Here is a 48122-nt window from a genome sequence, read left to right as displayed (position 1 = left end):
TGACTTTCTACGAACAACAAAAATCTTTAGATACCATAAAGGACAAATGTGGAATTAGGTAGTCAAAAGAGATAGGTAAGCAGATCAAAAAGGGACCCATTGCCAAAAATCTGGACGCACAGTTTTCAGAAAAAGTTTAAGCCTTAACCCACCACAAGAAGGGATATGAGAGAAAATCCAGGGCGAAAAGCAAGCTATACCAACGATGGAACAAATCTTCCGGTAACTCTTTGCCCGACAAGGCCAAGAAGGCGATGAACAAATTGGAGAGAGGAAACTAACCGTATGAAAATATTAATTGGCCGGGTTTTCGTTAGTATAACGGTGACGATCCTTTGCAATAACGCGTCAAAGCAATACAATGTCCATGCGGGACGAGGAACAACATCAAAGGAATCGTGGCTTTGTTAGACCTAAGAAAACCGCATTAAAAAAACTAAAATCAACCTAAAAGCCGAGGCAAAGTGACAAAGAGCATAACAAAAGTGGAAACGGACCCAGAAGACGGTTTATTTGAAATCGAAAGGGGCTCCGCAAGAACCAAATATAAATCCAGTTGTTTCTATCCAATGATTTGCATGTACGTTCATTAAACATAGCAAAGCGAGACGATAAATATCTGCACGTACATTCCAGGAGCCATCATTGGCGAAACTTCTGCCCCCCGGGTTTGCGGGGGCGGGGGCGCCGTGGCCCTGTCCCCCCCCCCGCTGTTTTTTCCCAAAGCCGGTGCGGGGGTGGGGCTTTTTCTTTTCCGGTCGGGGAGGAGCTTGACCTGCTCGAACTTTCTTTGGAGCTGCGACTGCGGGCCGGGCTTTGAGCGTGAGGCATTGGGCTGGCTGCCCAATAGTTCGGCGACCGACACTTCGAGAGCGGCGGCGGAGCGTTCGATGAAATCCAGGGCCGGGTTCGGGGATCGCGTTTCGTAGTAATCGATCAGCGAGCGCTTGATGCCGAGCTTGTCCGCTAGTTGCTGTTGGGTTAAGCCCTTACTGCGGCGCACCGCCGAAAGTCTCTTTCCAAAAAACGGGGCTTCTTTTTCTGCCGGTCTGCCTGCCATAACTTCGACAGTATAAAGCCACTTTTTCAATCTCATCTCTTGTAACCATCCTTTTGCTTTCGGCTTGACATTGCTTGCTAGTATAACCTAGCATTAGTTCGTCAATGTTAGCAAAGCCCTGCTTTCTTCAAAAAAACTGAAAATAATACTTGACAGCTTTTTCTATGGCAATCGAAAACGAGGACATTCTGGCATTGAAGCAAACTATCAGCCTGGCGGATGTGGTTCGGTCGCGCGGGGTTGAGCTGCGGAAGAAAGGGCGGCAGCTTTGGGGGCTTTGTCCGTTTCATGAAGATACGGAGCCGTCGTTTGCCGTCGATGAAAGAAAAGGCTTGTGGAACTGCCTGGGCAAATGCGGCGAGGGCGGGGACGCGTTCAGCTTTGTGATGAAAGCGGACGGGATCGGCTTTGCGGAGGCCTTTGCTTTATTGCAGGAAATTGAACCGCAGAGACGCCGAGACGCCGAGGAGGATAAGCAACTGACCACTGATAACCGGCCACAGACCACTGCTTTGGAATATCTGGAGAAAGCCGTCAGCTACTATCACAAATCGCTGGTGAAAAATGAGAAGGCGATCGCTTATTTGCAAAGTCGCGGGATCACGCCGGAAGCGGTCCGGGTCTTTCGCCTGGGCTATGTTGACGGCACACTGCGCGGGCGTGTGAACCCGGACGGTCGTAGGAGTCTCGAATCACTTGGACTTTTGAATGAGAAAGGCAATGAGACGATGTACGGCTCGGTGGTCTTTCCGCTCGTTGACGCGGGCACGAATCAAGCAGTCGGTCTTTACGCCCGGCACACGGAAAAGCAGCAGCACTTGTATCTTTCGGGCAAGCGGCGAGGGCTTTTCAATCCGGCGGAGCAAAAGAGACGGACGAGATCGTCCTGACCGAGAGCGTGATCGACGCTTTGGCTCTGTGGTCGATCGGCATCAGGAATGTGACTTGTGCCTACGGCGTGAACGCTCTGACGGATGAGATCCTCGCGCACCTGCAGGAATCCCGGATCAGACGAGTCGTGCTAATGCTCGACGCGGACGATGCGGGCCGCGAAGCCGCCCTAAAGTTCGCCGAGAAGCTATCGGCAATCGGCATAGAAAGCCGCACGGTCGATCTTCCGGCAAAAGACGCATCGGAGTTCGTTGTAAATGGCGGAACGCTTGAGGCGGTCCAAAGACTTATTGAACCGCAGAGACGCGGAGACGGAGAGACGGCGGAAACGCGGGCCGCAGGGAGTGTGCCTTTGCCCGATGGAACATTGCAGATCGTTCTCGACAATCGGGAATACAGAGTGCGCGCTGACGGGCGTCGGACTTGAGAAGCTGAAAATAAACTTGCGTCTTAATGTGGGGAATCTCTTTCACCTGGACACGCTCGATCTTTATCAGGCAAGAGCGAGGGCGAACTTCGCGCAGATAGCCGCCAAGCATTGCCGCGTGAACGAATCTGTTATCAATGCCGATCTACTTTCGCTGATCGAAACGCTCGAAGCCGAAAGGCTGTCGATGCGAAAGACCTCGACCAATGAAGCGGAATCGACGGCGGCGATGACCGAGGCCGAGAAGCGGGAGGCGATAGCTTTCCTGAAAGACGAAAAGCTGTGTGAGCGAATAGTGGAGGACTTCCGGCGGTGCGGTCTGGTGGGCGAACGCTCGACGGTGTTGACGGCTTACCTGGGGTCGATCAGCCGGAAACTGACGGAACCGCTTGCCCTGCTTATCGTCGCCCGTTCGGGTGCTGGCAAATCGGCATTGCAGGACGCTCTCTGTGCGTTTGTGCCGCCGGAGGAGCTTGTCAGGGTTACGAGGCTGACCGGCCAGGCTCTTTTCTACAAAGACCCTTATTCATTGCAAAGAAAGATGCTGGTGATCGCCGAGGACGAAGGAGCGATGCAGGCCGTCTACTCACTTAGGACGCTTGCCTCGGATCAGAGGCTTTCGATCGCGGCGACCCGGACGGACCCGGCGACCGGGAAACTTTCGACGGAACATTACGAAGTCTTTGGACCCGTTGTGATCGTGATAACGACGACCTCAGCCGAAGCGTTCGACGAGGAGACCCGCAGCCGCTTTGTGCAGCTTTCGATGAACGAATCGATCGAGCAGACGCGGATCATTCTTTCACAGCAGCGGCATCAGCACAGTCTTTCGGGAGTGCTGGAAAAGGCGGAATCGGAAGAGATCAAACGGCTGCATCACCACGCCCAAAGAATGCTCAAACCGCTGGCCGTCGTCAACCCTTTTGTCGAACATCTGACCTACCCCAGCGAAAGACTCATCCACCGCCGAGAGCAAAGAAAGTATCTCTCGCTTATCAACTCGATAGCACTTCTTCACCAATATCAAAGAGAGATCAAAACCGCGAAACGCGGCGAGATCGAGATCGAATATGTCGAGGTCGAGCTGTCCGATATTGCACTCGCGAACGAGCTGGCCGAGGAGATCCTCGGCAAGGCAATGGACGAGCTGGCGCCGCCCGTGCGTGGAATGTTCGAGGCGATAAGAGAAGCGTGTAAGAGACGAGCGGAAGAACTAAAGATCAAGGCTTGCGATGTCCAACTTACACGCCGGGAGATACGCGAGACGACCGCATGGAGCGACTGGCAGGTGAGGATGTATTGCCAGAAGCTGGTCGAGATGGAATATCTCTGGGCGATCCAGGCGGTGAACGGAAAGCCGAGCGTGTACCAGTTGGCGAGCGATGCGGAGAGCGAGGTGCAAAGCCTGCGCGGACTGACCGGAGTTGACGAGTTGAAAACGCGACTAAAGGACGCGGCTAAAGAGAAAGCGGCGAGTCGATAGGCCAAGCGGTGAAGGTGCGTGTAAGTAACGCCCGCCGTTGTTCGCTTCGGATGCCTTCGCTCCCGGTCGCTGCCGTCATCCGATAATCCTTTTTATGTCCTTCGTAAAAAACACTACGGACATAAAAGCTCATTATCGTACGCCGTCCGCTCCGGCTCTCTCGCTCCGCGGGCGCTCGTTCCTCGCAGACCGCTTCGCTCGTTCGCACGGCTATCGGGTGAACTCGGGGCGGCCTGATGGTGACGTTGAAAAGAAGACGAAGCGGCTAAAGAAAAAAGCCGGACGCCCGACAGCAAACCTTGTGGACCTTGTGGTAAAAAAGGCGACCTTGAGGGTACCTTGTGGTGGTCGAATCACAAGGTTAATTGCAGACAGAAAAGAAACTTAAGCCGACCTTGTGGTCAGTGGAGAAGCTTTTAAAGGGGAAAAATAAAAGCAAAGGTCGTGTTGGAGCAACTCCCACTGAATGCGGCTAAAGAAAAACACTCATCGATCATCTGCTTTTCTAACAGTTGATTGTTGAGTAAGGAGGCATTGGCGCGATGTGGACGGAGAATCAAAAGCAAAAACTGGAGCTTCTAAGAGGCCGCTTTATCGAATATCTGACGGCCGTAAACTACTCGCCGGCGACGCTTGTAAACTACTCTCGCGATGCACGGGTCTTCCTCGATTGGCTGGTGGAAAACACCGCCTTGAACTCAATCGCCGACGTGACGGCCGCGCATCTTTCGCAGTATCAGATCTCGCTTTACCGGCTTGAAACGGAAGACGAAAAAACGGGCCGGAAAAGGCAGAGGCTTTCATCGGGAGCACAGGCCAACAAACTGGCGGCGATGAAGCGGTTCTTTCTCTGGCTGTGGCAGGAAGGCGTGATCGTTCACAACCCGTCCGCTTCGATCCAGATGCCGAAGCAGCCGAAGATGCTCCCGCGAAATATCCTCACCCCCGCCGAAGCGAAGCGGCTGATCGAGAGCATCCCGATAGAGAAAGCGAGAGACATTCGCGACCGCTCCATTCTGGAGGTGATGTACGCAACCGGCATCAGGAGAGCGGAGCTTGTGAGCCTTACGATCTACGATGTGGAGATGCAGACGGGTACGCTTCGGATCGAGCACGGCAAAGGAAATGAGACGCGGCTGGTGCCGCTCACTCAATCGTCGCAGACAGCCTTGAAGCTCTATCTCGAACAGGCGCGTACCGCTTTTGCATCCCAGCCGGGACAGATCCGCTTGTTCGTCTCGTCGCGTTCGGGCGGGCCGCTGGACGTGGACGACATACGCCGGATCGTCCGCAAATGGACGAAGAACGCCAACATAAAAAAGAACGTCACGCCGCACACGATGAGGCATTCATGTGCCACCCATCTGCTCAAGGGCAGGGCTGACATACGGCAGATACAGAAGCTTCTCGGACACCGCCGCCTGTCGTCAACCGAGATCTACACGCATGTCGAACTGGGCGATCTGGCTGAGGTCATCAGCCGCTGTCATCCCAGAGAAAAAAGCGGTCGATAACGGTAAAAAGAGCGCCAAAAACGCGGGTCTGAAAAAATGTGCGAAACGGCTCCCAGCCTGTACGACAGGATAGACCAAGATCCACCGTTTGTAATCGGACTAAATGAGGCAGCAGCACGGGTTACGCATTGTCACCAAAGTTACAAACCGCAACTTATTGCGTAAAGCTTCTCGTTAAAGGTCTTACGCTGTCACTTCTGTATACAAAACGCCATCGAATGTGAACAAAGAGATCGAAAAATACCTCTCGGAACTCGAAGCCAAAGGCTACTCGAAGGACCTCCGAAGATCGAGCGAGAGAGTGCTGAATAACTTGCAGCTTTACCTGCAGGAAGCCTGGCTGATAAAGCGCTGGAACGAGGCCGAGGAAACGCACCTGAACTCGTACCTTGTTCACCTCAAGAAATACACCGACCAGAAGGCATCATCCTTAAGACAAACCGTGTCGAGGATCAGACGCTTTTTCCAATGGCTTTACACATCGAATAAAGTGCTTGCGAACATCGCCGAGACCTTCGATCTTCCCAAAGCCGGACACACATTGCCGCACGTCCCGACCGAAGCCGAAATATCGAAGATCATCGAGCAATGCGACACCGACAAAGCGATCGGCGTTCGCGATCGCTCCATACTCGAAACCCTATACGCCTGCGGCATCCGTCACGGAGAGCTTTACCGCTTGAATATGCGACTTCGACGGCAGGACCTTGCGTATCCGCGAAGGCAAAGGAAAGAGAGAACGCATCGTTCCCTGACCGAAAACGCAGCCCGATGGATCGAGAGATATATCGCCACATCGCGCGTCGAACTGATGAGCGGAGCCTACTGGGGAAAAGGCCGAAGCCGGAAGAAAAGACCGGTCACGAATCCGACAGCTTTGTTCCTTTCCGTTACGGGCAGGCGCCTCTCGTATCCGCAGATATGGAGCATCGTAAAGAACGCTTCGGAAGCGGCCATGATCAACGCGACGGTCCACACCTTCCGGCACGCCTGCGACGCATCTTCTCCGCCACGGAGCGAGCCTCCGCCACATCCAAAAACTGCTCGGACACTCCAGCCTCGACACGACCCAGATCTACACCCAGGTCGAGATCTCGGACATAAAAAAAGCGGTGGGCAAAGCAACTGAAAATCTCCGGCAAACCTCAAACAAATAGGTTAAAAAGCCCTGTCGAGTTATAATAAAAACTTGGCACGAAAGCCGCTTTTTCTTTAGCCGCTTCTTTAGCTCTTTGAAAACACATCAAGCCGCAATGCGCATCGCACGGAAATCTCGAATTGCGCGTTCATAACTGGCTACGAGCGCGACCGTGAAACCGACTTGGATTTTGCTCAAGCTAGAATGTACGGTAAATTTCACGGTCGCTTTACTTCGCCAGACCCGCTATTAGCAAGCGCGAAAGCAGCGGTTCCACAATCGTTCAATCGTTATGTTTATGTACTTAATAGCCCACTGAAGCTAACGGATCCTAATGGACTGAAGCCTGTTTACATTTCAAATAAAGACTCATCAAGTTTCATCTATTTGGACGATAGGTCTGACGATTATAAGAAGTATACAAGTAAAAAAGGCGGATTTCACCTTTACACCCCAAAGTCTAATGAGCGATTTATCAACACCGACGGTGATATTGTTGGATTCGGCGCGGGTGGTTTTATTAATCACGGTTCGGCTCGATTGGCAACAGCGGAGGTTTACCGATGGGCTCCAAATGGAGATTCGCCAGGCCACCTGGCTATAAAGATTACACATCCGGGTAAGGACCCCATATATATTTCTTTTTATCCGACACGAGATGGTGGAGGAACCTTGGGTGAGATAATCACAAAAACACCAATCGATGCAACTGGAACTCTACGACCCCAAAATAAAGATGACACCAGAGAAACGACTCCAGACGTTTTGACCGTTGATCGGTTGGATTGGAAGGCAATTCAAAAATACTATGACCAACTGCGTTCAAATCCAGGAGATTGGAGCCTAAATCGAAACTGCGCAGACATCGTGGCACAAACACTCCAAGCCGGCGGAGTTGTGCTTAACAACAACCAGCGTAGTAATTCGACAGTTGGAGGAACATTCGAGATTATTAAAGGTGCCGCACCCCTTGGCCGCACGGAGGGACAGCAGCCCAATTTCAAGGGCGTCTACAGTGGCTGGGGATACCCAGATATACAGGAATAGAATCATGAGAGTATTTTTCAGGGTGCGATGCATTTCGAGTCTGCTTTGCTTTATTGTGATTATACTTAATTCATTCATTTGGTCATGCACTATTTGGGGACGTGCACGACAGCCTCAGGTAAGCAGGGATCCCATCGCGATACAAGGGTTTAATAAAAATACAGTTTTCCCATTTGAGGCGGACAAAGCTCGACGAAATGAATTAGTGTCAAAAGTCGATGGAATACACAAGGGCTTAAATGGTGACGAGGTAATGGAAAAAATTGGCCCCCCGGATGAAGCTGTTACCCTTGCTGACCCAGGTGGACCAGCTTGGGCGTATGTGTGGCAATATCATTTGATCAAGCGATTTGCTAGGGCGCCGGACGCAAAAGATAAGTACATTGAGATTTATTTCGATAAGCGCGGAATTGTTGACGAAGTCAAAACTCAATTCTGAAATCTACCACGTTCAGAATGTGGCAGCTTCGAGAGTCAGGCGTCTTAGGTCACTTCGTCTCGACGACGGAATACACCGGATTCGACATCTTAGGAAGAGTGACGGCTAGTAAGCAAACGACAGATGGCGTGACATACGGTAACGGTTCGACGGATAGTGCGATGACATACACGTACAATCTCGGCGGTGCGATGGTCGAGCAGCAGTATCCGAGCGGAAGAGTTGTAAAGAACACGCTTGATGCGACGGGCGATCTTTCGATGGTCACAAGCAAAGAGAATTCTTCGGCGATCTACAAGACGTACGTCAACGATTTCACCTACAACGCCGCCGGTGCGGTGACTTCGATGAAACTCGGGAATGGAAAGTTCGAATCGACACAGTTCAACTCCAGACTCCAGCCGACTCGGATAGCTCTTTGAGGTGGTATCAAAAAGTGAGACACGAGTGTTGCTTAGGTTGTACTCCTTTTGTTGAATTTCTGTCAATTGATGTTGATGTCAAAGAACTGAAAGCCGCGCGGTTTTCAGTTCTTTGACGGTGACCGGTTTCGAAGGCGAGCGGGCTTAAGTAGCCTAGGCTCGAGTGTCTTCGAAGCGGGTTGTAATAGCCGTCGATGTATTGGAATGTTTCCATTCTTGCTTCGTCGGTCGAGTTGAATGCTCCGCCTTCGAGCAGTTCGGCCTTGTAACGGGAGAACAGGCTCTCGGCAAAAGCGTTGTCATAAGTTTCGCCCGCTCGGCTCATCGACTGGCGACAGCCTTGCACTTGCAGCATTTGGCGAAAGTTCTTCGAGGCGTACTGTCCGCCTCGATCCGAATGAATGATGCAGCCCTTTGGCAGTCCGGTTCGGCTCTGCATCATCTGAAACGCCTCGATCACCAGCTTTTCTGTCATATCGTCGCGGATCGACCAGCCTAGGACACGCCGCGAGAATAGATCGGTCCAGGTCGCCATATAACACCATCTGCCGGACCGCAGTGGCAGATATGTGATATCGCCGACGATCACCGTGCGAGGAAGCTCGGGCACCGGTGCGAGTTCCAGCAGCAAGTTCGGGCTGTAGCCTAAAGTGTGGCGGGAATTGGTAGTTCGAGGGACGAACGATCTCGGCTGGATCGCTTTCAAGCCCTGCGAAGCCATAACCCTACGGATCCGGTGCCGGCTTATCGAATAACCCTCAGCCGTCATCTCGGCGTGGATCCGTCGACTCCCGTACCGCCGCGAATGCCGCCCGAATACCATCGTCACCGCCTCGGCCATCTGCCTCGCGGCCGGATCGTCTTCCCGGCTCCTCCAACGGTAATACGAACTCCTCTCCACCCGCAGCAGAGCGAAAACCTCGCTTTTCGGATATTCCTGCATCTTCTCCTCGATCACCTCATACCTCGGCTCTACTGCTGCCGGGAGAAAATGCTCAAGGCTTTTTTTAAGATGTCACGCTCCAACTCAAGCTGCCTCTTTGCGGCCCGTAGCTCGATCACTTCCTTTTCAAGATCGCTCGCCCCGGACCGTCTCGCTGACTTCCACTTGTGCAGCAGATTCTCTCCAACTCCCAAACTCTCCGCCACCGACCGAACAGTCTGCCCATTGTCGATCATCTTCAAAGCACTCCGCTTGAACTCATCGTCATATTTCCGTTTAATTCTTACCGTTCCATTGTTGCTCATATCCTCGATTCTCTAAGCAACACTCGTGTCGGTCAAATCAGGACCATCTCATGGAGCCCCTCTCTGGGTTCCACATGACGAGTATGTTGCGAAGGAATCCGAACGCAGCAAGTTGGCGTTGTGGACTGATTCGAACGAACTTAAGTATAAATCGACTGAAGGTGTAGTTGAACTCGACCCGGCAGGACCGAGTGAAAACTTACCGCAAGGCTGGACGCTTGACGGGGTGCCCGTTGGTGATCCAGCCGAGCCAGGACTTCAGCCTGCGCCAGCGGGAGAAAATAATGCAGAGAGTACTGCAACTGATACTCCACCTTTGGCAATGAGTTCAAGCGGAGACCCTAGACGAAACTGGTTTTCTATGTACTCTGACGCCCATTCTCGGCGTTCAAGAGGACAAGCGTTATTTCCAGATATCCGGGGGTTAGATGCGGAACGTCATCGTTGGGCGACTCGCCAAACCGCGTTGCGCTGGGGAACAGGCACAGCAAGAACTTTTGGCGTGCTAAACGAGGTGCAAGGATTCATTTTTCATGACCTCGGACCTCTAATCAATGATGCTGCAAGATCCTATCCCTCAGGAATATTTATTTCTACGCGGCAGAATTGGGCTTTTCAATGGTCAGATCTGCAACATAATGAACGCGGAATTAGGGAGGCTAACATAATTATGAACCAACCTAAAAGCAATATTCCGAAGTAATGCGAGGAGGGATATGAAGAAAGCCAACAACTGCAAGAGATACCTTTATCTTTCAACGCTTCTTTTTCTAGCAGTCGTTACCTTTTCGTGTGGACGGTTGAGTCAGAGAACCGCAAATGAAAGGTTTTTGAAAGAACATCCGACTTACACTATCGTTTTCTCAGAAACTGGTGAAGGCTGGGAAGGTGTTGGGTATCATCATTTCGCGTTCAAAAAGCCAAATGATGAAAATGTTTACAAAGAGGTCTGGACCTTTATCCAACAAGATGACGGAACATGGAAGGTTACCGGTCGGTGGACTCCGAAAGAATGAAGACAGATAAAAAACCAAAAGGCGTGAGAAAACTCACGCCTTTTGCTTTTCGGCTTGTCTTTGCTGACTAATAAAGGCTTCGAGGACGGCGGCGATCTTTTGCTGTTGTGAGCGGGGCAGATCATTGGCCTGCTCGAATAGCTGTTTCATTCTACCGGTCGGTCCCGTTCCTCTTTTCTTTTCTTCCTTTTCTCCCATCAAATCCGACACCGAGATGTTCAGCACGGCGGCGAGTTGTTCAAGCTGGTCGGGCCGGAGAGCGACCGGGTGACGTTCCCAGTAAGCATAGGCGCGTTGTGAAAGGCCGAGCTTGTCGGCAAGCTGCTGCTGCGACAGGCCAGCCGCGACGCGCACAAGATAAAGCCGTTCGCCGAAAGCGGTTCTTTCCTTTTTCGCGGGTCTTCCGCCTTGCGAGATCATCGGGTCATTGTAAACCCGCCTTTCGAGAGTTAGCCGTAATGCTTGCATGGTTAGAAGTATTATGTATAATCTGACATCAAGTCAAATTCTTCAAATAATACTTGACAGCTTTTTCTATGGCAATCGAAAACGAGGACATTCTGGCATTGAAGCAAAACATCAGCCTGGCCGGTGTGGTTCGCTCTCGCGGAGTCGAGTTGAAAAAGAAAGGGCGGCAGCTTTGGGGGCTTTGTCCGTTTCATGAAGATACGGAGCCGTCGTTTGCCGTCGATGAAAGAAAAGGCTTGTGGAACTGCCTGGGCAAATGCGGCGAGGGCGGGGACGCGTTCAGCTTTGTGATGAAAGCGGACGGGATCGGCTTTGCGGAGGCCTTTGCTTTATTGCAGGAAATTGAACCGCAGAGACGCCGAGACGCCGAGGAGGATAAGCAACTGACCACTGATAACCGGCCACAGACCACTGCTTTGGAATATCTGGAGAAAGCCGTCAGCTACTATCACAAATCGCTGGTGAAAAATGAGAAGGCGATCGCTTATTTGCAAAGTCGCGGGATCACGCCGGAAGCGGTCCGGGTCTTTCGCCTGGGCTATGTTGACGGCACACTGCGCGGGCGTGTGAACCCGGACGGTCGTAGGAGTCTCGAATCACTTGGACTTTTGAATGAGAAAGGCAATGAGACGATGTACGGCTCGGTGGTCTTTCCGCTCGTTGACGCGGGCACGAATCAAGCAGTCGGTCTTTACGCCCGGCACACGGAAAAGCAGCAGCACTTGTATCTTTCGGGCAAGCGGCGAGGGCTTTTCAATCCGGCGGGAGCAAAAGAGACGGACGAGATCGTCCTGACCGAGAGCGTGATCGACGCTTTGGCTCTGTGGTCGATCGGCATCAGGAATGTGACTTGTGCCTACGGCGTGAACGCTCTGACGGATGAGATCCTCGCGCACCTGCAGGAATCCCGGATCAGACGAGTCGTGCTAATGCTCGACGCGGACGATGCGGGCCGCGAAGCCGCCCTAAAGTTCGCCGAGAAGCTATCGGCAATCGGCATAGAAAGCCGCACGGTCGATCTTCCGGCAAAAGACGCATCGGAGTTCGTTGTAAATGGCGGAACGCTTGAGGCGGTCCAAAGACTTATTGAACCGCAGAGACGCGGAGACGGAGAGACGGCGGAAACGCGGGCCGCAGGGAGTGTGCCTTTGCCCGATGGAACATTGCAGATCGTTCTCGACAATCGGGAATACAGAGTGCGGGCTGACGGGCGTCGGACTTGAGAAGCTGAAAATAAACTTGCGTCTTAATGTGGGGAATCTCTTTCACCTGGACACGCTCGATCTTTATCAGGCAAGAGCGAGGGCGAACTTCGCGCAGATAGCCGCCAAGCATTGCCGCGTGAACGAATCTGTTATCAATGCCGATCTACTTTCGCTGATCGAAACGCTCGAAGCCGAAAGGCTGTCGATGCGAAAGACCTCGACCAATGAAGCGGAATCGACGGCGGCGATGACCGAGGCCGAGAAGCGGGAGGCGATAGCTTTCCTGAAAGACGAAAAGCTGTGTGAGCGAATAGTGGAGGACTTCCGGCGGTGCGGTCTGGTGGGCGAACGCTCGACGGTGTTGACGGCTTACCTGGGGTCGATCAGCCGGAAACTGACGGAACCGCTTGCCCTGCTTATCGTCGCCCGTTCGGGTGCTGGCAAATCGGCATTGCAGGACGCTCTCTGTGCGTTTGTGCCGCCGGAGGAGCTTGTCAGGGTTACGAGGCTGACCGGCCAGGCTCTTTTCTACAAAGACCCTTATTCATTGCAAAGAAAGATGCTGGTGATCGCCGAGGACGAAGGAGCGATGCAGGCCGTCTACTCACTTAGGACGCTTGCCTCGGATCAGAGGCTTTCGATCGCGGCGACCCGGACGGACCCGGCGACCGGGAAACTTTCGACGGAACATTACGAAGTCTTTGGACCCGTTGTGATCGTGATAACGACGACCTCAGCCGAAGCGTTCGACGAGGAGACCCGCAGCCGCTTTGTGCAGCTTTCGATGAACGAATCGATCGAGCAGACGCGGATCATTCTTTCACAGCAGCGGCATCAGCACAGTCTTTCGGGAGTGCTGGAAAAGGCGGAATCGGAAGAGATCAAACGGCTGCATCACCACGCCCAAAGAATGCTCAAACCGCTGGCCGTCGTCAACCCTTTTGTCGAACATCTGACCTACCCCAGCGAAAGACTCATCCACCGCCGAGAGCAAAGAAAGTATCTCTCGCTTATCAACTCGATAGCACTTCTTCACCAATATCAAAGAGAGATCAAAACCGCGAAACGCGGCGAGATCGAGATCGAATATGTCGAGGTCGAGCTGTCCGATATTGCACTCGCGAACGAGCTGGCCGAGGAGATCCTCGGCAAGGCAATGGACGAGCTGAAGCCGCCCGTGCGTGGAATGTTCGAGGCGATAAGAGAAGCGTGTAAGAGACGAGCGGAAGAACTAAAGATCAAGGCTTGCGATGTCCAACTTACACGCCGGGAGATACGCGAGACGACCGCATGGAGCGACTGGCAGGTGAGGATGTATTGCCAGAAGCTGGTCGAGATGGAATATCTCTGGGCGATCCAGGCGGTGAACGGAAAGCCGAGCGTGTACCAGTTGGCGAGCGATGCGGAGAGCGAGGTGCAAAGCCTGCGCGGACTGACCGGAGTTGACGAGTTGAAAACGCGACTAAAGGACGCGGCTAAAGAGAAAGCGGCGAGTCGATAGGCCAAGCGGTGAAGGTGCGTGTAAGTAACGCCCGCCGTTGTTCGCTTCGGATGCCTTCGCTCCCGGTCGCTGCCGTCATCCGATAATCCTAAAAAACACTACGGACATAAAAAGCTCATTATCGTACGCCGTCCGCTCCGGCTCTCTCGCTCCGCGGGCGCTCGTTCCTCGCAGACCGCTTCGCTCGTTCGCACGGCTATCGGGTGAACTCGGGGCGGCCTGATGGTGACGTTGAAAAGAAGACGAAGCGGCTAAAGAAAAAAGCCGGACGCCCGACAGCAAACCTTGTGGACCTTGTGGTAAAAAAGGCGACCTTGAGGGTACCTTGTGGTGGTCGAATCACAAGGTTAATTGCAGACAGAAAAGAAACTTAAGCCGACCTTGTGGTCAGTGGAGAAGCTTTTAAAGGGGAAAAATAAAAGCAAAGGTCGTGTTGGAGCAACTCCCACTGAATGCGGCTAAAGAAAAACACTCATCGATCATCTGCTTTTCTAACAGTTGATTGTTGAGTAAGGAGGCATTGGCGCGAGATGTGGACGGAGAATCAAAAGCAAAAACTGGAGCTTCTAAGAGGCCGCTTTATCGAATATCTGATGGCTGTAAACTACTCGCCGGCGACGCTTGTAAACTACAGTCGGGACGCTGGAATCTTTCTCGATTGGCTGACGGAAAACACCGCCTTGAACTCCATCGCCGACGTGACGGCCGCGCATCTTTCGCAGTATCAGATAACGGGTACGCTTCGGATCGAGCACGGCAAAGGAAATGAGACGCGGCTGGTGCCGCTCACTCAATCGTCGCAGACAGCCTTGAAGCTCTATCTCGAACAGGCGCGTACCGCTTTTGCATCCCAGCCGGGACAGATCCGCTTGTTCGTCTCGTCGCGTTCGGGCGGGCCGCTGGACGTGGACGACATACGCCGGATCGTCCGCAAATGGACGAAGAACGCCAACATAAAAAAGAACGTCACGCCGCACACGATGAGGCATTCATGTGCCACCCATCTGCTCAAGGGCAGGGCTGACATACGGCAGATACAGAAGCTTCTCGGACACCGCCGCCTGTCGTCAACCGAGATCTACACGCATGTCGAACTGGGCGATCTGGCTGAGGTCATCAGCCGCTGTCATCCCAGAGAAAAAAGCGGTCGATAACGGTAAAAAGAGCGCCAAAAACGCGGGTCTGAAAAATGTGCGAAACGGCTCCCAGCCTGTACGACAGGATAGACCAAGATCCACCGTTTGTAATCGGACTAAATGAGGCAGCAGCACGGGTTACGCATTGTCACCAAAGTTACAAACCGCAACTTATTGCGTAAAGCTTCTCGTTAAAGGTCTTACGCTGTCACTTCTGTATACAAAACGCCATCGAATGTGAACAAAGAGATCGAAAAATACCTCTCGGAACTCGAAGCCAAAGGCTACTCGAAGGACCTCCGAAGATCGAGCGAGAGAGTGCTGAATAACTTGCAGCTTTACCTGCAGGAAGCCTGGCTGATAAAGCGCTGGAACGAGGCCGAGGAAACGCACCTGAACTCGTACCTTGTTCACCTCAAGAAATACACCGACCAGAAGGCATCATCCTTAAGACAAACCGTGTCGAGGATCAGACGCTTTTTCCAATGGCTTTACACATCGAATAAAGTGCTTGCGAACATCGCCGAGACCTTCGATCTTCCCAAAGCCGGACACACATTGCCGCACGTCCCGACCGAAGCCGAAATATCGAAGATCATCGAGCAATGCGACACCGAAAAAGCGATCGGCGTTCGGAACCGCGCCATCCTCGAAACCCTCTACGCCTGCGGCATCCGTCACGGCGAGCTTTATCGTCTCAATATGAGAGACTTCGACGGCAGAACTTTGCGAATCCGCGAGGGCAAAGGCAAAAGAGAACGCATCGTTCCTCTGACGACGACCGCCACGGAATGGCTGGAAAAATATATTGCGACGGCACGAGTAGAGCTTATGAGCGGAGCGTATTGGGGAAAGGGCCGAAGCCGGAAGAAAAGACCGGTCACGAATCCGTCCGCTTTGTTCCTGTCGGTCACGGGCAGAAGGCTCTCCTATCCGCAGATATGGAGCATCGTAAAGAACGCTTCGGAAGCGGCCATGATCGACGCGACCGTTCACACCTTCCGCCACGCCTGCGCGACCCATCTTCTCCGGCACGGAGCGGGCCTTCGCCACATCCAGAAACTGCTCGGACACGAGAGCCTAGACACGACACAAATATACACGCACGTCGAGATCTCGGACATAAAAAAAGCGGTCGGCAAAGCAACTGAAAACCTAAGAAAAGCCTCGAATAAATAGCTGAAAAGGGCGTTCGCAGTTATAATAAAAAACTGGCACAAAAGCCGCTTTTTCTTTAGCTGCAAGCCGCTGATCTTTGATAACAAAAACGCCGCAAAGCGCGATGCGAGACAATCCCTAATTGCGCGTTCATAACCGGCTATGAACGTGATATTGAATCAGAGCTAGACTTTGCGCAGGCTCGCTACTACAACAACCAGCATGGACGCTTCACCTCAACGGACCCATTGCTTTCGACTGGCGAACCGGATGATCCTCAAACTTGGAATCGTTATGTTTACGCTTTGAATAGCCCTTTGTACTATACGGACCCGACAGGATTGTATGTTTGCAAAGGTAACGAGGAGCAATGTAAGCAATTTGCGGCTCGACTAGCCGAAGGCAAAGAATATCTTAAAAAGGTCGGCGACAAATATGGGGTGGATTCTGACAAGTATAAGCAGGTTTCAAATGCGCTAAATGCTTATGGAGAAGATGAAACAGGTAAGGATAAAAATAATGGGGTTTTTGTATCTTTTGACCGGAAGAAAGGTGGAGGAAATACGGAAGGAACATTCGATAAGGACGGCAAACTTACAGGTATCAATGTAAGTTTAAATGCTTCGGATTTGAAAAACAAAAACAGTTTTCATGCAGTTGTAGGCCATGAAGGTGATCACGTTAATTATTTTCAAACCGTCGGCAACAATACGAACGACAAGCGGAATTTTGAGTACGGAGGGCATTTCGTTCAATCCCTATTAGGTGAAGCACAGTTTGGTCAATTTGCTAACGGACGTTACTGGGCTACTGACGACAATGCTAAGCAATATGATATTTGGAACTCAAGTTGGGAAGGTCCAGATAGAGAAACGCTCCGAACAAGCGCGATAAATAAATGGCTCGATGTTCCAACAAATCAAGGTGGTTATGGACCAAACCCACCACCTCCACCAAAACCAAAGCCCACCCGTCAACGGAGGAAAAAAGGATGAAAAAATCGCTAGTTTTTCTTGCAATCATTGTTTCCGCTGTTTTTTCAATTTTGGTGGAGGCTCAAACGAGAGAAAGGACAAGTAAAGACGTACGTTTGGTTAAAGATCGGCCAAATGTCTATGTGAGTTTTGAACGCGAAGAATCATGGAAAGCGCTTAAAAAGTGGGAAAGTAACAGAAGAGTCTTTCTGCGCTTTCATAACAATTCAATATGGCACGTCGGGGCTTGCATGTGGGATGTTTCAAAAGAGTATGGCGACAAAGATTTAACTTACGATATCGAGAGATTCAAAAAGACAGGTGGTGAAACTCCTATAAGCACGGATCCGGAAGGTAGCTGTCCGCGAGTATTCATTGAACCTGGCAAATCAATATTATTTAGTGTTCCACGCGAGCATTTAGCAGAAGGTTTAGCTATAAAGGTTCAGTTTCGGTATGAATGGGAAAGTGATCCTGACGGATTTGCGAGTGAACTTGAGCCGAAACACTATGCGTATTTTTATTCATCGGATATTCCGAAAAAGTAAAGCGATCTCGCATCCGCAAGCAATTCACCGGCTATGAACGGGATAATGAGACAGATCTCGACTTTGCTCAGGCAAGAATGTATGCGAAAAGTTTGGGGCGTTTTACAACACCTGATCCGTTAATGGCATCCGCCATGCGCGGAATCCCCCAAACATGGAATCGATATGCTTATGTAACTAATTGCCCGCTTACCTGTATCGATCCTACAGGGATGTTTATGGAATGGGTAAAAGATAAGGATGGAGCCCCTCTCTGGGTTCCACATGACGAGTATGTTGCGAAGGAATCCGAACGCAGCAAGTTGGCGTTGTGGACTGATTCGAACGAACTTAAGTATAAATCGACTGAAGGTGTAGTTGAACTCGACCCGGCAGGACCGAGTGAAAACTTACCGCAAGGCTGGACGCTTGACGGGGTGCCCGTTGGTGATCCAGCCGAGCCAGGACTTCAGCCTGCGCCAGCGGGAGAAAATAATGCAGAGAGTACTGCAACTGATACTCCACCTTTGGCAATGAGTTCAAGCGGAGACCCTAGACGAAACTGGTTTTCTATGTACTCTGACGCCCATTCTCGGCGTTCAAGAGGACAAGCGTTATTTCCAGATATCCGGGGGTTAGATGCGGAACGTCATCGTTGGGCGACTCGCCAAACCGCGTTGCTCTGGGGAACAGGCACAGCAAGAACTTTTGGCGTGCTAAACGAGGTGCAAGGATTCATTTTTCATGACCTCGGACCTCTAATCAATGATGCTGCAAGATCCTATCCCTCAGGAATATTTATTTCTACGCGGCAGAATTGGGCTTTTCAATGGTCAGATCTGCAACATAATGAACGCGGAATTAGGGAGGCTAACATAATTATGAACCAACCTAAAAGCAATATTCCGAAGTAATGCGAGGAGGGATATGAAGAAAGCCAACAACTGCAAGAGATACCTTTATCTTTCAACGCTTCTTTTTCTAGCAGTCGTTACCTTTTCGTGTGGACGGTTGAGTCAGAGAACCGCAAATGAAAGGTTTTTGAAAGAACATCCGACTTACACTATCGTTTTCTCAGAAACTGGTGAAGGCTGGGAAGGTGTTGGGTATCATCATTTCGCGTTCAAAAAGCCAAATGATGAAAATGTTTACAAAGAGGTCTGGACCTTTATCCAACAAGATGACGGAACATGGAAGGTTACCGGTCGGTGGACTCCGAAAGAATGAAGACAGATAAAAACCAAAAGGCGTGAGAAAACTCACGCCTTTTGCTTTTCGGCTTGTCTTTGCTGACTAATAAAGGCTTCGAGGACGGCGGCGATCTTTTGCTGTTGTGAGCGGGGCAGATCATTGGCCTGCTCGAATAGCTGTTTCATTCTACCGGTCGGTCCCGTTCCTCTTTTCTTTTCTTCCTTTTCTCCCATCAAATCCGACACCGAGATGTTCAGCACGGCGGCGAGTTGTTCAAGCTGGTCGGGCCGGAGAGCGACCGGGTGACGTTCCCAGTAAGCATAGGCGTTGTGAAAGGCCGAGCTTGTCGGCAAGCTGCTGCTGCGACAGGCCAGCCGCGACGCGCACAAGATAAAGCCGTTCGCCGAAAGCGGTTCTTTCCTTTTTCGCGGGTCTTCCGCCTTGCGAGATCATCGGGTCATTGTAAACCCGCCTTTCGAGAGTTAGCCGTAATGCTTGCATGGTTAGAAGTATTATGTATAATCTGACATCAAGTCAAATTCTTCAAATAATACTTGACAGCTTTTTCTATGGCAATCGAAAACGAGGACATTCTGGCATTGAAGCAAAACATCAGCCTGGCCGGTGTGGTTCGCTCTCGCGGAGTCGAGTTGAAAAAGAAAGGGCGGCAGCTTTGGGGGCTTTGTCCGTTTCATGAAGATACGGAGCCGTCGTTTGCCGTCGATGAAAGAAAAGGCTTGTGGAACTGCCTGGGCAAATGCGGCGAGGGCGGGGACGCGTTCAGCTTTGTGATGAAAGCGGACGGGATCGGCTTTGCGGAGGCCTTTGCTTTATTGCAGGAAATTGAACCGCAGAGACGCCGAGACGCCGAGGAGGATAAGCAACTGACCACTGATAACCGGCCACAGACCACTGCTTTGGAATATCTGGAGAAAGCCGTCAGCTACTATCACAAATCGCTGGTGAAAAATGAGAAGGCGATCGCTTATTTGCAAAGTCGCGGGATCACGCCGGAAGCGGTCCGGGTCTTTCGCCTGGGCTATGTTGACGGCACACTGCGCGGGCGTGTGAACCCGGACGGTCGTAGGAGTCTCGAATCACTTGGACTTTTGAATGAGAAAGGCAATGAGACGATGTACGGCTCGGTGGTCTTTCCGCTCGTTGACGCGGGCACGAATCAAGCAGTCGGTCTTTACGCCCGGCACACGGAAAAGCAGCAGCACTTGTATCTTTCGGGCAAGCGGCGAGGGCTTTTCAATCCGGCGGGAGCAAAAGAGAGACGGACGAGATCGTCCTGACCGAGAGCGTGATCGACGCTTTGGCTCTGTGGTCGATCGGCATCAGGAATGTGACTTGTGCCTACGGCGTGAACGCTCTGACGGATGAGATCCTCGCACCTGCAGGAATCCCGGATCAGACGAGTCGTGCTAATGCTCGACGCGGACGATGCGGGCCGCGAAGCCGCCCTAAAGTTCGCCGAGAAGCTATCGGCAATCGGCATAGAAAGCCGCACGGTCGATCTTCCGGCAAAAGACGCATCGGAGTTCGTTGTAAATGGCGGAACGCTTGAGGCGGTCCAAAGACTTATTGAACCGCAGAGACGCGGAGACGGAGAGACGGCGGAAACGCGGGCCGCAGGGAGTGTGCCTTTGCCCGATGGAACATTGCAGATCGTTCTCGACAATCGGGAATACAGAGTGCGCGGGCTGACGGGCGTCGGACTTGAGAAGCTGAAAATAAACTTGCGTCTTAATGTGGGGAATCTCTTTCACCTGGACACGCTCGATCTTTATCAGGCAAGAGCGAGGGCGAACTTCGCAGATAGCCGCCAAGCATTGCCGCGTGAACGAATCTGTTATCAATGCCGATCTACTTTCGCTGATCGAAACGCTCGAAGCCGAAAGGCTGTCGATGCGAAAGACCTCGACCAATGAAGCGGAATCGACGGCGGCGATGACCGAGGCCGAGAAGCGGGAGGCGATAGCTTTCCTGAAAGACGAAAAGCTGTGTGAGCGAATAGTGGAGGACTTCCGGCGGTGCGGTCTGGTGGGCGAACGCTCGACGGTGTTGACGGCTTACCTGGGGTCGATCAGCCGGAAACTGACGGAACCGCTTGCCCTGCTTATCGTCGCCCGTTCGGGTGCTGGCAAATCGGCATTGCAGGACGCTCTCTGTGCGTTTGTGCCGCCGGAGGAGCTTGTCAGGGTTACGAGGCTGACCGGCCAGGCTCTTTTCTACAAAGACCCTTATTCATTGCAAAGAAAGATGCTGGTGATCGCCGAGGACGAAGGAGCGATGCAGGCCGTCTACTCACTTAGGACGCTTGCCTCGGATCAGAGGCTTTCGATCGCGGCGACCCGGACGGACCCGGCGACCGGGAAACTTTCGACGGAACATTACGAAGTCTTTGGACCCGTTGTGATCGTGATAACGACGACCTCAGCCGAAGCGTTCGACGAGGAGACCCGCAGCCGCTTTGTGCAGCTTTCGATGAACGAATCGATCGAGCAGACGCGGATCATTCTTTCACAGCAGCGGCATCAGCACAGTCTTTCGGGAGTGCTGGAAAAGGCGGAATCGGAAGAGATCAAACGGCTGCATCACCACGCCCAAAGAATGCTCAAACCGCTGGCCGTCGTCAACCCTTTTGTCGAACATCTGACCTACCCCAGCGAAAGACTCATCCACCGCCGAGAGCAAAGAAAGTATCTCTCGCTTATCAACTCGATAGCACTTCTTCACCAATATCAAAGAGAGATCAAAACCGCGAAACGCGGCGAGATCGAGATCGAATATGTCGAGGTCGAGCTGTCCGATATTGCACTCGCGAACGAGCTGGCCGAGGAGATCCTCGGCAAGGCAATGGACGAGCTGGCGCCGCCCGTGCGTGGAATGTTCGAGGCGATAAGAGAAGCGTGTAAGAGACGAGCGGAAGAACTAAAGATCAAGGCTTGCGATGTCCAACTTACACGCCGGGAGATACGCGAGACGACCGCATGGAGCGACTGGCAGGTGAGGATGTATTGCCAGAAGCTGGTCGAGATGGAATATCTCTGGGCGATCCAGGCGGTGAACGGAAAGCCGAGCGTGTACCAGTTGGCGAGCGATGCGGAGAGCGAGGTGCAAAGCCTGCGCGGACTGACCGGAGTTGACGAGTTGAAAACGCGACTAAAGGACGCGGCTAAAGAGAAAGCGGCGAGTCGATAGGCCAAGCGGTGAAGGTGCGTGTAAGTAACGCCCGCCGTTGTTCGCTTCGGATGCCTTCGCTCCCGGTCGCTGCCGTCATCCGATAATCCTTTTTATGTCCTTCGTAAAAAACACTACGGACATAAAAAGCTCATTATCGTACGCCGTCCGCTCCGGCTCTCTCGCTCCGCGGGCGCTCGTTCCTCGCAGACCGCTTCGCTCGTTCGCACGGCTATCGGGTGAACTCGGGGCGGCCTGATGGTGACGTTGAAAAGAAGACGAAGCGGCTAAAGAAAAAAGCCGGACGCCCGACAGCAAACCTTGTGGACCTTGTGGTAAAAAAGGCGACCTTGAGGGTACCTTGTGGTGGTCGAATCACAAGGTTAATTGCAGACAGAAAAGAAACTTAAGCCGACCTTGTGGTCAGTGGAGAAGCTTTAAAGGGGAAAATAAAAGCAAAGGTCGTGTTGGAGCAACTCCCACTGAATGCGGCTAAAGAAAAACACTCATCGATCATCTGCTTTTCTAACAGTTGATTGTTGAGTAAGGAGGCATTGGCGCGAGATGTGGACGGAGAATCAAAAGCAAAAACTGGAGCTTCTAAGAGGCCGCTTTATCGAATATCTGACGGCCGTAAACTACTCGCCGGCGACGCTTGTAAACTACTCTCGCGATGCACGGGTCTTCCTCGATTGGCTGGTGGAAAACACCGCCTTGAACTCAATCGCCGACGTGACGGCCGCATCTTTCGCAGTATCAGATCTCGCTTTACCGGCTTGAAACGGAAGACGAAAAAACGGGCCGGAAAAGGCAGAGGCTTTCATCGGGAGCACAGGCCAACAAACTGGCGGCGATGAAGCGGTTCTTTCTCTGGCTGTGGCAGGAGGGCGTCATCGTTCACAACCCGTCCGCGTCGATCCAGATGCCGAAGCAGCCGAAGATGCTCCCGCGAAATATCCTCACCCCCGCCGAAGCGAAGCGGCTGATCGAGAGCATCCCGATAGAGAAAGCGAGAGACATTCGCGACCGCTCCATTCTGGAGGTGATGTACGCAACCGGCATCAGGAGAGCGGAGCTTGTGAGCCTTACGATCTACGATGTGGAGATGCAGACGGGTACGCTTCGGATCGAGCACGGCAAAGGAAATGAGACGCGGCTGGTGCCGCTCACTCAATCGTCGCAGACAGCCTTGAAGCTCTATCTCGAACAGGCGCGTACCGCTTTTGCATCCCAGCCGGGACAGATCCGCTTGTTCGTCTCGTCGCGTTCGGGCGGGCCGCTGGACGTGGACGACATACGCCGGATCGTCCGCAAATGGACGAAGAACGCCAACATAAAAAAGAACGTCACGCCGCACACGATGAGGCATTCATGTGCCACCCATCTGCTCAAGGGCAGGGCTGACATACGGCAGATACAGAAGCTTCTCGGACACCGCCGCCTGTCGTCAACCGAGATCTACACGCATGTCGAACTGGGCGATCTGGCTGAGGTCATCAGCCGCTGTCATCCCAGAGAAAAAAGCGGTCGATAACGGTAAAAGAGCGCCAAAAACGCGGGTCTGAAAAAATGTGCGAAACGGCTCCCAGCCTGTACGACAGGATAGACCAAGATCCACCGTTTGTAATCGGACTAAATGAGGCAGCAGCACGGGTTACGCATTGTCACCAAAGTTACAAACCGCAACTTATTGCGTAAAGCTTCTCGTTAAAGGTCTTACGCTGTCACTTCTGTATACAAAACGCCATCGAATGTGAACAAAGAGATCGAAAAATACCTCTCGGAACTCGAAGCCAAAGGCTACTCGAAGGACCTCCGAAGATCGAGCGAGAGAGTGCTGAATAACTTGCAGCTTTACCTGCAGGAAGCCTGGCTGATAAAGCGCTGGAACGAGGCCGAGGAAACGCACCTGAACTCGTACCTTGTTCACCTCAAGAAATACACCGACCAGAAGGCATCATCCTTAAGACAAACCGTGTCGAGGATCAGACGCTTTTTCCAATGGCTTTACACATCGAATAAAGTGCTTGCGAACATCGCCGAGACCTTCGATCTTCCCAAAGCCGGACACACATTGCCGCACGTCCCGACCGAAGCCGAAATATCGAAGATCATCGAGCAATGCGACACCGACAAAGCGATCGGCGTTCGCGATCGCTCCATACTCGAAACCCTATACGCCTGCGGCATCCGTCACGGAGAGCTTTACCGCTTGAATATGCGCGACTTCGACGGCAGGACCTTGCGTATCCGCGAAGGCAAAGGAAAGAGAGAACGCATCGTTCCCCTGACCGAAAACGCAGCCCGATGGATCGAGAGATATATCGCCACATCGCGCGTCGAACTGATGAGCGGAGCCTACTGGGGAAAAGGCCGAAGCCGGAAGAAAAGACCGGTCACGAATCCGACAGCTTTGTTCCTTTCCGTTACGGGCAGGCGCCTCTCGTATCCGCAGATATGGAGCATCGTAAAGAACGCTTCGGAAGCGGCCATGATCAACGCGACGGTCCACACCTTCCGGCACGCCTGCGCGACGCATCTTCTCCGCCACGGAGCGAGCCTCCGCCACATCCAAAAACTGCTCGGACACTCCAGCCTCGACACGACCCAGATCTACACCCAGGTCGAGATCTCGGACATAAAAAAAGCGGTGGGCAAAGCAACTGAAAATCTCCGGCAAACCTCAAACAAATAGGTTAAAAAGCCCTGTCGAGTTATAATAAAAACTTGGCACGAAAGCCGCTTTTTCTTTAGCCGCTTCTTTAGCTCTTTGAAAACACATCAAGCCGCAATGCGCATCGCACGGAAATCTCGAATTGCGCGTTCATAACCGGCTACGAAAAGGACAATGAAACCGGCCTAGACTTTGCCGAAGCCAGAATGTACGAAAATCGGTACGGTCGCTTCACAGCCGTTGATCCACTGCTGGCCTCCGGCAAATCGGTCAATCCACAGACTTTTAATCGCTACGCTTATGTCTTGAACAGCCCGTTGATATTTACCGATCCCGATGGTTTACAGACAGGCTTTGCAAGCGGGAAAGTGTATATCAACAGTGCCGGAAATCAAGTAAGGATTTTCCCCGGCAAGCCCCGACCGGGGTTTAAGGAATTGACTTACGATATTTCGACCACCACCAGAATACGAGGTGTAGCTCACCACATGGACGTTACCCCAATGGCTGGACAATAGGTAACAGAGTCGATGGAAAAACGTTTGAGCGACGAGCCCCTGAACGGAAATCAGCTACGCCGGTTGAGAATGGAGCAATACGCGCTCTTTCAACCGGTGTTTCTAATGGAGTCGATGACGCCTTGACTGGGATTCCCAAAGGCATAGGCAACGCCCCGGCGGTTGGCTTGAACGGATTGACTTTCTTAGCTGCGAACAGCGGCCCCGCCCTCTTCTATTTCAGAGGCTCTAACCCTTTTGCCGTGCCGATGATTTTTCCTTATGCTAATCCGAGGGAAGCAAGTTACGGATCAGCCGGCAGCACAGCCGCGCTCATGGCTCCCGGTGTCGTCACCGGCGTGTTTGGCAGGGCATCATCTTTGCCTTCGGTTGTACCGGGAAATGCGGTAACGAATCCTGTACCATCTACATTAGCAAGAGTAATCCCTGGTGAAGGAAACTTCTCAACGCTTGGACGTCCATCTGAATCTCGTGTTTTTGTAACAGCGGCTGAGGATATTGCAGGAATTAACAATGCCTCGGATATGGCAACGCGTCTAGGAGTTTATCCGAGCGGCCGGTTTACGATCATCGAATTTCCTGCGCCGCAAACGGGAATTGCTTCCCCAATTAGTGGAGGCAATGAATTTTTTGTTGGGTTTGGTCGGACCTCAGGCGGGGCGAGAGAGTTTACAATTCCCAACGGTCCTATTCCATGTAACGCAACGATTAGAACAATTTGTTAGAGGAAATAAAAAGGGCAAAATTGCTATGCTAGAACTACTTACAAGCGAGAAGGAACTGATCGGAAAGTGGATTATACGGGAGAATAACATCGGTGGCGACGCTGTACTGGAGAGAATCGAGTGGTTGGTAAAAAATCGCCTTGAGAAGATTGGGACAGATGAATCGGGATGGGACACGCTCTTTCAGGATCCGTCTGATGGGCGTTTTTGGGAGCGAATTTATCCTGATAGTTATATGCAAGGTGGCGGGCCTCCAGCACTAATATGCCTGAGTGTCGACGAAGCCCGGAGAAAATACTCTGATCTGTTTAAGTCCACTGTTGACTGATATTTCGACGGATTTGAGCGAGGCTTTTTGAGTCCTAAGCCATAAATAATTATGCTTCGAGAGTTCAAAAGTGGGTCGATGATCGAGCCGAGGAATTTCAACAGACTGGCTTGCGAAAAGCCTTTCACAAGCCAACGTCTAAAACTGGTGCATATCTCGATAAAGACTCTGAGAAGTATGTTGCGAGAATCACCCTATGGGAATCAATGGAGCTTCAATTCGAAGCAATGGATGTTATTTCAGGTGAACAGGCAATTTGGGAATATAATCAAGTCCGCGACTCTGATGAGGTCTTAACCTTGAATTCTGCATTTATCGCCCGACTAAGATAAATCGAACGGTGGCGGTGCCAAGTGAGCAACTTCCACCGTTAATCTGAGCCGAGAACTTATTCAGCTTCATTTCGCAATAAACCGAGGTTGTCACGCTTGTGATTCCAGCCTTTTTCCTCTCTCCGCAGCATCGTGTGAAACTTCCCGAATCCCATCTCAAGATGCAATCCCGCAAGTCTCGCCAGAGCCTCTTCGATCTCCGTATCCTTATTTGCCCTATTCCTGCGATAGTGAAACACGGTCCTCGACAGTTTCATCAACGAACATGCCCGCCTCTCGCTTATCAGGTGCTTCGCCCTGATGTGCGTCACCACAACACGCTTCTCTACCGCTCCCAGGGCTTTTTTTCGATCACGTCCTTTAACACACGGTGATCTAGTGCAAGCTCCGCATACATCCGCTTTAATTGCCGGTTCTCTTCTTCCAGCTCACGCATCCGCCGGATGTCAGATGCCTCCATCCGTCCGAACTTTGACTTCCACTTGAAATACGTCGCCGTTGATATCCCCGCCTCCCGGCATACCTCCGCCACCGTCCGTCCCCCTTCAACCTGCTTCAGGATCCCTATTACCTGCGTCTCACTGAACTTCGATCTCGTCATTTCCAGTCCTCCTCCTACTTCCTATTCTGACCGGAAACTGTATTTCTGTCTGGTACTATATTATGAGAGGTTTAGCCCTTGGGCTTTGAGCTCAACGATTTTCTGTATTTTCAAAGCCGCCGTCTTTGGGCGACCGTGCGGACTACCGCGTTCGCGAGCACTCGCGATCCCGGCGTTCACGCGTTCATGAATCATATCCCTCTCAAATTTCTCAAAGGTCGGAACAAAGAACAACACTTGTGAGTGCTGCGCCGTCGCCCGTGCTCAGGGAATGCGTCAGCGTTTTGGCCTGCCGTTCGATTTGTATCGATCAAAAAGAATATCGGCAGTTGTGACCTTGGTCACATACGCGGTGTGACGTTGGGCGTTTACTGTTGGCATAACGAACGATCATCGAGCCGATATGTCGGCAAAGCGTTGTTCGTAAAACGGCGCAGAACGGTTTTTTGATATTTGCGTTTGAAGGCTCCGAACTCCTGAGTAGAAATGCGCCCAAAAAGGACTTCCCTGCCCCACTAACAAGAATGCATTTCTCTATTTCTCAGGAGGAGCGTATATGTCCCGAAATAAGCGTAGACCTGTTCGGCAGGTAGCGGTCGATGACACAATGGGCGGCAGTGGTTTGTTCCCTGTCCTGCGGAGTCGCCTTGCAGCTATCGGTGCTGTCTCGATCATTCTGATGGTCGGCATCGGCATCTTCGCAAAAAGCGGGTGGCTGCCAGGCACTGATTCCCTGACCGGCCAGCGGACCGGCTGGTTTGGCAAAGCATTGCCAAAGAATGCTTCGAGCAGTTGGAACCCTTTCGCGGCACCTCTTCCGACGCCGACACCTCAGCTTGCGAAGGAACTAGTCTATGCAGCCAGCAGGCTTCTCAGCGTAATTGACGCCAACGCCAACGAGACGCCGCCGGCGGATCTTGCGGTTTGGCGGCCGTCAAGCGGGACCTGGTACGTATACAACCTCGTGACCTCGGCCTGGACATCTTACGCCTGGGGCAACAGCACCGACACGCCCGTCCAGGGCGACTTCGACGGAGACGGCAAGACCGACTTTGCCGTGTTCAGGCCTTCGACCAACGTCTGGTGGATCGCGACCTCCGGCAACAGCAGCTATTACACGGTGACTTTCGGAGCCAGCGGCGACACACCCGCGGTTGCCGACTTCGACGGCGACGGCAGGACGGACGTTGCGGTCTTCCGGCCTTCGACAGGAGTCTGGTACATCTCCAGATCATCCGACAGCGGTACGACGACAGTGACCTACGGCGTCAACAACGACATCCCGACACCGAGGGACTATGACGGCGACGGCAAAGCCGACATCAGCGTCTGGCGGCCCTCTGCCACTTCCTTCTACACACTCCGAAGCTCCGACACGACCACACAGCAGGTGACGTTCGGCAACGATGGCGACACGCCCGTCTCAGCCGATTTCGACGGCGACGGCAAGGCCAACTACGCCGTCCGGCACAATGCCGGTTGGATCATAATGAATGCCGCGTGGACCTCGACCACGACGACCACTCCGACCGGTGACGCCGCCGGTGACATGCCCGTCGCAAACGATTTCGACGGCGACGGCAAGGTCGATATCGCCGTCTGGCGTCCTTCAAACGGCAACTGGTACATCCGCAAATCCGGCTCATCAAACGCCCTCCGCCAAGAAGCCTGGGGCATGAACGGCGACAAACCGGTCCCCGCTCTATGGAGAAGATAAAAGGAGGCACAACATGAAAAAACTCACACTTACTATCGTCATAATATTGGTTGCCTTCACCTTAGGGTTTTCACAGCAGCCTGATAGAGGATTTCGAGCCGCGAATACATATGCTGCGACGGGTATTGAGGTCATCAATACCACGAATGGCAACCTGATGTTGAATATCCCGTTGGCATCATTGCCGGCAGGTCGCGGAACAAGTCCCGGATATACCGTTTCGCTGAATTACAACAGCAAACTATTTGATTCTGTTCATACAACACGCGAGGACGGATATCCCGACGAATACGGGAGCAGCTACTTCTCAACTGACACCGTGACCTTGAGTGATAACGGCGGCTGGAAACTCCCCGTCGGATATCAGCTTCAGATAACTGACCGACGAAACCTGGAAACGACAGATGTATGCCATATGCACGATCCGGTCGAGCACCTTTCGTTTGTTTGGAAGGTCGAAATGATCATGCCTGATGGTAGCGTTCGGACGTTTTTCCCGTTGCGCCCTATGGCGTATTTATTGGTACGGGAACGGACGGATATTCAAACGTGAACTATAATGGTGAGGTCCTCACGGCAATTCAAGGTACGCATCCCGGGTCTGGAATTTGTTATACCGACGTGAGTAGCACCGGGCCTGTTACCACAGGAATGAACTATATAACCATGGACGGTTCTCGCCTCCGATTGTTTATTCCGTATTCGGCGAGTGTCTGGCCCGATCTGCGAAACTGGAAGATGTACTATCCGGACGGCACGGTCATTGAACGAGCACCTGCTAACTCAAGTGCATGGCAGACTATCACTGACAGAAACGGAAACAAGATAGAGTTTATCGACAACAAGATCCAGGACTCGGCCGGGAGATACATTGAATTTGCGTCCGACTCAACCGGGCAGATCGTTCGGACAAAAGGCATTAACGGAGCCGTTGTCGAAACCCACATCGAGTGGGAAGACCGCTGGATACAAAAGAAATATCGCACGACAACAGCACTTAACGCCCAATTCTCGCAGCAATATGCGACGTTTGCAGCCAGCGTTCCTGGAGTGAAAAAGATCACATTTCCAACGCAGGCGGGCGGCCAAACAATGGAGTTCGAGTACTACTCGAATGCGACGCAGCCGGGAGCAAATGTCTATACGGACGAATGGGGCGAGATAAAGACAATCACGGCGCCCACAGGAGCAAAAAGCTCGTTTAACTACTCGGAACCCGGAATGGAAAACTACGATGGCCTTGCATCAGATGTTCTGGCTAGAAGTGTCTTGAATAAGGCTCTGGCGTACGAAGAAGTATACGATGGGACGACTTCGCAACGAGTTAACCCATGGCTATATTCGATTTCGAAATGGGCCAGCACGATTACGATCCCGAGCGGATCGGTGAGCAGCGAATATCTCTTTTATAATACAAACGGATCGTTTTGGGATTCCGGTATGTCGTACCGGTCGACCGGCCCGAACGGTGGGATCACAGAACGCTTATGGGCGTACAACCTACCGTTCGCAATGTCAGGCAGCATTCCGCCGGCGAGTGGCGGCTGGTCGGGTGTCGGAAGCGCCAATTCCTACGTAAAAGCCGAGTTTTCGACGTTGCCCGATGCGAATGGAAATATTTCATCCACATCGCCGACCGCGATCAAGGAATTCAAATTCGACAAGAACGGAAACGTCCTCGAAGTTCTTGAATATGATTGGGTGGCGTATGGTTCCGTTCCGCGAAGCGGCGCCGGTATCTATGCTAAAGTGACCGGCCTGCCGACCAGCGGCCTGACGCTCAAGCGGAAGACGGTAAACACCTATTACAATCAAGCGGCGGATGCTGACAGCGCGAGTGTGAACGGCAATGAGTATATGAATCCTTCATCGCCGTCGCTTAAGAATCTCATCAGATCGACCGAAGTCCGAGATGGCAGCGGCGTTGTGAAGGCACGCTCAGAGTTCTACTATGACAGCATCACCACAACGGGCAATTTGACGGAGACACGCGTTTGGGACTCGACCAAGGGAGCAGTTTCCGACCCGCTGACTACCGGTACGAGCGGAAACGCGGTTTCGACTCAGTCGACTTATGATTCTTACGGGAATCCTACTACTGTGACCGATGCAAAGGCCATCGTCTCAAAGATATTCTATGGGGAGGTTTTGGGCCCGAATGGGAACGTTACGGGACTTTACCCGACCGAGACGATCGTCGCCGACGGCACGTCGCTTGCCCGCACTTCAACGGCGAGTTACGATTTCTACACTGGAGCAGTACTAACGACGACTGACGAAGACAACGACATTACAAACGCGACAGAATACGACGATCTCGGTCGCCCGACAAAGGCGATCTCGGCTCTGGGGAAAACCCTCGAATCTTGGACTATTACCGAGTATCACGACGATGACAGATTCGTAGTGGTCAAGTCCGATCTCGAGGCAAAAGGCGATGGCAAAAAGGTGGCGACTCAGTTCTACGATCAACTCGGGAGAGTGCGCCTGACCAAGACATTGGAGGATGCGGCCACGCAATCCGCAACGAATGAGACCGATGGTGTAAAGGTGCAAACGCGGTACGGCATCAACGACCCGACGCCTGGCGTAACAACCGACCCGGAAAACAGCCTCGGAAGCTATTCGCTGGTGTCAAATCCATATCGGGCAAGTTCGTTGGCTGCGGCTTCGACAGAGACAACAATGGGTTGGACATTATCGTATTCGTCAAAAACAGGACGACACAGCGATACGACCACGTATTCGGGCACGACAGTTCCGACGGTTGGAAGCACGACGAATTTGACCGGGACCGTCACGACCGACATTAATGCAAATACGACAACGGTTTCCGACCAGGCTGGCAAACTACGCCGTTCGATCATAAATGGGTTGGGCCAATTGGAACGGGTTGATGAACCAAACGCAAGCAATCAGCTTGACGTTAGCGGAAGTCCGTATCAGCCGACGAGTTATACCTACGATGTACTGAATAATCTTTTGACAGTGACACAGGCAAGCAGTACAACCTCTCAATGCGGCGGAGCGTCTTCGTGCTCACAAACGCGATCGTTTGCATACAGCTCGCTGTCGAGACTAACGAGTGCGACTAACCCCGAAAGCGGAACGATCAGCTACGGCTATGATCCAAATGGAAATCTTACGAGCAAGATTGACGCGAGATCGATTACTACGACTTACGCTTACGATGCTCTCAATCGCGTCACGACAAGAAGTTATAACGACACTCCGCAAACACCGACGGTCAACTACTATTATGACCAGAAGACACATGCATTCGGAAAACTCGACAAGGTAAGCTCCTCTGTCTCGACAACCGAATATACTTCGTTCGACATCTTAGGAAGAGTGAACGCGAGTAAACAAACAACGGACGGAGTAATCTACGGCAACGGCTCGACGGATTGTGCGATGACTTACTCCTACAACCTAGGCGGAGCATTGCTTGAACAGCAATATCCTTCGTGCCGAGTTGTAAAGAACGAGTTGGACGCTTCGGGAGATCTTGCATCTGTCGCAAGTAAGGAAAACTCATCTGCGATCTTCAAGACCTATGCGAACGATTTCAATTACAATGCTGCTGGTGCAGTTAGTTCACTGAAACTCGGGAACGGACGATTCGAATCCACACAGTTTAATTCGAGGTTACAACCAACTCAGATCGGTCTTGGAACCTCTGAGACGACACAAAACATTCTCGAACTCGAATACGGCTACGGAACGAACGCCAACAATGGCAATGTGCTTAGCCAGACAATTACGGTTCCAACCGTAGGAGGAAACACCGGGTTTTCGGCGGTGCAGACTTATACATACGACGAACTGAATAGGCTAAAGAGTGCGACGGAGAATGTCACACCTCACGGAGGTTCGCAGTCTCAATCGTGGAAGCAAACATATACCTTTGACCGCTATGGAAATCGAAGATTCGATTTCACCGGCGGCAACACGACTTCGCCAGCGTCAAGCTGCACCGAAGCGATTTGCAACCCGACCGTCAGCACAACAGATAATCGCCTCACCTCAACAGGCTGGCAGTACGACAACGCTGGAAACACTATTCGCGACGGTGAATATAGAACTTTCACCTACGATGGCGAGAACAAACAAACACTTGTTAAGAACTCCTCAAATGCAACGATCGGCGAATACTTCTACGATGGTGACGGCAGAAGAGTAAAGAAGATCGTCCCTTCGACTGCAGAAGTAACAGTCTTTGTTTACGATGCAGCAGGAAAACTCATCGGCGAGTATTCGACACTAGTGGCCAATTCAACCGACGCCAAAATTGCATACCTAACAAGCGACCACCTCGGCAGCCCAAGAATAACAACCGACGCCATCGGTCAAACAACCTCAAGACGTGACTTCATGCCTTTTGGAGAGGAAATTTTGCGTTCAGGATACGGAAGTGACAGCGTTCGGGAGAGGTTTGCGACCTATGAGCGCGACGGCGAGACTGAATTAGATTTTGCTCAGGCTAGGATGTATCAAAACTCGTTGGGTCGTTATCTTTCTATTGATCCGATTTTGATGACAAAAGAAAGGCCAATCGACCCGCAACAGATTAGTCTTTACAATTACGTTCGTAATAACCCCTATAAGTTTGTCGATCCGACTGGCGAGATTTATGAGTTTTCTAGTTCGGATGCCGAATCTCAGTTTAATCAGTACAAGGACTATTTGGAGAAATGTGGGTCGAAGTGTGAGGATGAGTTGAAAACTTTAAATCGATTACTTAATTCAAAAGTAACTTACCTTATAAATCTAAAGTCAGGCGACGACAAATCAAAAACCGGCGAAGGCGAACTGAGGACGGATGGGAAAAAGATTATTATCGATATCGATAATGTTGGGGGGCCATCGGGTGAGCAGTATTCGTTAAGATCAAGATTTGCCCATGAACTGGAACACGGCCGGCAATTTGATAACGGAGAACTGGCCTTTTCATCTGATGACGGAGGCAAGACATGGCGTCCGGTGGCTTTTGACCTCTCAGACGAGGTAAAGACCCATTCCGCGATGCTTCGTGTAGCATCCGCCTCCGATTTTACAAATAAAGACGCGGGTGGACGTGTAGTTGGGAGATCGCGCCTTGGAGATTTCAAAAATGCAAAATCGGACGAGGAACGTCTAGATGTCATTAGAGCTTCGAATTACGGTGTAAAAAGAATGAACCTAGCGGACGGTCCCATCAACTTTCAACCCGCAAAATCGATATCGGATGGCAAGAAGCCTGGAGAAATTGTTCAAACTACAGCTTGGTTCGGGCGAATTTATAAACCGTAGATGGACCTTGAGGTAAAATGTTATGACTTTAATTATCCACAAACCAAGCGTGTTTGCCTTATTGGGCCTACTTTTGTTCGTACCTCCATGTTTTGGCCAAATAACGGGGGACAAGGATTTTGTCGCTTCCCATTCATTGAGAGTTCGCGAAAACTTGAACGCTCAAATTGATATGTTCGTCGCTCTAAACAAGAAGCGAAAATGGGAAGAGTTGTATAAGATATTATACGAACCGCTTGGCAAAGAAAAATTCATTAAGCAGCGGAAACAATCGATGTTTTATGCAGACGCCTTTGATTCTCGAAAGGCTGTCACGCCGGATCCAAATTCCAAAGGTTGGGTTATGGTATTTGGGTGCGTAACTGTCTCTTACGGCGATGGAAGCGTGGAGCGACTAAAGGGATTCATGCACGCATATTTGGAGAACGATCTTTGGTTGTTGACCGACATCGAATTTTTACGAAAGGGAGTTCATTCACCGCCAGACAAATGTGAGGAACGAGAAGCTGAATAAGTAGCCTAGATGCGTTGGGGTATCGCATTTCTTTTGATTGGCTTTTAGCTAGCTTTCAAGGAGCAAGCAATGGGTTGGACGCTTCTGAAACTCGGCAATGGAAAGTTCGAATCGACGCAGTTCAACTCGAGGCTTCAGCCGACACAGATCGCTTTGGGGACGGTTCAGGGTGGGACGGACAAGTTAGACCTTGATTTCACTTACGGGACGACGGCGAATAATGGGAATGTGTTGACGCAGACTATCAATTTCATGGGGCTTGCTCATCCATTTGTGCAGACTTACACATACGATTCGTTAAATCGACTGGATGACGCGAACGAGACGTACAACGACACTCAGACCTGGCGGCAGGATTTTAGTTTCGACCGTTATGGCAATCGTAACTTTGTCGAGTCTAATACGTCGTTTGCTGGTTTCGATAAGCTTTGCAACTCCAATACGGAACTGTGTGCGACGCTCAGAAAGCAGCTAAATCCGGGCATCAACAGCGGCAACAACAACCGGATGAATTCCGGCCAAGACTACACCTACGACGCCGCTGGAAACACCCTAACCGACGCAAACGGCCAGATATTCGTCTACGACGGCGAAAACAAACAAGTAAAAGCTTCGACAAGCAGCGGAACTGTTGGAGAGTACTTTTACGATGGCGATGGTAAACGCGTCAAGAAGTACGTTCCGGGCACAGGAGAAACCACGATCTTCGTCTACGACGCCGCCGGAAAGCAAATCGCAGAATACTCGACGATCGTCGCCGATGCTTCAACGGCAAAGGTCGCGTATCTAACCGCCGACCACTTAGGCTCGCCCCGGATCAACACCGACGTTACGGGAGCAGTCGCTTCCCGTCACGACTACCATCCTTTCGGCGAAGAGATTGCCACGTCGCAGCGCACTTCCGTCCTCGGATACGCGGATGACACTATAAGGAAGCAATTCACAGGGTACGAAATTGACGGAGAAACAGATCTCGATTTTGCGATGGCTCGGATGTATGCGAACAGGCTTGGAAGGTTTAGTTCGATTGACTTTGGAAATGCTGGTGCCCTAGATATTGAACCGCAGAGTTGGAATGCCTATTCATATTCCTTGAACAATCCCGTTAATATTACTGATCCCAGCGGCTTACAGTGGGTAACGAAAGACGGCGAGAATTACGAATGGATCGAAGATGATGTATATAATAGTGCAGAAGGTCAAGCGACCTATGGTCCAAATAATAAAAATGGGTGGCGTGATGGAAACGGTGGATATTCATTGATTGCCTCGCTTCATGGTAGTGACGCATTCATTGCGGCAAATAGGCACTTGATTGGAAATTATGCGTATCATAACGCAGACGGTAGTCTTTCTCTAGCGGGAACGCCAGGGCCTGATGGGGTAATGATTTTAGCCGCTGGCGCTCCAATTATAATTGAATTTCCAATTTTCTCTAGCGCGGCAGGCGCGGCAGGTGGAATTCTCAGTAATCCCATTACGGTGCCGGCAGTTTTGAGCGTGGGTTCGATCGGCTTCCTGATATGGAATGGAGGTCCTGATATGTTGACGCCAAATGTTCCCCGACTTCCATCGACCCCGAATTCTGCAACAAATGTCGCGACTGCAGTAGCGAGTTCCACTGCTGGATATCCGAATTGCGCCTGTGCTGCCCCAACCATTTTGCAGATGGCAAAAGGAGGTAAACAGAATATTAAGAATGAATGGAATGCAAAGGCGGCGGCAGCGGTTGGGGGCGGTGTAGCCGCTCAGGCAGAATATTTAAAAGCGGCAAAAGCCAATCCTGAGAACGCGGGCTCAATACAGAAGATTAATACTGCCCTTAAAGCAATCGGAGCAAAGAGAAACAGCATAAAATAAGACAAGCGATATGAGAAACTTTAGTAACTCAATACAAATTAAGTGGTACATCTCTTACGAAATCCTGGTTTTTGAAAAGGATGACACGAAATTGCAAACAGCTTTTTTGGTTTGGGAGAACCTAATTCTAATTGAAGCAGACAGCCCGGAGGAGGCTTTAGATAAGGCTATTAGTCATGGAAAACTTTCCGAAGAAGAGTTATTAATCGATGACGAGAAAGGGTACTGTCGGTTTAAGGGTATACGGAAGCTCGTTCCAATATATGATGAATTGGTTGATGGCGTTGAGATTGAATGGCACGAATTCGAATCTACCAAAGATCAGTTACGGCGAATGATTCCTCCCAAAAAGAAATTACAGGCATTTCAACCTCTTACAAATTTTGAGAACTAGACAGAGAAAATACGAGGGTCAGGTAACGCGATTCTTCCAGCAAAGGAACGGTATAAATAGCCGCAATCTCACGCGAGCAAGGTAGACGCGAGAAGCATTACGACAAGCTATACATATGATCGCTTGAACAGGGTTAACGAGCGTTCGTACGCGATGCCGAGTTCTACTCCTAGTCCGTCACAGTATCAGAACTCGCCAATGGTGAACTTCCGAGGACGGGGTCATCGATGAAGTTACCTTTGGTGTCAAGTGCACGTGTGACAGGCACACGGTTGAAAGTGTGAGATCGAGTTGGTTGGGTGCTTTTTGACGATAGAACAGACCTGCCTCCTTTTGTTATTTGGTTAAAGTTCTTTCAATCCTGCAATAGACCGGGGCGGACCTGATTTTACAAAGACGGTTTCTCGAGGCATCGATTTAGGATCGGTGTTGACAGACAAGGAACTCGATCATCGACAGGCGAAACCGTTCTGACGTTGTACATCGGAGTTGATCTAGAACCGCAACCGCAACCGCCCGCGGTGTAAACCTCCCAAGATTGTTACCAGTCTAAACTGGAGTTTTCGGGTTAATGAGAACTTGGTCGTTTGATGCTCTGGGAGGCATGCCTCCCAGCGAATATCTCACAAAACACAAAACCGGAAATGTGTATTCCCAGCTGGTACTAATCGCGGGAGGTTTACATTGGGCGTGTACATTTACTCCCTTTGGTCCGAGGAACGAGAGCGACGTGCAGAAATACCCTTTGATGCGACTAGGGTAATGAATAGAGATCTACTAAAGTTTCATCAGAAGCGGGGATCATTCCCCGAAAAGCTAGAAGATCTCGAAGGTGTAGTCTGGGAGAAAAAGGATAGAAATTACGTGTCGCAAGGCCGCTCGATGATACATAGAAATTACTTCTACCTGTATTCAAAGATAGATCCCCATCGATTTAGTCTGTGGGCCGTACCAATTGGCAAGGTGCGTGACGAAGCACTGACACTCTTTCTGGTCGGAACTCCTACTTCGGACAGAACGTGGAAAGGCCCGGCATTGCCATTTCCTGATATTGAGAACCTGTCCGCCGCCCCCTTCGTCAAACGACCTGATCATGTTGGGTCTTGTCGAGCAACCGAATACCCGACAGGAGTCGAAATCAAAGTGAGAACATTAGCGGAATCATTTCAGAATGCGTTCCGCTGCTAACCAAAGGGTTGTAAGTTCGAGTCTTACCTGCGGAGCCAATTAACTTAACACGTTACGGGTATCGAATGTCGTTACCCGTTTTGTTTTTCTCCAATAATTTCCTCTCCGAAACAGCACAGTAACAGACGGAACATCCATGCAACAGTTCGCCTTCCAAGTGCATATCGACACGCTGATTGCCTTGGGGCAAAAAAGCGCGATTGCCGCTTCTGCACCGAGGTGCCTTCCTGACTGCCGAACACCACAGTCGAGACCTCGTATGCTGAACCCGATCCCCCTCGATCTGAGTCGAGGTGGTTCTCATGCAGAAAGTTAGAAGAATGATTGGCAACTGGCGCATTTACTTGGGTCAGACGTCTCTGCGATTCGAATGAGGATACTTTTTCAACCTCGGTTTGACATTGCTTTAACAGTAGTATTTAATGCCGGAAACATTGTGATTGAGCCGCCTCACTGGCATTATCTAAGGAACCGGCTTTCTTGATTGCACTTGTTATTTGCAAATGCTGGCTTTGAACTCCCGAATCGAAAGACTCCTCACAAGAGAAATCCCTTCGCCTGTTCCCAAGCCGCAATTAGTTTTTCCATTTACACATACTTATTGGAGAGCCCATGTCCAAGAAGAAACTAAGAAACCGCAGAATTGTTGAGACGCTCGATCTCGAACGATTGGAGCAACCCTCAACATTATTGAACTTACGAGTTCCGCTGACGACATGGCTGGGTCCATGACGGGTCGCCTGAAGTTGTTTATACGCTCACAATTGACGGTATAAGTGGGCTAACCTTATCGCTATTTATCGGCATTGGGGAAAAATCTATGAAATTTCTTGCTTGTTGTGTGAATGAAACTATCGGCCGTAGATGCTTCGCTGCTTTTCGTCGTTGGGGGGCGGTCATCGGGAACTCCCTAAAAGGCTTGGTACAAGCGTTCTCTTCGATGGTCAATCGACGGTTGGTGTCCGCGCTGTTGATCGTTAGTATCTTGTCGTTATCGACTCCAAGTGCACCAAAGGAATTTTCAGGGGCCGTTCGTGGTGGCTACCAATATTTGGCGTTCTATAGTGCTACTAGCGGTCTTGTCGAGAGGATAATCGACTACGTGTTCCCGGCTAAAACGAAGCAACAGGAAACCTAGGAATCGCGTGATTCTCAGGTCGTCCGATTCGGGGCCTCCTTCCCAGAAACGGCATCTACAGGATCTTTCGTTCAGGTTGACGCGATTCCATATGACGCTAACGATATTCCGGTTTCAGGTGTCAGGCTCATGTGGGAGATTGAAACTCCTGAAGGCAGGGTCGAGTCGGAGCCTATTGGGATTTTGACTCTGAAGAGTGTCGGACAATATAACCTGCGTGTTGAAGGCGCGAGTAAGAGCCAAGGCTGGACAATCGACGTGGTCGAACAGCAAGTAACGGAAAGCACTATAATCAAGAAAGAGGATAATTCTCCAAGTCAACAGAACCTTCTTCCATTTGAAGACTGGAACCCGGATAACATAGTATTTGCTGGCCATCCGAGAAACCAGCGTGGTGAAACACCAGGCAAACCAAAAGAAAATAGTAACTTCAGTATTGCGGCGCCGGTTATCTCGGTTCCGGGCCGAGCCGGGCTGGATTTGAATCTTAGCTTAAGCTACAATTCGCGGGTTTGGACCAAAATGGGTGGCGACATTTCCTATGATATGGACAAGGATCCAGTTGCTCCGGGATGGGGAATTGGGTTTGGAAAGCTGATTCATTTTGCCGGAGGAGGTATCGTTCAGTTCGACGGAAGTGGTTCTAAGAAGTTCTTTGCGGGCAGCGTCAAAATTGAGTCGAACAGAAAAATCTTCGAAGGGCAAAGCAATGACGGTTCGTTTATAAAAGCCCGAAGCGTTTTGAACGGAAGCGTGATTAATGGCCAGACTTGCTACAACGCGGCTAATGCAACTTATCTGAAATATCCCGACGGATCAACTATCGGATATACAGCGTGGTATGCTACGGGCGGCTGTATAACTGAGGGAAGCCCGATAACAATGGTTCCTACTTCTGTCGTCGATAAGCACGGCAACGTGATGAACATTTTCTACCATGCTCCTCAGGACGGAAGGTTTATCAATTACATCAAGGATACGTTGGGACGGATTTATACTTTTAACTACACCCAAATCGGCGGCAAACATTATCTAACAAGTATAACCGCACCGGGCCTTCCCGATCCCAATACAAGCGTAGTCACTGAAAGAACATTCGTCCGGCTTAATTACAAGGATCACACTCTTGCGTACAATTTTGATGGCCTCAATCCCAAGGTCCGAGATGACAATAACTCGATAAAAGTATTATCTGCGATTTACTATCCGTCAACAAACACGGGGTATTGGTTTGGAGATTCCGATTCGTATTCTCCTTACGGAATGATTCGTAAGGTTGAAGAGCAGAGAGGCATGAGTTTTAATTCCTCGACTGGAAGTATCGCTCCAAGTCCCATTGTTTCGCGTTGCCGCGTCTATTCGTATCCGGAGAACACAACGGCATCTATACCCGACGTTCCAGAATACACGACTGTTACCGAGACTTGGGACGGGATGCCTAACCCTTCATCTCCAGCCATCACAACCTACGCCGTCGATTGGGATGCAAATCCGAGGACAACAACCATTACGCTGCCGTATCAGGCGGGTAAAACCACCGAATATTCGTTCAACAAAACTTATTCGAGCAGCGAGGCGGAAAAGGCGAAAGACGGGATAACCTACAAGACCGAGTATCGGGATCGGGACAATGTCTTGCGATCAATCGATGAGGTGGATTGGGGGACTGGTACGCTTTCGTTCTCGGCTCACAACAATACAGCGACGTATAACTTAACGACGCCGCGCCCAATGTCAGTGACGCACTCCGAGATAGAAAATAACGTCGCTCTGACGAAAAATCCATATTCGACGTTTACGGACCCTTTAACCGTGTTCTGGAAATGCATGAAGTCGGATTTAACAATGAAACACTGCGCAAAACCGTAACGCAATACACCGATAAAAACGACGGGTCATTAACGGAAAACGAGTGGGCCTCTCTACCGCGTTTAATTAACCTGAAGACCACGGAGGATGTGTTTGACGGCGCAAACAATAGGATTGACCACACGCAGCTAAGATACGACGTGGCTCCAATTTTCAAAATTAATAATGTAATCCAGAATTATGGGGCATTTTGTCAGGGATCACCGTGTCCGGCTGAGTTCATGGCAGAACGTGGGAATCTTTCCAACATAATAAAGTACAATGTAGTCACAAATACAACCCTTGACGGACTAAATATTGATGGTCGTACGTACGATTCGGTCGGAAATGTTGTCAACTACAGCCCCTCGGCAATAGGAATGGATATGACATTTACCACTTACGCGTCCGCGACGGATTTGCCTACCCCGAAGTGGTAATGCAAGGAAGTGGTAACGTTCCAAACTCCCAAATTACAACAAGTGCGACGTACAATTATAATACAGGTCTTCCGCTAACAGTTACGGATGCGAACCAAAAAACAGCGTCGTCCGAGTACGATTCATCGAATTGGAGATTGAAGAAAAGTGTTTCTCCAACAGGGGCCTACGCGGTAGAAGACTATGATGATTTGAATCGCGTACACGCAAACGGGGTTATTCGAGCGGCGGAGAGGTGGTCGGAAAACAGATAACCCGAGTGAATGGTTTGAGTCTGCCTTATCGTCAGGAATCCCTATCGCGAACCAACCAAGATGGAACCGAGACTTTTGATGTTGTCGAAACAGAATATGATGACCAAGGTCGAACCAAAAGGACTTCTAATCCGTTCAAAAGTAACGAGAACTCTCACGGGGTCTATTGGTCAGAGATTTTTATGATTCGATTGGCCGAGTCGAGAAATCAAGGAGTCCTGACGGAAGCGAGAAGAATAATTATTACGATGAAGTGATGCGTCCCAGTGTTGCAACCCTAGGTCTTGGCCACACTTTTCGCATAAAAGATCCGACAGGTCGCGAGAAATGGCACCGAACGGATGCTGATGGTAACGTGGCTGAAGTTGTTGAGCCAAATCCTGACGGTGACGGCTCCGTTTCGACAAACGGCCTATTAACCAAATATTCCTTTGACAGGTTGGGACAGTTAGTTCGGACTGAACAGGGAGTCCAAGAACGCAAATTCCGATACGATTCCATGGGGAGGATTACCGCTCAAAAGATGGCGGAAACAAACTCCAGTCTGGATGTAAATGGCACGTTTGTGGGGGCTCAAACCGGGCTATGGTCTGATGTGTTTACTTACGATGAAATGTCTAACGTAAAAACATCGACAGACGCTCGTGGTGTAAAAACCACCTACTCCTACCAAAATCCCGCAATCCCAGAACTTATCATCGATCCGCTTAACCGCTTGTTCTCAGTTACCTACGAAACTAATGGGGCTGCGAATGTTCTGCCAAGTCCAAGTGTCAAGTTTGAATACCAACCGACCGGGAACGTTTCTCAGGTCACTGGCATATATACTGAAACTGCAGTTGGAGGAAATCCGCAGAGGGTGGTAACAAATAATTTCCTCTATGACTTGTTCGGCCGGATAACGGAAAAGAAAACGACGTTGGCAAGTCGTCCGGATTTTCCCATGGCGACCAATTACGTTTACGACTCGTTGAATCGAGTCACAGACGAATACTATCCGGCTCAGTATGGAATGGGAAATAGTCCCCGGAAGAATATTAACCACACGTTCGATCAAGTGGGACGACGAAGCAGCTTAAAGGTGGATAATGTGAATTATGCATCGAGTTTTGTTTACAACAATCTCGATCAGGTAACTTCCGTCAAAATCGGACCAGCTGGAGCGAACCAGATAACAGAACAGTACGACTACAATTTGCAGTCCGGAAACCTACAGAACCAAAAGGTTTTGCGAGGAAGTGCTACTCTTCTGGACCTTTCATACCAATATCAGCAATGCTCTTGTTCAACAGGCGGAAGTGGACAGATAACCGGTATTACTGACAATCTTAACCGGAATAAAAGATCGGCTGTATGAATACGACAAGCTCTCTCGACTCAAAAAGTTACGGGTGGCCTAAATCAAACCTGGTCGCAGGGATACACTTATGATCGGTTCGGAAACAGACTATCTGTTACAGCATTGGGTTTTGAGGCTCTTCGTGTACAAGATCAGGCAACAAGCAACAAAAAAAGAACGGGACAAAATAATTGACGATGTTGTTCCGAAATCCTCGTTGCTGACCAAAGATGTATTGTTAGAGAAAGTAGCTGATCTGAGCATACTTAATAGAGAAACGGAAAACGAATCAAAACCAAGCCCGTTAGATCCCAATAAACAAAGTGAGCAAACTTCCACCAGTGTGAATTTGACTACACCGGGCACGCCGTTTGATTTTGACGGTGATAGTAAAGCCGATTATTCGACTTGGAATAGATCGGTCAGTTCGGTTCCAGTAGGAACATGGACTATAAAAAACAGTCAGACAGGACAGAACAGCTCAACCCAACTTGGTGCAAGTGGCAATCAGATCGCACCGGCTGATTACGATGGCGACGGGAAAACCGATATAGCAATTTGGAATCCGAACAATGGTCTTTGGACTATCAAGAAGAGTTCGGACGGCAGTACCTTTACGCGAAGTTTCGGTCAAAAAGGAGATGCGATCGTTCCGGCTGATTACGACGGTGATGGAAAAGCCGATGTTGCCGTTTGGCGCCCTTCGTCCGGAGAATGGTATATCACAAGAAGTTCTGACAACAGTTGGTACGTAGTGACTTTTGGGGGACAGCAGTTTGGTGATGTTCAATCGTCGGTGATTACGATGGGGATGGCAGCGCCGATATTACTGTATGGAGGCCAACGGGCGGCACTTGGTACGTATATATTTTGACGAGTGCGACCAATCAGGTACTCCAATTCCAGTGGGGTATTCCCGGCGACGTGCCGGTGGCATCGGACTATGACGGCGATCACAAAACCGATCTGGCTGTCTGGCGGCCCTCGACCGGTGTTTGGTATGTTCTGCCGAGTACGACGTGGCAGTATTACGCCGTTACATTTGGCGGGCTCCAATTTGGGGACATACCGGTTTCGGCTGACTACGACGGTGACGGAAAAGAAGATATAGCAGTTTACCGGCCTTCGACTGGTGTTTGGTACATAACGCAAAGTTCGAACGGACAGGTTACTTCGTCACAGTATGGAACGAGCAACGACATTGCTGTGCCATCGGCGTATCGAAGACGAAGCAGTGCTCCGAATAATCAGAATAAGGAAATCCCGCGTGACGGACATGCAACGCTTGCGTTTGATGCGACTTCAAACCGGATAACTACCACCGGTTTTGAATACGATCTGGCCGGAAATCAAACTCGCGCGATGCAAAAAGACGGCTCGGCGTTACGATTCCAATACGACGCTGCCGGACGCATGGTAAAAGTGAAGGCGGATAACGGAACGACCATAGCGACATACACCTACGGGATTGGACGTGAGCGGGTTGTCTCACAAGATGGCGATGAGAACTCGACAAATCTGACCTATTACGCCGTAGAGGGTGGATCGGTCATAAGCGAATACTCCGAAGGTGCGGGACAGGTTTTGACGTGGGTCAAGAACTATATCTATCTCGGAGGCTCTTTGCTTGCGACCCAAACCAAAAACGGAAGCGGTGAAACTGTCCAGTTTAACCACGCTGATCAACTCGGAACCCGGATAGTCACCGATCCGGGTACGGGAACTTCGTTTGAGCAGAACACATTGCCATTTGGAACCTCGCTCGACAGCGAATCTACAGGCTCAACAAATCGTAGATTCACGACTTACGACCGAAGTGCTTCGACTGGATTGGATTACGCTAACAATAGGTACTACGATTCGCAGCAGGGCCGGTTCGCAACTGTCGATCCAATCAAGATGGGTTCTGTTAAGATACTTAGTCCTCAGACCTTGAATCTTTATGCCTATGTTACTAACGATCCGATCAACAAAGTTGATCCAAGTGGTTTGGACGGACTCCACCGCGATATTCGACTATTTATACTACCTTTCCAACTTTAGGCGGGCATTCCGGTGGAACCGGTACAAGCATTCGAACTGGCTGGGAAGTTTTCTTACGGGGATCTTAGGAAATCTTTTCGGCGGCGGCCACAGCTATGCAGGGACGTTTGGAACTCCGACCTATTTTTGGCAACTTGACACGGCAACCGCAACCCTTTCCGCTCCGCCGCCCTTCCAGGAGCAGGAACTACTGCCAATGTGTCCGCGCCACCAACACTATTTGGCCCTTGCGACATACCAATACTCAAGAAACTTTCGGTAGTCAATTGGACCGGGGATGGAGCTGGGGCGAACAATCCTTATGTTGCGGCCACTATGTACGACGACTTAATTTCTGCGTGACGGAAATTTCGATGGGCGGAATTTGGCTGGGTATAAATGAAGCTTACCGTCCGTTTTCGGTCCAGCAAGACTATTGGAACAAACAACAGGAGAATGAGGCGGCTGTAGCTCGCCGAAAGCCGAAACCCTACCGGAAATATATTAGCGGCCGCGTTCCCCGGAACAAGCAATCACGGCGGCGGAACCGCACTTGATATTGACACAACATACTTACCTAAGGTTCTGACGCAAGGGCCGGCAAAGGGGAAAACTGTCAAACAAATATTGAGAAGTACGGTTTTAGCCGACCTGCAAGTACCATGGCAAGGAAGGATTACCCTCACTGGCAACATAAGAGTGCGTCAGGCAAACTCTGTCGAAGCAAATAGGTGTGGCCAGAGAATATTGTGAGAATTGTCTGTAACAAATAATTGAGTTGACAAGTTAATTACGTTTCGAAGGGGAGATTATGTTCAAATTTGATTTTGGAAAGATAGTTTGTTCGATGGCTCTGTTAGTTGCTTGCTCTGCCGGATGTCAGGTGCTCGATCATCCGGAAGCAGCAACTTCATCGAATCTCGCAACAACTCCGCCTTTCGCGCCAGTGGATCAATTCAAGTGGATCGAAATTCCTACTTCGTTTCAACTATTTGCGTTTGCTTCGTCCGATGGCAGAATCGTCGCAATCGGTCAAAAGGCATGGTTGAAATCGGTGAAGATGGGAGTTTGACAAATCAAACATCATTCAGAATTACAGATGCTTTTCGATCGGTCGATGGCGGTCTGACCAGGAAAGCAGATGACGCAAAGGTATTTGATTTGGACGATCTGTGTTTCCCGTTGAACGCGAAAGTCCTTTCTGACTCAATAGCGGTTTATGCTAACTGCGAGAACACGACGCAAGTGTGGAATATCTCCGTCGGAAGCGAGTATTCGAATCTGACATTGACCGACTTTATTTACCCTGACAACAAATTCCCAAGAACCACTTTATGGGGACCTACCCGAATGACCACTACTTCTGACCGGTCGGTGTTTCCGTCCTTCTTAAGACCTGGGCCGGCTCTTTTGGGTTCTAAAGAAAAGGAATCCCGATTCGAGATTTTATGGCAGGGGAAAATGGGAGGATGGCGGGATCGCCGCCGTCGATTTTGTTGGCAGAAATGGATGGATGCTATTAAGCGGAGGAAAGCTTTTACGTTCGATGGACAACGGCGGCAACTGGGTCGACTACTCCAACATTCCTGATGACGCACAATTCAAGGTCATGAACATGAAAATGATGAATGAATCAGTCGGGTTTATCGTCGGTGGAGAAGGGCTGATCCTTCGTACGGAAGATAGCGGAAAAACTTGGACCAAAGAATCCAGCGGCGTAGATAAAGCCTTCAGCGGATCACCTATGGTTCTTCGATCGCCGCTTTCGGCCCTAACGAGATAATCGTCATACGCAACCGTGATGATCCGAAATGGAAGAAGATTGAGTTTAAGCCTCGCGGTGATTTTCGACATGACATTTAGAGGCAAAAAGCTCTATCTCTTAGCCGACGGAAAATTATTTTATAGCGATATATCAGACCCTGATAAAACAAGGGTCATTTAAGAATTTTGTTCGGTAATCGAGCTCCGAAGTTCTGGGTAATAGCTCCATTCTTGTACTCCTTATCAATATGTATTTGGAAAATTGCTGACTGAGAGTAGATCAATAGCATAATTCCTCAATGGTCGATCGCGAAAGCACGCACGGAAAGTAGAGAAATCCGTGCGTGCTTTTTGCGTTGACGTCTCTACCGGCTCGGCAACATCGATCCAGCTAATCGAGACTTAATGTGTTTGCCTACCCTTTACTCTCTGGGAACCGTAGGTTTACGGAGCGGCGGCGGGGCGGCGGTGGAATAATGCAAATAAAAAGAGGGGCGGCCACCGCGATTCTTCCAACAAAGAATACGGTCGATGGTCGCGTTCTCTCGCAACAAAGGTCGATGCGAGGAGCATCACGACGAGCTTGGCGTGTATGACCGTTTGAATCGCGTCATTCAGAGTTCGTAAGCGATGCCAGATCCTCCTCCAAGTCTTCGCAACATCAGAACACGCCCACGGTGAACTACTACTGGACATTCTACGTGGGGGTAATCACGATCGTTCCTGAAGTCATAAAAAGGACGTTTTCTCGAGGCATCGGATTGGGATCGGTGTTGACAGCGCTTTATCCAGTGAAAAAAATTGCCGCGTTAGTTAGTTCGTCGTAGAGCGAAACCTACTCTGGTTTCGCACCTGATATTGAATTCGCCGAGAACCCGATTGACTAAGAATGCCCCCTGCACTGCCTTCCTGAGGATGTTCGATTTTACGACGACTGCCGTCGCGCGTCAGTCAACTTTCGCAAAATTTAGATCCATGCTAAATAGACTCAAGATATCACTCATTCTGGCGCCGCTCGCGTTATTTGATGCTGGTGGGCGTAAATCTATTCCATTTGGTCCGAGGAACGAGAGCGACGTGCTGAAATTCCTTTGATGCGACTAAAGTAATGAATATAGATCTACTTCAAAATTTCATCAGAAG

The 48122-nt window shown here is 50.7% G+C and carries 45 protein-coding genes and 3 pseudogenes; 41 read left to right on the top strand and 7 right to left on the bottom strand.

The genetic code is table 11. From position 1 onward, the window contains the following. Positions 1-589 precede the first annotated feature (589 nt). Complete coding sequence (locus IPQ00_07395; GenBank protein ID MBL0240381.1) at positions 590-1096, bottom strand: helix-turn-helix domain-containing protein; 507 nt, start codon at positions 1094-1096, stop codon at positions 590-592. Positions 1097-1224: 128 nt separating this feature from the next. On the opposite strand from IPQ00_07395, the gene IPQ00_07390 reads away from it, so the two are divergent. From IPQ00_07390 to IPQ00_07345, 10 genes and pseudogenes are all read left to right on the top strand, one after another. Beyond that, positions 1225-1950 (top strand): hypothetical protein, encoded by a 726-nt coding sequence (locus IPQ00_07390; protein MBL0240380.1) that lies wholly within the window; start codon positions 1225-1227, stop codon positions 1948-1950. An 8-nt stretch (positions 1951-1958) separates the two neighbouring features. After that, on the top strand, positions 1959-2378 hold the full coding sequence (locus IPQ00_07385; protein MBL0240379.1) for a toprim domain-containing protein: 420 nt from the start codon (positions 1959-1961) through the stop codon (positions 2376-2378). Between the two features lie 28 nt (positions 2379-2406). Continuing rightward, positions 2407-3861, top strand: coding sequence for a DNA primase (locus IPQ00_07380; protein ID MBL0240378.1), 1455 nt, complete (start codon positions 2407-2409; stop codon positions 3859-3861). Positions 3862-3955: 94 nt separating this feature from the next. Next, on the top strand, positions 3956-4249 hold the full coding sequence (locus IPQ00_07375; GenBank protein MBL0240377.1) for a hypothetical protein: 294 nt from the start codon (positions 3956-3958) through the stop codon (positions 4247-4249). Between the two features lie 154 nt (positions 4250-4403). Further along, the gene (locus IPQ00_07370) at positions 4404-5375 is read left to right on the top strand and encodes a tyrosine-type recombinase/integrase (protein ID MBL0240376.1); all 972 of its coding nucleotides are present in this window, start codon (positions 4404-4406) and stop codon (positions 5373-5375) included. Between the two features lie 220 nt (positions 5376-5595). Beyond that, positions 5596-5853 (top strand): annotated as a pseudogene (locus tag IPQ00_07365) (site-specific integrase). 207 nt (positions 5854-6060) lie between these two features. Continuing rightward, a pseudogene (locus tag IPQ00_07360) lies at positions 6061-6532 on the top strand (tyrosine-type recombinase/integrase). 164 nt (positions 6533-6696) lie between these two features. Then, on the top strand, positions 6697-7560 hold the full coding sequence (locus IPQ00_07355) for a hypothetical protein (protein ID MBL0240375.1): 864 nt from the start codon (positions 6697-6699) through the stop codon (positions 7558-7560). 205 nt (positions 7561-7765) lie between these two features. Continuing rightward, the gene (locus tag IPQ00_07350) at positions 7766-7999 is read left to right on the top strand and encodes a hypothetical protein (protein ID MBL0240374.1); all 234 of its coding nucleotides are present in this window, start codon (positions 7766-7768) and stop codon (positions 7997-7999) included. Positions 8000-8016: 17 nt separating this feature from the next. Next, entirely contained in the window at positions 8017-8421 is a 405-nt protein-coding gene (locus IPQ00_07345; GenBank protein ID MBL0240373.1) for a hypothetical protein, read from the top strand. Between the two features lie 7 nt (positions 8422-8428). On the opposite strand, the pseudogene IPQ00_07340 reads toward IPQ00_07345, so the two are convergent. Together IPQ00_07340 and IPQ00_07335 are read right to left on the bottom strand one after the other, a co-directional pair. Further along, a pseudogene (locus IPQ00_07340) lies at positions 8429-9433 on the bottom strand (IS3 family transposase). Continuing rightward, positions 9394-9669, bottom strand: coding sequence for a transposase (locus IPQ00_07335; GenBank protein MBL0240372.1), 276 nt, complete (start codon positions 9667-9669; stop codon positions 9394-9396). The pseudogene IPQ00_07340 and the gene IPQ00_07335 overlap by 40 nt, the downstream one beginning before the upstream one ends. Positions 9670-10385: 716 nt before the next feature. Here IPQ00_07335 and IPQ00_07330 point away from each other — a divergent pair. Next, positions 10386-10685 (top strand): hypothetical protein, encoded by a 300-nt coding sequence (locus tag IPQ00_07330; GenBank protein ID MBL0240371.1) that lies wholly within the window; start codon positions 10386-10388, stop codon positions 10683-10685. 33 nt (positions 10686-10718) lie between these two features. Here the strand turns inward: IPQ00_07330 and IPQ00_07325 are convergent, their stop codons facing one another. Beyond that, on the bottom strand, positions 10719-11105 hold the full coding sequence (locus tag IPQ00_07325; GenBank protein ID MBL0240370.1) for a helix-turn-helix transcriptional regulator: 387 nt from the start codon (positions 11103-11105) through the stop codon (positions 10719-10721). 116 nt (positions 11106-11221) lie between these two features. Between IPQ00_07325 and IPQ00_07320 the strand changes: the two genes are divergently transcribed. From IPQ00_07320 to IPQ00_07285, 8 genes are all read left to right on the top strand, one after another. Then, positions 11222-12376: a toprim domain-containing protein gene (locus IPQ00_07320; protein MBL0240369.1), complete on the top strand. Its 1155-nt coding sequence runs from the start codon at positions 11222-11224 to the stop codon at positions 12374-12376. After that, the gene (locus IPQ00_07315; GenBank protein MBL0240368.1) at positions 12309-13859 is read left to right on the top strand and encodes a hypothetical protein; all 1551 of its coding nucleotides are present in this window, start codon (positions 12309-12311) and stop codon (positions 13857-13859) included. Before IPQ00_07320 ends, IPQ00_07315 begins: the two co-directional genes overlap by 68 nt. 530 nt (positions 13860-14389) lie before the next feature. Further along, a complete protein-coding gene (locus tag IPQ00_07310; GenBank protein ID MBL0240367.1) occupies positions 14390-15013 on the top strand; it encodes a tyrosine-type recombinase/integrase in 624 nt (207 codons plus the stop codon). A gap of 219 nt (positions 15014-15232) precedes the next feature. Continuing rightward, positions 15233-16174 (top strand): tyrosine-type recombinase/integrase, encoded by a 942-nt coding sequence (locus tag IPQ00_07305; protein MBL0240366.1) that lies wholly within the window; start codon positions 15233-15235, stop codon positions 16172-16174. A 113-nt stretch (positions 16175-16287) separates the two neighbouring features. Then, the gene (locus IPQ00_07300) at positions 16288-17148 is read left to right on the top strand and encodes a hypothetical protein (protein MBL0240365.1); all 861 of its coding nucleotides are present in this window, start codon (positions 16288-16290) and stop codon (positions 17146-17148) included. Continuing rightward, on the top strand, positions 17145-17675 hold the full coding sequence (locus IPQ00_07295; GenBank protein ID MBL0240364.1) for a hypothetical protein: 531 nt from the start codon (positions 17145-17147) through the stop codon (positions 17673-17675). The genes IPQ00_07300 and IPQ00_07295 overlap by 4 nt, the downstream gene beginning before the upstream one ends. Next, positions 17654-18568: an RHS repeat-associated core domain-containing protein gene (locus IPQ00_07290; GenBank protein MBL0240363.1), complete on the top strand. Its 915-nt coding sequence runs from the start codon at positions 17654-17656 to the stop codon at positions 18566-18568. The genes IPQ00_07295 and IPQ00_07290 overlap by 22 nt, the downstream gene beginning before the upstream one ends. A gap of 13 nt (positions 18569-18581) precedes the next feature. After that, a complete protein-coding gene (locus IPQ00_07285) occupies positions 18582-18881 on the top strand; it encodes a hypothetical protein (protein MBL0240362.1) in 300 nt (99 codons plus the stop codon). 32 nt (positions 18882-18913) lie between these two features. On the opposite strand, the gene IPQ00_07280 is transcribed toward IPQ00_07285, so the two are convergent. Then, complete coding sequence (locus IPQ00_07280) at positions 18914-19198, bottom strand: hypothetical protein (GenBank protein MBL0240361.1); 285 nt, start codon at positions 19196-19198, stop codon at positions 18914-18916. 216 nt (positions 19199-19414) lie between these two features. Here IPQ00_07280 and IPQ00_07275 point away from each other — a divergent pair, with 216 nt between their 5' ends. The 10 genes from IPQ00_07275 to IPQ00_07230 all read left to right on the top strand — a co-directional run bounded on the left by IPQ00_07275 (position 19415) and on the right by IPQ00_07230 (position 26276). Further along, entirely contained in the window at positions 19415-20143 is a 729-nt protein-coding gene (locus IPQ00_07275; protein MBL0240360.1) for a hypothetical protein, read from the top strand. Between the two features lie 84 nt (positions 20144-20227). Further along, positions 20228-20779 (top strand): toprim domain-containing protein, encoded by a 552-nt coding sequence (locus IPQ00_07270; protein ID MBL0240359.1) that lies wholly within the window; start codon positions 20228-20230, stop codon positions 20777-20779. Then, positions 20688-22052 (top strand): DNA primase, encoded by a 1365-nt coding sequence (locus IPQ00_07265; GenBank protein ID MBL0240358.1) that lies wholly within the window; start codon positions 20688-20690, stop codon positions 22050-22052. Before IPQ00_07270 ends, IPQ00_07265 begins: the two co-directional genes overlap by 92 nt. 94 nt (positions 22053-22146) lie before the next feature. Next, positions 22147-22290, top strand: a complete 144-nt coding sequence (locus IPQ00_07260; protein ID MBL0240357.1) for a hypothetical protein — start codon at positions 22147-22149, stop codon at positions 22288-22290. Between the two features lie 305 nt (positions 22291-22595). Beyond that, the gene (locus IPQ00_07255; GenBank protein ID MBL0240356.1) at positions 22596-22811 is read left to right on the top strand and encodes a site-specific integrase; all 216 of its coding nucleotides are present in this window, start codon (positions 22596-22598) and stop codon (positions 22809-22811) included. Between the two features lie 73 nt (positions 22812-22884). After that, positions 22885-23565, top strand: coding sequence for a tyrosine-type recombinase/integrase (locus IPQ00_07250; GenBank protein MBL0240355.1), 681 nt, complete (start codon positions 22885-22887; stop codon positions 23563-23565). 219 nt (positions 23566-23784) lie between these two features. Next, positions 23785-24726, top strand: a complete 942-nt coding sequence (locus tag IPQ00_07245; protein MBL0240354.1) for a tyrosine-type recombinase/integrase — start codon at positions 23785-23787, stop codon at positions 24724-24726. Positions 24727-24839: 113 nt separating this feature from the next. Continuing rightward, positions 24840-25223: a hypothetical protein gene (locus tag IPQ00_07240; GenBank protein MBL0240353.1), complete on the top strand. Its 384-nt coding sequence runs from the start codon at positions 24840-24842 to the stop codon at positions 25221-25223. 122 nt (positions 25224-25345) lie between these two features. Next, positions 25346-25948, top strand: coding sequence for a hypothetical protein (locus IPQ00_07235; GenBank protein MBL0240352.1), 603 nt, complete (start codon positions 25346-25348; stop codon positions 25946-25948). Between the two features lie 25 nt (positions 25949-25973). Then, positions 25974-26276: a hypothetical protein gene (locus tag IPQ00_07230; protein MBL0240351.1), complete on the top strand. Its 303-nt coding sequence runs from the start codon at positions 25974-25976 to the stop codon at positions 26274-26276. Positions 26277-26664: 388 nt separating this feature from the next. Here the strand turns inward: IPQ00_07230 and IPQ00_07225 are convergent, their stop codons facing one another. Further along, positions 26665-26865 (bottom strand): hypothetical protein, encoded by a 201-nt coding sequence (locus IPQ00_07225; GenBank protein MBL0240350.1) that lies wholly within the window; start codon positions 26863-26865, stop codon positions 26665-26667. A gap of 68 nt (positions 26866-26933) precedes the next feature. Then, complete coding sequence (locus IPQ00_07220) at positions 26934-27209, bottom strand: transposase (protein MBL0240349.1); 276 nt, start codon at positions 27207-27209, stop codon at positions 26934-26936. Between the two features lie 556 nt (positions 27210-27765). Between IPQ00_07220 and IPQ00_07215 the strand changes: the two genes are divergently transcribed. The 12 genes from IPQ00_07215 to IPQ00_07160 all read left to right on the top strand — a co-directional run bounded on the left by IPQ00_07215 (position 27766) and on the right by IPQ00_07160 (position 46998). Next, positions 27766-28926 (top strand): VCBS repeat-containing protein, encoded by a 1161-nt coding sequence (locus tag IPQ00_07215; GenBank protein MBL0240348.1) that lies wholly within the window; start codon positions 27766-27768, stop codon positions 28924-28926. A gap of 13 nt (positions 28927-28939) precedes the next feature. Then, complete coding sequence (locus IPQ00_07210; GenBank protein MBL0240347.1) at positions 28940-29479, top strand: hypothetical protein; 540 nt, start codon at positions 28940-28942, stop codon at positions 29477-29479. A 98-nt stretch (positions 29480-29577) separates the two neighbouring features. Continuing rightward, entirely contained in the window at positions 29578-34218 is a 4641-nt protein-coding gene (locus IPQ00_07205; GenBank protein MBL0240346.1) for an RHS repeat protein, read from the top strand. A 22-nt stretch (positions 34219-34240) separates the two neighbouring features. Continuing rightward, positions 34241-34732, top strand: coding sequence for a hypothetical protein (locus IPQ00_07200; GenBank protein ID MBL0240345.1), 492 nt, complete (start codon positions 34241-34243; stop codon positions 34730-34732). A gap of 153 nt (positions 34733-34885) precedes the next feature. Next, positions 34886-36592, top strand: coding sequence for an RHS repeat-associated core domain-containing protein (locus IPQ00_07195; protein MBL0240344.1), 1707 nt, complete (start codon positions 34886-34888; stop codon positions 36590-36592). Between the two features lie 10 nt (positions 36593-36602). After that, positions 36603-36986: a DUF4288 domain-containing protein gene (locus tag IPQ00_07190; GenBank protein MBL0240343.1), complete on the top strand. Its 384-nt coding sequence runs from the start codon at positions 36603-36605 to the stop codon at positions 36984-36986. Between the two features lie 762 nt (positions 36987-37748). Beyond that, entirely contained in the window at positions 37749-38174 is a 426-nt protein-coding gene (locus IPQ00_07185; protein ID MBL0240342.1) for a hypothetical protein, read from the top strand. A 1267-nt stretch (positions 38175-39441) separates the two neighbouring features. Then, the gene (locus IPQ00_07180) at positions 39442-41181 is read left to right on the top strand and encodes a hypothetical protein (protein ID MBL0240341.1); all 1740 of its coding nucleotides are present in this window, start codon (positions 39442-39444) and stop codon (positions 41179-41181) included. Between the two features lie 839 nt (positions 41182-42020). Beyond that, positions 42021-43211, top strand: coding sequence for a hypothetical protein (locus IPQ00_07175; protein MBL0240340.1), 1191 nt, complete (start codon positions 42021-42023; stop codon positions 43209-43211). 70 nt (positions 43212-43281) lie between these two features. Then, the gene (locus IPQ00_07170) at positions 43282-44067 is read left to right on the top strand and encodes a VCBS repeat-containing protein (protein ID MBL0240339.1); all 786 of its coding nucleotides are present in this window, start codon (positions 43282-43284) and stop codon (positions 44065-44067) included. Next, positions 44064-45236: a VCBS repeat-containing protein gene (locus tag IPQ00_07165; GenBank protein MBL0240338.1), complete on the top strand. Its 1173-nt coding sequence runs from the start codon at positions 44064-44066 to the stop codon at positions 45234-45236. The genes IPQ00_07170 and IPQ00_07165 overlap by 4 nt, the downstream gene beginning before the upstream one ends. A gap of 1492 nt (positions 45237-46728) precedes the next feature. Next, entirely contained in the window at positions 46729-46998 is a 270-nt protein-coding gene (locus IPQ00_07160; protein MBL0240337.1) for a hypothetical protein, read from the top strand. Positions 46999-48122: the final 1124 nt, after the last annotated feature.

This window comes from Chloracidobacterium sp., assembly GCA_016720705.1.
GTDB lineage: Bacteria > Acidobacteriota > Blastocatellia > Pyrinomonadales > Pyrinomonadaceae > OLB17.
The sequence above is the reverse complement of the archived record's forward strand: the minus strand, read 5'-3'. Positions and strand labels throughout refer to the sequence as shown.

Excerpts from the sequence above, each read along its gene's own strand:
- IPQ00_07395 (MBL0240381.1), bottom strand. The coding sequence starts at position 1,096 with ATGAGATTGAAAAAGTGGCTTTATACTGTCGAAGTTATGGCAGGCAGA.
- IPQ00_07390 (MBL0240380.1), top strand. The coding sequence starts at position 1,225 with ATGGCAATCGAAAACGAGGACATTCTGGCATTGAAGCAAACTATCAGC.
- IPQ00_07375 (MBL0240377.1), top strand. The coding sequence starts at position 3,956 with ATGTCCTTCGTAAAAAACACTACGGACATAAAAGCTCATTATCGTACG.
- IPQ00_07370 (MBL0240376.1), top strand. The coding sequence starts at position 4,404 with ATGTGGACGGAGAATCAAAAGCAAAAACTGGAGCTTCTAAGAGGCCGC.
- IPQ00_07345 (MBL0240373.1), top strand. The coding sequence starts at position 8,017 with ATGTGGCAGCTTCGAGAGTCAGGCGTCTTAGGTCACTTCGTCTCGACG.
- IPQ00_07335 (MBL0240372.1), bottom strand. The coding sequence starts at position 9,669 with ATGAGCAACAATGGAACGGTAAGAATTAAACGGAAATATGACGATGAG.
- IPQ00_07330 (MBL0240371.1), top strand. The coding sequence starts at position 10,386 with ATGAAGAAAGCCAACAACTGCAAGAGATACCTTTATCTTTCAACGCTT.
- IPQ00_07325 (MBL0240370.1), bottom strand. The coding sequence starts at position 11,105 with ATGATCTCGCAAGGCGGAAGACCCGCGAAAAAGGAAAGAACCGCTTTC.
- IPQ00_07320 (MBL0240369.1), top strand. The coding sequence starts at position 11,222 with ATGGCAATCGAAAACGAGGACATTCTGGCATTGAAGCAAAACATCAGC.
- IPQ00_07315 (MBL0240368.1), top strand. The coding sequence starts at position 12,309 with ATGGAACATTGCAGATCGTTCTCGACAATCGGGAATACAGAGTGCGGG.
- IPQ00_07310 (MBL0240367.1), top strand. The coding sequence starts at position 14,390 with ATGTGGACGGAGAATCAAAAGCAAAAACTGGAGCTTCTAAGAGGCCGC.
- IPQ00_07295 (MBL0240364.1), top strand. The coding sequence starts at position 17,145 with ATGAAAAAATCGCTAGTTTTTCTTGCAATCATTGTTTCCGCTGTTTTT.
- IPQ00_07285 (MBL0240362.1), top strand. The coding sequence starts at position 18,582 with ATGAAGAAAGCCAACAACTGCAAGAGATACCTTTATCTTTCAACGCTT.
- IPQ00_07275 (MBL0240360.1), top strand. The coding sequence starts at position 19,415 with ATGGCAATCGAAAACGAGGACATTCTGGCATTGAAGCAAAACATCAGC.
- IPQ00_07270 (MBL0240359.1), top strand. The coding sequence starts at position 20,228 with ATGAGATCCTCGCACCTGCAGGAATCCCGGATCAGACGAGTCGTGCTA.
- IPQ00_07260 (MBL0240357.1), top strand. The coding sequence starts at position 22,147 with ATGTCCTTCGTAAAAAACACTACGGACATAAAAAGCTCATTATCGTAC.
- IPQ00_07255 (MBL0240356.1), top strand. The coding sequence starts at position 22,596 with ATGTGGACGGAGAATCAAAAGCAAAAACTGGAGCTTCTAAGAGGCCGC.
- IPQ00_07250 (MBL0240355.1), top strand. The coding sequence starts at position 22,885 with ATGAAGCGGTTCTTTCTCTGGCTGTGGCAGGAGGGCGTCATCGTTCAC.
- IPQ00_07230 (MBL0240351.1), top strand. The coding sequence starts at position 25,974 with ATGCTAGAACTACTTACAAGCGAGAAGGAACTGATCGGAAAGTGGATT.
- IPQ00_07225 (MBL0240350.1), bottom strand. The coding sequence starts at position 26,865 with ATGAAACTGTCGAGGACCGTGTTTCACTATCGCAGGAATAGGGCAAAT.
- IPQ00_07220 (MBL0240349.1), bottom strand. The coding sequence starts at position 27,209 with ATGACGAGATCGAAGTTCAGTGAGACGCAGGTAATAGGGATCCTGAAG.
- IPQ00_07215 (MBL0240348.1), top strand. The coding sequence starts at position 27,766 with ATGTCCCGAAATAAGCGTAGACCTGTTCGGCAGGTAGCGGTCGATGAC.
- IPQ00_07210 (MBL0240347.1), top strand. The coding sequence starts at position 28,940 with ATGAAAAAACTCACACTTACTATCGTCATAATATTGGTTGCCTTCACC.
- IPQ00_07205 (MBL0240346.1), top strand. The coding sequence starts at position 29,578 with ATGAACTATATAACCATGGACGGTTCTCGCCTCCGATTGTTTATTCCG.
- IPQ00_07200 (MBL0240345.1), top strand. The coding sequence starts at position 34,241 with ATGACTTTAATTATCCACAAACCAAGCGTGTTTGCCTTATTGGGCCTA.
- IPQ00_07190 (MBL0240343.1), top strand. The coding sequence starts at position 36,603 with ATGAGAAACTTTAGTAACTCAATACAAATTAAGTGGTACATCTCTTAC.
- IPQ00_07185 (MBL0240342.1), top strand. The coding sequence starts at position 37,749 with ATGAATAGAGATCTACTAAAGTTTCATCAGAAGCGGGGATCATTCCCC.
- IPQ00_07180 (MBL0240341.1), top strand. The coding sequence starts at position 39,442 with ATGTGGGAGATTGAAACTCCTGAAGGCAGGGTCGAGTCGGAGCCTATT.
- IPQ00_07170 (MBL0240339.1), top strand. The coding sequence starts at position 43,282 with ATGATCGGTTCGGAAACAGACTATCTGTTACAGCATTGGGTTTTGAGG.
- IPQ00_07160 (MBL0240337.1), top strand. The coding sequence starts at position 46,729 with ATGCTATTAAGCGGAGGAAAGCTTTTACGTTCGATGGACAACGGCGGC.